44 protein-coding genes, 1 tRNA gene and 1 pseudogene (1 of these 46 only partly in view) are annotated in these 43063 nt (G+C 68.1%); 15 read left to right on the forward strand and 31 right to left on the reverse strand.

What is annotated here, in order from left to right:
- From C492_RS03735 to C492_RS03755, 5 genes are all read left to right on the forward strand, one after another.
- Nucleotides 1-219 carry the final stretch of a hypothetical protein gene (locus C492_RS03735; RefSeq protein WP_008420584.1) on the forward strand. The gene continues 246 nt to the left of window position 1, outside the view, so the window shows 219 of its 465 coding nt (coding positions 247-465); its start codon lies off the left edge, out of view; the stop codon is at nt 217-219.
- An 82-nt stretch (nt 220-301) separates the two neighbouring features.
- Nucleotides 302-733: a hypothetical protein gene (locus tag C492_RS03740; RefSeq protein WP_049892672.1), complete on the forward strand. Its 432-nt coding sequence runs from the start codon at nt 302-304 to the stop codon at nt 731-733.
- A 120-nt stretch (nt 734-853) separates the two neighbouring features.
- Nucleotides 854-1753 (forward strand): phosphogluconate dehydrogenase (NAD(+)-dependent, decarboxylating), encoded by a 900-nt coding sequence (gnd, locus tag C492_RS03745; RefSeq protein WP_008420586.1) that lies wholly within the window; start codon nt 854-856, stop codon nt 1751-1753.
- A 104-nt stretch (nt 1754-1857) separates the two neighbouring features.
- Nucleotides 1858-2172 carry a HalOD1 output domain-containing protein gene (locus C492_RS03750; RefSeq protein WP_049892675.1) on the forward strand — a complete coding sequence of 105 codons (315 nt, stop codon included), beginning with the start codon at nt 1858-1860 and terminating at the stop codon, nt 2170-2172.
- A gap of 67 nt (nt 2173-2239) precedes the next feature.
- A tRNA-Arg gene (locus C492_RS03755) sits at nt 2240-2312 on the forward strand.
- A gap of 205 nt (nt 2313-2517) precedes the next feature.
- Here C492_RS03755 and C492_RS03760 read toward each other — a convergent pair.
- The 3 genes from C492_RS03760 to C492_RS03770 all read right to left on the reverse strand — a co-directional run bounded on the left by C492_RS03760 (nt 2518) and on the right by C492_RS03770 (nt 6097).
- Complete coding sequence (locus C492_RS03760; protein ID WP_008420588.1) at nt 2518-4287, reverse strand: Na+/H+ antiporter NhaC family protein; 1770 nt, start codon at nt 4285-4287, stop codon at nt 2518-2520.
- 301 nt (nt 4288-4588) lie between these two features.
- Nucleotides 4589-5830, reverse strand: coding sequence for a hypothetical protein (locus C492_RS03765; RefSeq protein ID WP_008420590.1), 1242 nt, complete (start codon nt 5828-5830; stop codon nt 4589-4591).
- Between the two features lie 78 nt (nt 5831-5908).
- Nucleotides 5909-6097, reverse strand: coding sequence for a hypothetical protein (locus C492_RS03770; RefSeq protein ID WP_008420591.1), 189 nt, complete (start codon nt 6095-6097; stop codon nt 5909-5911).
- Between the two features lie 85 nt (nt 6098-6182).
- Between C492_RS03770 and C492_RS03775 the strand changes: the two genes are divergently transcribed.
- Nucleotides 6183-6560, forward strand: coding sequence for a DCC1-like thiol-disulfide oxidoreductase family protein (locus tag C492_RS03775; protein ID WP_008420593.1), 378 nt, complete (start codon nt 6183-6185; stop codon nt 6558-6560).
- Between the two features lie 39 nt (nt 6561-6599).
- Here C492_RS03775 and C492_RS24105 read toward each other — a convergent pair whose 3' ends face one another.
- The 10 genes from C492_RS24105 to C492_RS03820 all read right to left on the reverse strand — a co-directional run bounded on the left by C492_RS24105 (nt 6600) and on the right by C492_RS03820 (nt 18482).
- Nucleotides 6600-6773, reverse strand: a complete 174-nt coding sequence (locus C492_RS24105) for a hypothetical protein (RefSeq protein ID WP_160166962.1) — start codon at nt 6771-6773, stop codon at nt 6600-6602.
- Complete coding sequence (locus C492_RS03780) at nt 6770-7039, reverse strand: hypothetical protein (protein WP_008420594.1); 270 nt, start codon at nt 7037-7039, stop codon at nt 6770-6772. Before C492_RS03780 ends, C492_RS24105 begins: the two co-directional genes overlap by 4 nt.
- Before the next feature lie 170 nt (nt 7040-7209).
- Complete coding sequence (locus C492_RS03785; protein ID WP_008420595.1) at nt 7210-8673, reverse strand: lipase maturation factor family protein; 1464 nt, start codon at nt 8671-8673, stop codon at nt 7210-7212.
- A 53-nt stretch (nt 8674-8726) separates the two neighbouring features.
- Nucleotides 8727-9152, reverse strand: a complete 426-nt coding sequence (locus C492_RS03790) for a response regulator (protein ID WP_008420596.1) — start codon at nt 9150-9152, stop codon at nt 8727-8729.
- A 217-nt stretch (nt 9153-9369) separates the two neighbouring features.
- On the reverse strand, nt 9370-10011 hold the full coding sequence (locus C492_RS03795; protein ID WP_008420597.1) for a helix-turn-helix domain-containing protein: 642 nt from the start codon (nt 10009-10011) through the stop codon (nt 9370-9372).
- 88 nt (nt 10012-10099) lie between these two features.
- A complete protein-coding gene (locus tag C492_RS03800; RefSeq protein WP_008420598.1) occupies nt 10100-11683 on the reverse strand; it encodes an acetolactate synthase large subunit in 1584 nt (527 codons plus the stop codon).
- Nucleotides 11684-11735: 52 nt separating this feature from the next.
- The gene (locus C492_RS03805; protein ID WP_008420600.1) at nt 11736-13133 is read right to left on the reverse strand and encodes an NAD-dependent succinate-semialdehyde dehydrogenase; all 1398 of its coding nucleotides are present in this window, start codon (nt 13131-13133) and stop codon (nt 11736-11738) included.
- A gap of 96 nt (nt 13134-13229) precedes the next feature.
- Nucleotides 13230-14384 (reverse strand): CBS domain-containing protein, encoded by a 1155-nt coding sequence (locus C492_RS03810; RefSeq protein WP_008420602.1) that lies wholly within the window; start codon nt 14382-14384, stop codon nt 13230-13232.
- A 64-nt stretch (nt 14385-14448) separates the two neighbouring features.
- Nucleotides 14449-16869 carry a heavy metal translocating P-type ATPase gene (locus tag C492_RS03815; RefSeq protein ID WP_008420604.1) on the reverse strand — a complete coding sequence of 807 codons (2421 nt, stop codon included), beginning with the start codon at nt 16867-16869 and terminating at the stop codon, nt 14449-14451.
- A gap of 131 nt (nt 16870-17000) precedes the next feature.
- Nucleotides 17001-18482 carry a sulfatase gene (locus C492_RS03820; protein WP_008420607.1) on the reverse strand — a complete coding sequence of 494 codons (1482 nt, stop codon included), beginning with the start codon at nt 18480-18482 and terminating at the stop codon, nt 17001-17003.
- 67 nt (nt 18483-18549) lie between these two features.
- Between C492_RS03820 and C492_RS03825 the strand changes: the two genes are divergently transcribed.
- Both C492_RS03825 and truA read left to right on the forward strand, forming a co-directional pair.
- The gene (locus tag C492_RS03825; protein ID WP_152424794.1) at nt 18550-18777 is read left to right on the forward strand and encodes a hypothetical protein; all 228 of its coding nucleotides are present in this window, start codon (nt 18550-18552) and stop codon (nt 18775-18777) included.
- 26 nt (nt 18778-18803) lie between these two features.
- Complete coding sequence (gene truA, locus C492_RS03830) at nt 18804-19673, forward strand: tRNA pseudouridine(38-40) synthase TruA (protein WP_008420610.1); 870 nt, start codon at nt 18804-18806, stop codon at nt 19671-19673.
- A gap of 155 nt (nt 19674-19828) precedes the next feature.
- Here the strand turns inward: truA and C492_RS03835 are convergent, their stop codons facing one another.
- The 3 genes from C492_RS03835 to C492_RS03845 all read right to left on the reverse strand — a co-directional run bounded on the left by C492_RS03835 (nt 19829) and on the right by C492_RS03845 (nt 22634).
- Entirely contained in the window at nt 19829-20017 is a 189-nt protein-coding gene (locus C492_RS03835; protein ID WP_008420611.1) for a hypothetical protein, read from the reverse strand.
- 76 nt (nt 20018-20093) lie between these two features.
- Nucleotides 20094-21476, reverse strand: a complete 1383-nt coding sequence (locus C492_RS03840) for a M28 family metallopeptidase (protein WP_008420612.1) — start codon at nt 21474-21476, stop codon at nt 20094-20096.
- A 51-nt stretch (nt 21477-21527) separates the two neighbouring features.
- Nucleotides 21528-22634 carry an oxidoreductase gene (locus tag C492_RS03845; RefSeq protein WP_008420613.1) on the reverse strand — a complete coding sequence of 369 codons (1107 nt, stop codon included), beginning with the start codon at nt 22632-22634 and terminating at the stop codon, nt 21528-21530.
- A gap of 188 nt (nt 22635-22822) precedes the next feature.
- Between C492_RS03845 and pepF the strand changes: the two genes are divergently transcribed.
- Complete coding sequence (gene pepF / locus C492_RS03850; protein ID WP_008420614.1) at nt 22823-24616, forward strand: oligoendopeptidase F; 1794 nt, start codon at nt 22823-22825, stop codon at nt 24614-24616.
- Between the two features lie 32 nt (nt 24617-24648).
- Here pepF and C492_RS24110 read toward each other — a convergent pair whose 3' ends face one another.
- Nucleotides 24649-24810 (reverse strand): hypothetical protein, encoded by a 162-nt coding sequence (locus C492_RS24110; protein WP_160166963.1) that lies wholly within the window; start codon nt 24808-24810, stop codon nt 24649-24651.
- 77 nt (nt 24811-24887) lie between these two features.
- Nucleotides 24888-25340 carry a hypothetical protein gene (locus tag C492_RS03855; protein ID WP_008420615.1) on the reverse strand — a complete coding sequence of 151 codons (453 nt, stop codon included), beginning with the start codon at nt 25338-25340 and terminating at the stop codon, nt 24888-24890.
- 135 nt (nt 25341-25475) lie between these two features.
- Between C492_RS03855 and C492_RS03860 the strand changes: the two genes are divergently transcribed.
- From C492_RS03860 to C492_RS25090, 5 genes and pseudogenes are all read left to right on the forward strand, one after another.
- Nucleotides 25476-26426, forward strand: a complete 951-nt coding sequence (locus tag C492_RS03860; protein ID WP_008420616.1) for a hypothetical protein — start codon at nt 25476-25478, stop codon at nt 26424-26426.
- 115 nt (nt 26427-26541) lie between these two features.
- Complete coding sequence (gene pan2 / locus C492_RS03865) at nt 26542-27771, forward strand: proteasome-activating nucleotidase Pan2 (RefSeq protein ID WP_008420618.1); 1230 nt, start codon at nt 26542-26544, stop codon at nt 27769-27771.
- A 187-nt stretch (nt 27772-27958) separates the two neighbouring features.
- Entirely contained in the window at nt 27959-28438 is a 480-nt protein-coding gene (locus C492_RS03870) for a pyruvoyl-dependent arginine decarboxylase (RefSeq protein ID WP_008420624.1), read from the forward strand.
- 58 nt (nt 28439-28496) lie between these two features.
- Nucleotides 28497-28889, forward strand: a complete 393-nt coding sequence (locus C492_RS03875) for a DUF5811 family protein (protein ID WP_008420627.1) — start codon at nt 28497-28499, stop codon at nt 28887-28889.
- 20 nt (nt 28890-28909) lie between these two features.
- Nucleotides 28910-29212: pseudogene (locus tag C492_RS25090) on the forward strand (hypothetical protein); the annotation flags it as partial.
- A 4-nt stretch (nt 29213-29216) separates the two neighbouring features.
- Here the strand turns inward: C492_RS25090 and C492_RS03880 are convergent.
- From C492_RS03880 to ahaH, 11 genes are all read right to left on the reverse strand, one after another.
- Nucleotides 29217-29615, reverse strand: a complete 399-nt coding sequence (locus C492_RS03880; RefSeq protein ID WP_008420630.1) for a DUF6276 family protein — start codon at nt 29613-29615, stop codon at nt 29217-29219.
- 11 nt (nt 29616-29626) lie between these two features.
- Nucleotides 29627-30382 carry a V-type ATP synthase subunit D gene (locus tag C492_RS03885; RefSeq protein WP_008420633.1) on the reverse strand — a complete coding sequence of 252 codons (756 nt, stop codon included), beginning with the start codon at nt 30380-30382 and terminating at the stop codon, nt 29627-29629.
- Between the two features lie 110 nt (nt 30383-30492).
- On the reverse strand, nt 30493-32136 hold the full coding sequence (locus C492_RS03890) for a long-chain-fatty-acid--CoA ligase (protein ID WP_008420634.1): 1644 nt from the start codon (nt 32134-32136) through the stop codon (nt 30493-30495).
- A 122-nt stretch (nt 32137-32258) separates the two neighbouring features.
- Nucleotides 32259-33674, reverse strand: coding sequence for an ATP synthase subunit B (locus tag C492_RS03895; protein WP_008420636.1), 1416 nt, complete (start codon nt 33672-33674; stop codon nt 32259-32261).
- Between the two features lie 2 nt (nt 33675-33676).
- Nucleotides 33677-35440, reverse strand: a complete 1764-nt coding sequence (locus C492_RS03900; protein ID WP_008420645.1) for an ATP synthase subunit A — start codon at nt 35438-35440, stop codon at nt 33677-33679.
- 3 nt (nt 35441-35443) lie between these two features.
- A complete protein-coding gene (locus C492_RS03905) occupies nt 35444-35776 on the reverse strand; it encodes a V-type ATP synthase subunit F (RefSeq protein WP_008420646.1) in 333 nt (110 codons plus the stop codon).
- The gene (locus C492_RS03910) at nt 35773-36840 is read right to left on the reverse strand and encodes a V-type ATP synthase subunit C (protein WP_008420647.1); all 1068 of its coding nucleotides are present in this window, start codon (nt 36838-36840) and stop codon (nt 35773-35775) included. Before C492_RS03910 ends, C492_RS03905 begins: the two co-directional genes overlap by 4 nt.
- Complete coding sequence (locus C492_RS03915; RefSeq protein WP_008420648.1) at nt 36837-37418, reverse strand: V-type ATP synthase subunit E; 582 nt, start codon at nt 37416-37418, stop codon at nt 36837-36839. The genes C492_RS03910 and C492_RS03915 overlap by 4 nt, the downstream gene beginning before the upstream one ends.
- A 22-nt stretch (nt 37419-37440) precedes the next feature.
- Nucleotides 37441-37710, reverse strand: a complete 270-nt coding sequence (locus tag C492_RS03920) for a hypothetical protein (protein WP_008420649.1) — start codon at nt 37708-37710, stop codon at nt 37441-37443.
- Between the two features lie 5 nt (nt 37711-37715).
- Entirely contained in the window at nt 37716-39962 is a 2247-nt protein-coding gene (locus tag C492_RS03925; RefSeq protein ID WP_083898737.1) for a V-type ATP synthase subunit I, read from the reverse strand.
- The gene (gene ahaH / locus C492_RS03930) at nt 39949-40281 is read right to left on the reverse strand and encodes an ATP synthase archaeal subunit H (protein WP_008420651.1); all 333 of its coding nucleotides are present in this window, start codon (nt 40279-40281) and stop codon (nt 39949-39951) included. The genes C492_RS03925 and ahaH overlap by 14 nt, the downstream gene beginning before the upstream one ends.
- A 154-nt stretch (nt 40282-40435) precedes the next feature.
- Here ahaH and C492_RS03935 point away from each other — a divergent pair, with 154 nt between their 5' ends.
- The gene (locus C492_RS03935) at nt 40436-41059 is read left to right on the forward strand and encodes a methyltransferase domain-containing protein (RefSeq protein ID WP_008420652.1); all 624 of its coding nucleotides are present in this window, start codon (nt 40436-40438) and stop codon (nt 41057-41059) included.
- On the opposite strand, the gene C492_RS03940 is transcribed toward C492_RS03935, so the two are convergent.
- Nucleotides 41060-41548 (reverse strand): type IV pilin N-terminal domain-containing protein, encoded by a 489-nt coding sequence (locus tag C492_RS03940; RefSeq protein ID WP_008420653.1) that lies wholly within the window; start codon nt 41546-41548, stop codon nt 41060-41062.
- A 50-nt stretch (nt 41549-41598) separates the two neighbouring features.
- Entirely contained in the window at nt 41599-42798 is a 1200-nt protein-coding gene (locus C492_RS03945; protein ID WP_008420654.1) for a DUF7096 domain-containing protein, read from the reverse strand.
- Nucleotides 42799-43063: the final 265 nt, after the last annotated feature.

Raw genomic sequence — 43063 nt, forward strand, 5'->3', positions numbered from 1 at the left:
ATCAACGGGCAGCTGGTGCTCGCGATGGTCGCCCTCTGGCTCGTCTTCGCGGCGATCGTCGAGATCGCCGCGAAACGATTCGAGTCGGGGCTCAACGGGAAGAAGCTTCGGGAGCCGGCGGTCGAGGCGCTCCCGCTGTACCGAGTAGGGGCGGCCGTCGGCGTCCTTCTGCTGGTCGTCGGCGGAGCGATCACGTCCAACGCTGCCGCGCTCGTCTGACCGACCTGTACTTTCTTGCTAGATATATTTGAAAAGAAGATTGTTACGAAAGATACTTAGTTAGCTATTGAGAGGTATGGCTATGATGTTCAGGGGCAAAGGAGTGGCCCTCTCGCTGCTCGCAGTCGGGACGGCCGCGGCCGCCGGGTACGTTCTCCAGTCGGACCGTTCGCAGACCGAAACGGGGCGCTCGAAGGCGAATCTCGGCGCGAGGATCGCCGACGAGGTTCCGACGGGCGCGACCGTTATCGACGCGTCGGCGCCCCGACTCGCCGGAATCCCGGGCGCGCGAACGGCCCTCGAGCGGGCGGTGCGCAACGACGCCCGCGAGGAGTGGGAACACGTCACCCTCGAGCGCGACGGCGCCTGGTCGGTCGTCGACACGATCAGGGACTCGCTGCCGTACTACGAGGCCGACCGCGGCGAGTACAACGGCGTCTACGTCGAACACGACGGGCGGATCGTCGTGCTCGACGCGATCGGGTGGGCCCGCCTCGAGGAACCGCTCCACTGATCGCCGCGACCGCCGTCGCGTTTTCGTGGCATCGCGGATCGGCCCGTCCCCGTTTCCGACCGTCCGGAGCGGGCGCGACGAACCGCAACCCCTACCACCCAGCCCCGCCCATCCCCGCTCGTGCAACTGGGCGTTATCGGACTCGGACGGATGGGACAGATCGTCGTCGGGCGCGCGCTCGAGGCGGGCCACGACGTGGTCGCCTTCGACCTCGACCCGGAGGCGGTCGCAACCGCGGCCGACGCGGGTGCGGAACCGGCCGACTCGGTGTCGGACCTGGCGGACCGACTCGGCGAGGAAAAACGGATCTGGCTGATGGTCCCCGCTGGCGAGGCCGTCGACGCGACCCTCGAGGATCTCGACCCCCACCTCGGGAGCGAGGACGTCGTCGTCGACGGCGGCAACTCCCACTTCGAGGACTCGGTGCGCCGCGCGGAGGCCTGCTCGGCGGCCTATCTCGACTGCGGCACCTCGGGGGGGCCCGCGGGCGCCGAACTCGGCTTCTCGCTGATGGTCGGCGGCCCCGAGTGGGCCTACGCGGAGCTCGAACCGGTTTTCGACGCCGTCGCGACCGGTCCCGACGGCCACGAGCGCATGGGCGCGGCGGGGTCGGGACACTACGTCAAGATGGTCCACAACGGCGTCGAGTACGCGCTGATGCAGACCTACGGCGAGGGATTCGAGTTGCTCCACGAGGGGCGGTACGACCTCGACCTCGAGTCAGTCGCGTCGGTCTGGAACAACGGGGCGGTGATCCGTTCCTGGCTGCTCGAACTCTGCGAGGAGGCGTTCCGCGAGGAAGGGACCGATTTGGGTACCGTCGCCGACCGCATCGAGGGCGGCTCGACGGGCACCTGGACGGTCCAGGAAGCCCTCGAGCAGGAGGTACCGCTGCCGCTGATCTACACCGCCCTCTCCGAGCGGTTCGGTTCGCGGGCCGACGACGGACGGTTCTCCCGACGCCTGGCGAGCCGGCTCCGGTACGGGTTCGGTCGCCACGAGGTCCCGCGACGGGAGTGACCGACACGGCGACGCTCCCCGTCACGAGAAATCAATGTTCCCTGTCATCTCGACGTCGAAATATTGGGTCATCTTCTTTACTCCCGCTCCGCTCACCGCTAGTAGTGACCTCCCAACGACCGACGACGAGCGTGGCCGCAACCGAGGATCGACGAACGAGTACAGCGGTCGTCCAGCTGGTCGCTCGCGTCGACGAGGTCGACCCCGTCGCGCTCGAGCCCCTCTACGATACGATCGACCCCGACGTGCTGGATGCGATCTGCGACCCCGACTCCGGATTTCAGTCGCTGTCGTTCCGGTACGAAGGCTGGTTAGTCGGTATCGCCGCCGCCGAAGGCGGCCTCGAGATCGAGCTCTCGGAACCCGCCTCGCCCGACGGCGCGGTCGCCGACGCACCCGACGCCGAGTCCTCGCTGTAGTCGGACTCGACGCGGGTCGACGCGAAGAGCAACCGTTATACGGTCGGTATCAGTAATTCGGTGTAGAGGGCGCGTAGCTCAGTGGACAGAGTTCTTGGTTCCGGACCAAGATGTCGCGGGTTCAAATCCCGTCGCGCCCGCTCGGCTCGTTTCACTCGCCTCACGAGCGCGACGTAGCTCGCGAACGCGGTGCGTTCGCTCACTCCCGTCGCGCCCGCTGTTCTGTGCGAACGACAGTGAGCGCGAACAGCGGATCGCGCGGAATTTGACGTCTCGCTCGAGTCGTTTCGTTCCTCGAGACGGCGGCGTTCGCGGCCACCCTCGCCTCGAGCCCGCCCGACGGTCTCACGTTGCCAGCGTCGCGAACGCGAAGACCAGCGAGAGGTAGCCCAGAGCCACGAGTACCGCCGTTACGGGGAGCACGTCGAGGTGGTCGTACGATCCGTTCGTGGTCGCTTCGGCGCGCTCGTCGTCCCGTCCGAGCGCCTCGACGTCGATTTCCCCGTCGTCGATCGCTCGAGTGGTCGGCATGACCTCGGGGAGGTTCTTGCGGCGGGCGTCGACCTTGTTCAGGGCGAGGACCGCGACGGCGGTGAGGACGAACGACAGCGGTAGCAGGACGCTCGAGGCGGTGACGCCGACGGCGTACAGCAACAGCGCGACGACGGTGACGCCGGCCGCGGTCATCGCGAACGGGAGCTGCGTGTTCACGTGATCGATGTGGTCCGAACCGGAGAAGATCGAGGACATGACGGTCGTGTCGCTGATCGGCGAGACGTGGTCGCCCCAGATCGCCCCGCCGAACAGCGCGCCCGCGAGGACGGGAAGGATCGAGAGGCCGACCAGTTCGTACCCCAGCGGGATCATCAGCGGCGTCACGATCGCCATCGTCCCCCAGGACGTCCCGGTCGTGAACGCGATAAACATCGACGCCCCGAAGATCAACAGCGGAAGGAGCGAACCGGGAATCCCGCTGCCGATCATCGCGTCGACGATGAACTCGGCGGTGCCGACCTGCTCGGCGGCGTGGCCGATCCCCCACGCGAGGACGATGATCGCGGCCGCGATCATCATCGTCTTGAACCCGTCGATGACGACGTCGCTCGCCTCCTCGAGATCCATCGTCCCAAATCCGAGGGCGCCGGCCATGCCCACGACGGTGAACGCGAACGCACCGTAGAGCAGTCCGAGCGCGACGTCGGTCTCCTGGAACGCGGTCGCGACGTCGACGCCGGTCTCGGAGCCGCCGCCGAGCCACCACATCGAGACGAGGCCGACGACCAAAAGCGTCAGGATCGGGGCGAAGAAGTTGACCAGCGTCGGGTTCCGCTCGCTGGGCTCGCCCACGTCGGTGGTGACGTCCGAAAGCGGCGTGGCGTCCTCGCGGAGCGATTTCTTCTCGGTCCGCGAGCGCCACTCGGCGTCGAGCATCGGCCCGTAGAACCGCTGGGTGATCGAGATGTACCCGACCATGAAAAACGCCATCAGACAGTAGATGTTCCACGGGATGCTCCGCAGGAAGAGCCCGAACGCGGTGATTCCCACCTCGTCGGCGGTGAACTGGGCCGCCTCGAAGCCGACGATGATCATCGACACCTGGTACCCGATCCAGTTCGAGACCGGGCCGAACGTCGTGACCGGCGAGGTCGTCGAGTCCAGCACGTACGCGTGCATCTCGCGGGAGCTGTCGTTCTCCTCGGAGAGCTCCCGCGTCGCGTTTCCGGTGACGATCGTGCTGGTGTACGAATCGAAGAAGATGAACACGCCGATGAGCCAGGTAAGAACTTGCGAGTCCCGGGCCGTATTCACGCGGTGCCCGATCCGGTTTTGGAGCGCGATGATCCCGCCGGACTTGTAGATGAACGCGGCGCCGGCGCCCATGAACATGATCAGGAGCAGGAACTTGGTGTTGAACGGTGTTCGGACGACCTCGACGAGCCAGTCCATCGAGAGCGCCGTCGCCGAAACGGGGTTCCAGTCGGCGACCATCAGCGCGCCGATCCAGATCCCGGCGAACAGCGATACCAGCACCTGTCGCGTGTACATCGCGAGCGCGATCGCGAGCAGCGGCGGCGCCAGCGACAGTGCGCCGATCGGTAACGATTCGTACGACATACGATCGGAATATTCCGCTATTTCCTTTCAAACTTTCCATATAGTGGGGATTTCACGAACGGTTCGGCTACGTTCGCGCCGCCGTCGACGAGCTCCCTCGAGCCCGGCGGTCGTCGAGTGACGGGCCAAGCTTCAATCCGCTCGAGGGCTTGGTTCGGGTGCCATGAGCGAGCGAACCTCCGACGACGAGAACGAGCGACTCCCCGAAGAGGGGGGACGACAGGACGAAACCGACGCCGAGCCCGACGAGGAGGACGACTCGGAGGAGTCGTAAGCGTCTCGAGCGCTTCCGGTTCGGAGCTCAGACCGACTCGCGAAGCGCCCAGACGTCGACGGTCGGCTCGAGGCGGTGCGGCTCGCGGCCGCGTTCGGTGAGGATGCCGACGTGGTACAGCATCGTCTTCAGCTGGAACACCGTCGGCGCGTGGTAGGCGTCGCCGTTCTCGAGGGGCGCCCGCCGGAGTTCGCCCTCGCCCGTCAGCGCGCGCCGCCGGACGGCCTCGTCGCCGCGGACGAACAGCTCCACGGCGAAAGACGGGTGGAGCTCGTGGAGGTACTCGACGAACTCGACGAGCGACGGCTCCCGGTTCCCGTCCCGGTGGAGCGCCTGCAGCTCCGTGACGAGCAGCTCCGTCGCCGGGTACGCGAAGACGACCCGGCGGGCGAGTTGCCCCCACGACGGCGCCAGCTCGACGAACCGTTTCCGGGAGCGGTACCACCCGGCGAACGCCGCGAGGGCGCCCTCGGCCGTCCCGTAGTTGCGCTTCGCGAAGCGGACGACCTCCCGCCCCAGGGAGGTGAGCTCGATCCCGCCCGGGGCGTCCTCGATCAGTCCCAGGAACGCGGCCCCCTGCCGAGCGTCGGCGACGGCGACGACGACGTCGTACCTCGAGAGCAAGGTCCCGGTGTCGCCGTCGGCGTAGTGGGCGATCGGATACCCCAGGTAGTTCTTCGGGTGGTTGAGTCCGAACGATCGGTCTGTGACCCCCTGGGCGCTCGCCTGGAACCGGATCGCTCTCGCCTCCGTCGTCGTCCGCGTTCCGACGACCCGCGGGGCCTCGAGCGTTGGCACCGAACCGTCGGGTTCGATCCCGAGAATGCCGACGTTCAGCTCTCGGGCCAGGGTTCGGTCGGTCTCGGAGACCGCGGGTGCGGGCGCGGCGAGGTAGGCGGCGTTGGCCTCGCCGAGGCGGTCGTACGCCTGGACGATCCCTCGCCGGGCGTCGACGCCGTCGCTCGCGTACCCCTTCGCCTCGACGGCGACGAGCGGGGGCTCGTCGCCGAGCCGTTCGACGGCGACCAGTTCCCGGTCGAGCCGGCCGACGCCGACGAGGTCCGGGTAGCCGCCGCCGATCCGGACGTGGTTAAAGGGGGCGAGGCGCTCGCGAACCGCGGGGGCGACGGCGCGGTCGGGGCGCCACTCCTCCCGGGCGAACTGCGTGTCCGCGACCGCGTACGCGGGGGCGTCCTCGTCCGGAAAGAGTCGTTCCTTCGCGCGGGCCAGTACCTCGGGTTCGGTCAGCGATCCGGCCGCGCTGCTCATGGTCTCGCGTCGGCCGTCGCCGGCAAGAACGTTCCGACCGGGAGATCGTCCGAGAGCGCGACAGGAGGACGAGGACGGCTACGCGCCCCGCTCGTGCCCGACCTCGAGTTCGCTCGCGATCCCGACGCTCAACCCGCCCGCTCCGAGGATCGCCAGCGCGAGGCCCGCGATTCGGAGCGCGCTCCAGGTCTCGAAAAGCGCGAGCAGCCAGAGGCCGGCCACGAGGGCGAGTCCGCCCGCGACGACGACCCCGACGAACCGCTCCATACGGGGGAACCGAGCGCCGGCGGCAAGTATTTCGGGGCCGGCGGCCGAGGAGCTAAGTGCGCCGGTCTCGAAGCCGCTCGAGAGGATGACCGAACCGACGCTCGTCTTCGACGACGACTGCGGCTTCTGTACGTGGTGGGCGGAGTTCTTCGACGAGCGGACCGACGTCCGCGTCGTCGGCTTCAGCGACCTGACGCCGGAGCTGCGCGAGCGGCTACCCGAAGACTACGTAGAGTGTTCACACTTCGTGACCGACGACGAGGTCCGCTCCTGTGGCGCCTCGATCGAGGCGGGGCTCGCACGGATCGACGACGTCGGCGCGGTTCGGGAGGCGATCGAGTTCCTCCGAAACTTCGAGGACTACGAGCGCGTCCGCGAGAATGGGTACCGATGGGTGGCGGACAACCGCGACTTCTGGGGGCAGTTCGTCTCGAAGACCCCGCCGGTTCGGCGAGAGGAGTAGCGAACCGCCGCGAGCGCGGCGCCTCGTGACCCCCGCCCGTCAGGCGGATTCCGACCCCGGACGCCGCTCCGGCGTCGCCTCGTTCTCCGAGGCGCTCGAGCCCTCGGGGTTGTGGCGCCGCGTTCGGCGAAGCGCCCGGAGCGTCACCGCGACCGATACCAGGTAGCTCCCGGCACCGACGAGCAGGAGGCTCGCGCTCGGCAGTTCGATCATCGACGGCCCGTCCCCTCGGCCGCGGCGGCGAGCGTCGGGACCCGCTCGATCGATCCCGGGACGTTTTGGTTTCCCGCACCGTCCTCGACGTACTCGACGTCGGTCTCGAGGCGGTAGTACGTCGTCGTCTCGTCGAACGCCATCCGTCGACTCGGCTCCGCACGCACGCACCGGAGCCACGTCCCGTTGTCCAGCTCGAGCACCGTCAGTTCGTCGACCGCGATCTCCCGCCCGTCCGTCAGTCCGACGGTAATCGTCTCGGTCATGTTACCGCAGATGTAGGTACAGATAATTGTTATGTAGTGGTTTTCGGACGTTATGTGGTGGTTATCGATCCGAGGAGCGAGTCCATCGAACGGAGGCCCGCGGCCCCGCGAGCGACGCCACCTGTTAACGCGACGTTTCGAGGGACGGCCCTTCGAGATCCGAGCGCCGTCTACGGTCGGGCGCCGCGACGGCGCACCTCCTCGAGGGACGCCGGGCTGACGTAGGTGCCGACCCGTTCACGGTGCCACCACGTCCCAGTCTCGGTGCGCTCCTCGGGGGTCGTAAACCGGTAGCGGTACCGGAGCACCCGGATCCGTTCGGGAGATCGGTCCGTCCCCGCGAAGGGGTCCTCGGCCAGTAGCGAACGGGTGGCCTCGTCCTCCTCGAGCAGTCGGCGAACGAACCGCAGGACCCACGGGCTGCGACGCGGGGTCGGCGACATCGCCGCGAACCAGAGCTGCCAGTCCAGCCGCAGGTGGTAGGGTGCGATCTGGGGCGGTCGCCGCCGGGGGTCGGTCGGTTTCCCTTTGAAACGGTAGGTCTCCCACTCCGCGTCCTCGGCGCCGCGCTCGTCGGTCGTTCCCTGGATCACGAGCTCGTAGCGCTCGCGCGTGACCGAGCCGAACGCGCCGTAGGTGTTGACCAGGTGCAACGGGTCGAACGCGGTGTTCATGGCCTGTCGTTCGGAGAGCATGTTCCGAACCGGAGAGACGCTCAACGCGAGGACGAGCGCCGCGACGAGGACCGCAGCGGCCTCGAGGTAGATCGGCGTCGCGGTCGTCGCGGGCGCCGCCACCGGGAGCAGCGTCTCGAGGATCCCGTCGCTGAAGGTGGCGATCGCCAGCACGATCGTCAGCGCGTTCAGCCAGGCGAAGTTTCCGGTGACCAGCAGCCAGCCCTGGAAGCCGATCGTCGCCGCGCCCGCGAGCGCCGCGGCGGGCTGGGGCGCGAAGTAGAGAAACGGCACCGCCAGCTCGAGGACGTGGTTGCCAAGCGTCTCGAGGCGGTGGAAGCCCTTCGAGCGGTGGTGGGCGAACCAGCTTACGGGGTTGGGGATGGGTTGGGTCTCGTAGTGGTAGTCCAGACAGGAGAGGTCGCGCCAGCAGTCGTCGCCGCGGATCTTGATCAGCCCCGCGCCGAACATGTTTCGAAAGAGCACCCACGCGAGCAGGAGGAAGACGACCGCTGGCGGCGCGGTCGAACCGGCGCCGAGAAAGATCGCCAGAAAGCCCGTCTCGAGCAGCATCGACTCCCAGCCGTAGCCGTAGAAGAGCCGGCCGGCGTTGACAAAGGAGAGATACAGCAGCCACAGCGTCGCCCACAGCACCATCGAGACGGGCGTCGCGTAGCCGTCGGGAAGCCCGTAGGGAACCGCAAACAGCGCGAGCGCCGACAGCGCGACCCCGGTCCAGGCGGCGATCCCGATCGCGCGGTCGCTGGGCGCGAGGTAGAACAGGCTCGGTCGCTCCCGGAACTCGACGGCCTCGAGATACCGCTCGAGAGGGAGCAGGCCGGTCTCGCCGGCGAGCGGCCGGAACTGGAACGCGGCGACGAGGAAGGCCAGCAGATACAGCAGGGCCAGCCCCCGCTGGAAGAGGACGCGAACGAGCCAGAACTCCTCGCCGTGGAACACGGTCGGCCCTGAGCGCGCGAGCGCTCAAAGGGATACCGCCGGGACGGGCCGGCCTACTGCGGGGGAAGCCGGACGCGGTCGAACCAGAACGCCTCGAGGCTTCCGATCATCGAGACGAGGTCGGTGGGCGCGATCGGTTTCGTCAGGTAGGCGTTGGCAGCGCGGCGGTACGACGCCGCGACGTCCTCGTCGTCGTCGGAGCTCGTCAGCACGATCACCGGGAGCCGCCGGAGTTCGGACGACGATCTGACCCGCTCGAGGACGGTCCCGCCGTCGATTCCGGGCAGATTGAGATCCAGCAGGACGAGGTCGGGGAGCGCGTCCTCTCGAGCCCGTCGCTCGAGGAACGCCATGGCGTCCTCGCCGGTCGTCACCGCGCGGAGGGTGTGGTCGCCGTCGGTCGCCGCGAACGCCTCCCGCGTGAGCCGGACGTCGCCGGGATTGTCCTCGACCAGCAGGACCTCTCGCGAGGGGATCATCGCCGTCCTCGGGCGAGCCGTCGCCCGTTCCCGTCCGCCGTCGTCTGCCCCGCTTGGGAGGTCGCTTCGCCCGTCGATCGCAACCGCCGACTTCCTTCTCGGCTCGAACGCACGGAGAAAACGAAATCAGATCCGTCTGCCATTACCGGAATCCGGCCCTTCGAACGGTTGAATGCGCTGCTGCGTAGGCAGGATCCTTTTATACCGATGGCTTCGCTCAGTCCGCCATCGTGTCGCCGACGAGTCGCCGGAGTCCGCGCTGTAACCGCGAGGACAGCGACTGTCGGGTGATCTCGAGTTCGTCGGCGAGATCCGCCTGCGAGGCCCGTCGCGGCGAGTCGAAGTACCCCCGCTCGTAGGCCAGAATCAGCGCCTCGCGCTGGGCGGGCGTGAGGGCGTCGTCCCCGTCCGCCCGCGGCGGCGAGAGCGGTCGAAGTCGCGTGAGGTCGATCGGGATCGCCGCCTCGAGGCAGGCCGACTGGAAGTCGGCGATCGCCTCCCGGTCGTCGCCGCGGATCTCGAAGGACCAGCGTCGCCTCGTTCCGACCGCGGAGACGAGAACGACCGCCGACTCCAGCAGGACCGTCAGGAGGTTCTCCCGGTCGGGGTTCCACTCGGTCCGAACCAGCGCGTCCTCGCCGACGGTTTCGACGACGCTGATCGCCCGGAGGGCCGGGTGCGAGACCGCCGCCGGGTCGAACGACTCGAGGTTCGGATCGCGCAGCCAGAAGTAGGGGATCGTCTCCCCGTTCGTCGGGACGATCCGATCGAGTTCGACCGTCGCGTCGGGGAGTTCCTCGAACACGCACGCCAGCGGAAACCGCTCCCCCGACGCGTCGAATGCGGCCTCGAGCGCCATAATTCTCCCATACTTTCGCTGTAGTAAAGCCTAGGGTCGGCAGGAGAAACCCCGACGTCGGGATCGGCGACCGCCGCCTGGCATCCGACTACGCCTCGAGCGGAACCTCGATCAGCGAGAGGTCGTCGGACGGCACCGCCTCCCGGAACGCCCGATCGATCTCGTTCCACGTCTCGGGGCGGGACGCCTCGATCCCGAAGCTCTCGGCGAACGCGACCAGATCCGGGTTCGAGAGCTCCGTCCCGGTGTGCTCGCCGCGGTGTTCGACCTGTTTCTCAGAGATGAGCCCGTAGTCGTCGTCGACGAAGACGACGATCGTGAAGCCGCAGTCGAGCCTGGTCGCGGTCTCGATCTCGGCGGCGTTCATCAGGAAGCCGCCGTCGCCGGTGGCCGCGACGACGTTCGCGTCGGTCGCGAGGTCGGCCGCGAGCGCGCCCGGAACGGCGATCCCCATGCTCGCCAGCCCGTTCGAGACGACGCAGGTGTTGGGCTCGTAGGTCGGGTACGACTGCGCGATAGCCATCTTGTGGCTGCCGACGTCCGAGACGAGGACGTCCTCGTCGGCCGTCGCCTCCCGGAGCAGCGGGAGGGCGTTGCGGACCGTCACCGGGTCGTCGTCCTCGGGGGATCGCGTAACCGCCTCGAGAATCCGGTCGTGGGCGTCGCGACACCACAGCGAGCACGATTCCGGAGGCAGTCGGTCGCCGATCGCCTCCAGGGCCGCGCCGACGTCGGCGACGATCTCGACGTCGGGGTTGTAGTGGCGGTAGACCTCCGCGGGCTCGTGGTCGACGTGCACGACCTGCTTCTCGACGTCGGGGTTCCACCCCTCGGGGTCGTGCTCGGCGATGTCGTAGCCGACGGCGATCACGCAGTCGGCCCGCTCGACCGCCCGGGCGGCCTCGTCGCCGGGGCCCGAGTCGAGGGTCAGCAACGAGGCGGGCTCGCGGTCGGAGATCGCGCCCTTCCCCATGTAGGTCGCGACGACGGGGAGCTCGAGGCGGTCGACGAGCGCGCGGATGCCGTCGGCCGCCCGAGTGCGGACCGCGCCGTTGCCCGCCAGCAGGAGCGGTCGTTCAGCGTCCGCGAGCAGCGTCGCGGCCCGCTCGACCGACGCGTCGTCGGGATCCGGGCGGCGGACCGAATCTCGGACGGGGATCGGCTCCGCGTCGATCGCCTCGCCCGCGACGTCCTCGGGGAACTCGAGGTGGGTCGCGCCCGGCTTCTCGAGTTCGGCGAGCTTGAACGCCTTGCGGACCGACTCGGGGACGATCTCGGGCTCGGCGATCTGGGCGTTCCACTCGACGATCGGCTCGAAGACGTCGACGACGTCCAGCGCCTGGTGGCTCTCCTTGTGGAGCCGTTCGCGCCCGCCCTGGCCGGTGATCGCGACGACGGGGCTCTTGTCGAGCTGGGCGTCGGCGACGCCCGTGATCAGGTTCGTCGCGCCGGGGCCAAGCGTCGAGAGACAGACCCCGGCGTCGCCGGTGAGCCGCCCGTAGACGTCGGCCATGAACGCCGCGCCCTGCTCGTGGCGGGTCGGGACGAACGCGATCGAGGAGTCCCGAAGCGAGAAGAGCAGGTCCTCGACCTCCTCGCCCGGGAGCCCGAAGACGTACTCGACGCCCTCGGCCTCGAGGCAGTCGACGAGTAGATCGGATGCTGTTGGCACGGTTCTCTCGACTCGCCCCGGATCTATGAGTGTGGTACCTTCGTGGGACGGCCTACTCCGTGTCGGGGGCGCCGTCGTCCGCGCCGGCCGACTGAACCCAGACGGTCTTGCGGTTGACGAACTCGTGGATCCCCGCCTCGGCGAGTTCGCGGCCGTGCCCCGACGCCTTCACCCCGCCGAAGGGCAGGCGCGGGTCGGACTTGACGAGCTCGTTGACGAACACGCAGCCGGCCTCGACCTCGCGGGCGAGTCGCTCCCCGCGATCGAGTTCCTCCGTCCAGACCGACCCCCCGAGCCCGTAGCGGGTGTCGTTGGCGAGCTCGATCGCCTCCTCCTCGCCTTCGACCCGGAAGACGGCCGCGGCCGGACCGAACACCTCCTCGTCGGCCGCGGGGCTGTCCCGCGGGGGCTCCGAGAGCACCGTCGGCGGGTAGTAGTACCCCTCCCGGTCGAGGGGCTCGCCGCCGCACTCGAGGGTTGCACCCGCTTCGACGCTTTCCTCGACCTGCTCGTGGAGGTCTTCCATGAGGTCCTCGCGGGCCTGGGGGCCGATGTCGGTGTCGGACTCGAGCGGGTCCCCGATCTCGAGGGACTCCATCTCGGAGACGAACCGGTCGAGGAACTCGTCGTAGACCTCGTCGACGACGATGAAGCGCTTGGCGGCGATACACGACTGGCCGGAGTTGATCGTCCGGGCCGTCGCCGCGGTCTCGGCCGCGGCCTCGAGGTCGGCGTCCTCGAGCACGACGAACGGGTCGCTCCCGCCCAGCTCGAGGACGTGTTTCTTCAGCTCGCACCCGGCCTGCTCGGCGACGGCGCGGCCGGCGCCCTCGCTGCCGGTGAGGGTCACCGCGTCGAGGCGGTCGTCGGCGATCACGTCCTCGATCGCGTCCGAGCCGGCCAAAAGCGTCGAGAACACGCCCTCGGGATAGCCCGCGTCCTCGAAGATCTCCTCGATCGCCAGCGCGCAGCCGGGGACGTTCGAGGCGTGTTTGAGCAGGCCGACGTTGCCCGCGGTCAGGTGGGGCGCGGCGAACCGAAACACCTGCCAGAACGGGAAGTTCCAGGGCATCACCGCGAGGACGGCCCCCAGGGGCTCGTAGGAGACGAACGTCCGCGAGTGGGGCTCGCTGCCGAGAGTCTCGTCGGCGAGGAACTCGTCGGCGCGCTCGGCGTAGAAGTCACAGACCCACGCGCACTTCTCGAGTTCCGAGCGGGATTCCGCGATCGGTTTGCCCATCTCCTCGCTGATGAGTTCGGCGTACTCGTCCTCGCGCTCCCGAAGGAGCTCGCCGGCTCGCTCGAGCAGCTGCTGGCGCTCGGTGATCGGGGTTTCGGCCCACGGCTCGAACGCGTCGTCGGCGGTCGCGAGGATCTCCTCGATGTCGCCCTCGTCGTGGTCGTCGTACGTTTCGAGTCGGTCGCCGGTCGCCGGGTTGTGACTTTCCATGCGTAGCTCGCCCTCGGTTGCCTTCGCCGGTACCACGAGCAGGCACCTCAAAGACTTACGCCCGGCAGTCGAACCGTCTCCGCGACGCGGCGACGCTCAGTGTTCGATCGAGCGCGGCGCAGCCGGCGCCGCCCGGCTCCCCTGTGCGACCTCGAGGGCGGTCATCAGGTCGGTCCGCGAGAGCAGCCCCGCCAGCGAGCCGTCGGCGTCGACGACGAGGAGCCGGCCCACGTTCTCCTCTTGGAGCGTCCGCAACGCGGTCGTCGCCTCGGCGTCGAGGGGGATCGTTACCGGGTCGGTCGACATCGCGTCCCGGACGACGCCGCCGGTATCGGGCGCGCGCTCCTGTACGTCCTCGAGGGTGACGATGCCGACGAGCGACCCGTCCTCGAGGACGGGGTAGCCGGTGTGGCGCTCTCGCAGCATCCGATCCAGCAGCTCCGCGGTCGGCAGCTCCGTCGAAACCGTATCGAGTTCCGGCGCCGGGGTCATCAGCTCCGCGACGGTCAGCCCCTCGAAGGCGGTCTCGACGAAGATCTGCTGGGTCTCGCTCGAGGCGGCGATGTAGATGAAGAAGGCGATCGCGATCCAGAAGATGCTGAACGTGACGATGCCCGCGAACCCCAGCAGGATCGCGAACCACTTGCCGACTCCGGCGGCGATCCGGGTCGCCTCCAACCGGGAGCGGTTGCGCGAGAGCAGCGCCCGGAGCACCCGGCCGCCGTCCATCGGGAATCCCGGCAGCATGTTGAAGATCGCCAGCACGACGTTGAGCACCGCCAGGTACCCGAGCACGAACAGCACCGCCGACAGCTCGGCGGGCAGCACGACGAACCCGGCGTAACACAGGGCGCCGACCGCGACGCTGACGATCGGCCCCGCGATCGCGACGACGAGTTCCTTGTGCCACTCCTCGGGCATCTCGGCGAACTGCGCCAGCCCGCCCAGGAACCACAGCGTGATCGACTCCGTCTCGAGCCCGTAGCGGCGCGCGGCCATCGCGTGGCCCAGCTCGTGACAGAAAACGCTGACGAACAGCCCCAGCGCGGCCGTCAGACCGAGCAGCCACGGCGTTGCACCCTCGGTTAGCGGACCGGGGTCGATCGCCCGCCCGAAGGTCGTGTTGAGCAACTCGACGATCACCGCCGTCTGCACTCCGATGAGATAGGCTAACAGCGGGACGACGAGGAGAAACGAGGCGCCGAGCTTGATCGGAATGCCAAACGCCGTGCCGATGCGAACACTGGCCATACACCCACTACGTGCCAGAGCCTCTTGATGGGTCCTCCTGTACGCGTCGCCCCGTGAAGCGCCGTCAGCCGGACTCGAGCAGCGGCCGCGATGCGTTCGCGCCGATCAGTCCGGCGGTGACGACGAGCGCGCCCGCGGTGACCAGCGGACTCAACAGCCCCAGCGCCGCGGCCGGGATCGCGAGGGCGTTGTACGCAAGCGCCAGCGCGAGGTTCTGGCTCACGCGGTCGCCGGCGGCCCGGGCGATCGAGATCGCCCGTTCAACGCCGGCCAGGTCGTCCTCGAGGATCGCGAGGTCGGCGGCGTCGGCCGCGAGCGCGGTGCCGCCGCCGAGGGAAATCCCCAGGTCCGCCGCGGCCAGCGCCGGCGCGTCGTTGGTCCCGTCGCCGACCATCGCCACCCGTCGGTCGGCCCCCAGCCGCTCGATCGCCGCGGCCTTGCCCGCCGGCGGGACCTCCGCGAAGACGTCGACGTCGGCCCGACGCTCGAGGAACTCGCTGGCGGCCGCGTCGTCGCCGGTGAGGACGACGGCCTCGACCCCGGTCTCGCGGAGCCGCGAGAGGCTCTCGAGCCACTCGGCCCGGGGCTCGTCGCCGACGACGACGAGGCCGCTCGCCCGGCCGTCGGCGCCGACGAGGACGGGCAGCCGACCACGCTCTCGAGCGGCCGCGGCCCGCGACGCCAGCCCCTCCTCGAGGGGCCACCCGCGCTCGCGGAACAGCTCCGGGTGGCCGACCACGACCCGCCGTCCGTCGACGACCCCCTCGACGCCGGTCTCGTGGCTCTCGAAGGCCCGAACGGTCGGCGGCTCGTCCGCGCCCTCGCCGATCGCCCCACCGCCGGCGTCGACCTCGTCGCCGTCGCCGCGAGCGAACGCGTTTCGGATCGCCGTCGCGGCGGGGTGGGTCGCCCGCTCCTCGAGCGCGCCCGCGGCCCGGAGCAACTCGGGGGCGGCGTCGGCCTCGAGCACCCGCATCTCGCCGGTCGTCAGCGTCCCCGTCTTGTCGAAGACCACGACGTCGAGGGCCCGGAGCCGCTCGAAGACGGTCTCGTCGAAGACGACAATCCCCCGGTCGAGCGCCTCGTCGATACTCGTCGCGACCGAAAGCGGCGCCGCGAAGCCGAGCGCCCACGGGCTCGCGACGACGACGGTCGCGAGGACGGCGGTGACGGTCGCCGTCGCCGTCCAGCCGAGCGCGAGCGCGACCGCGCCGACCCCGACGCCCGCCGCGGCGACGGCGGGGGTCAGTCGAGCAGCGAGTCGATCCGCGTGCCGGCCGACCCCGTGGGTCGCGCTCTGGAGGTTCCAGACCGACTCGGTGAGCCGCTCGAGGCTGCTCTCGGTTCGGTCGGCGGGGTCGACGACGGCCGCGCCCGAGACGACGAGCGACCCTCCGATCGCCTCGTCGCCCGTCGCCTTCGAAACGGGGAGGGACTCCCCGGTGACGATCGCCTCGTCGACGGTACACCCCCCCTCGACGAAGCGGCCGTCGACCGGGATCCGCTCGCCCTCCCGGACCAGCAGCCGATCGTCGGCCGCGAGGGATTCGGTGGGCACCGTTCGGGTGGCGCCGTCGTCCTCGAGCACGCGAGCCTCGCCGACCTCGGAGACCGTGAGCTCGGTGAGCCGGTTCAGGGCCCGTCGCTTGACCGTCGCCTCGTAGAACACCGCCGCCATCACCGTCGCCGAGACCAGTATCGTCAGGTCGTAGTAGAGGTCGTTGCGGCCGAGCCCGAGCGCGACCGTGCCGTAGACGAAGGCGGCGACGATCNTCAGAGATGTGTATAAGAGACAGGTCAGGTAGAGAACCGCTCCGGTGACGACCAGAAACAGCGGCAACAACGCCAACGGGTCGAGCGTCGCGAACGCCCCCTCGTAGGCCGCCAGGAACCGCCAGTCGACCAGCTCCGCGAGGTGGACGGGGTAAAAGATCGTGGCGTACGGCACCAGCAGGAACGAGCCGAAGACGACGCCGACGACGTAGCGCATCTCGAGGAAGTCCTCGGTGCGGCGCTTGCGCAGGCCCGTCATCTCGCGGGAGCGGTGGGTGCTCCCCGCTCCGTCCTCGGACTCGTCGGCGTCGAGAGGGCCGTCGCGGCGGTAGGCGGTGTACCCGGTCGTGGTCAGGGCCGCCCGGAGCTCGTCGGCCGAGGTCCGCTCCGGGTCGTAGTCGACCCGCACCGTCTCGGTGACGTAACTCGCCGTCGCCTCGCGGACGCCCGCCCGGTTCTCGGCGACCCGCTCGAGGTAGGCCTCGCAGAGCGCGGAGTACATCCCGTCGATCCGGAAGAACGCGCGGGCCGCGTCGGGGGCGTCCCGTTCGGCCCCGGCTGCCGTCGGTTCCGCGTCGTCGCTCGCGCCCCCGGCGCCGTCGCCGAGGGAGTCGTGGAGTTCCCGGCAGCCGCTCGAGCAGAAGCGTTCGTCGGGGTCGGTATCGGCGCCGCAGAGCCGACAGCGTTCGGGTTCAGCGCGGGCGTCGGACACGGTTTCCCGTACGGCGGTCGAGCGTTATAACGGTGACTGGTCGGCCCGCTTCGACCGACGGTGGCGGCCCCGATCCGACGACGGGTTCGGCCGCGCCGAGCGCTCCGGACCGCCGAATCCGCTCCCGGTCGTCACAGGTAGCCCAGATCCGCCAGCCGCTCCTCGGTTCCGGCCTGCATCGCGACCTCCCCGCCGGCGTCGGCCTCCTCGAGTCCGTCGAACCACTCTTCGAGTCGCCGTCGCAGCTCCCGGACGCGGTCGGGGCGGTCGACCGAGCGGTCGGTCCGCTCGCCGGGGTTGGCCTCGAGGTCGTGGTAGCGCTCGAAGCCGTCGTCGCCGCGGACGTACTTCTCTCCCCGGGTCCGGATCGCCCGCAGCCGACGGTCGAACGCCCGCACGCGGTCGGGGAGCTCGCCGAAGCGATCCTCAAGCCGATCGATCGAGGGCTGGGGCGCGGCGTACTCGGCGAAGACCGCGTCCCGCCGCTCGCTCGCGCCGGGGCGCAGCGAGCGCCCGTGACCGCCCTCGAGCAGTTCGGGGTCGTCGATCCCGAGGGTGTCAAGCAGCGTCGCGGGAACGTCGAGCAGCTGGGCCAGCTCCCGGCGCCGCCCGCCGTCCGTGAAGGGGCCGCCGCGGATCACGAGGGGGACGTTGAGCAGGGTGTCGTAGAGGTTGTACTGGTGGCCGAAAAAGCCGTGCTCGCCGACGTGTTCCCCGTGGTCGCCACAGACGACGAGCAGGGTGTCCTCGAGCTCGCCCGCCGACTCGAGGGCCTCGCGCAGGCGGGCCAGCTGGTCGTCGGTGTAGGCGAGCTCCGCCCGGTAGAGCCCCCGGAGGAGAGAGAACTCCCGTTCGGTGAGCTCGTAGTCCTCGCAGTCGTAGGCTCGAGGATCCTGTCGGATCGCGGTCGCCTCCTCGTAGCTCGCCCCCTCGGGGAGAAACCGCTCGGCGTACTCCCGGGGCGGATCGTACTCGACGTGGGGTTCGATGAGGTTACAGAACAGGAAGAAGGGATCGTCGCCCCGGTCTGCGAGCCAGCCGTCGATCCAGTCGACCGAACGGGCCGCGCCGTCGTCGCCCGCGGGCTGGAGCACCTCGCTGTAGAGGATGTTCGCCGCGTTGACGAGCGGATTCCCCTCGAAGAGGCGATCGCGGGTCGCCTGGAGCTTTTCGCGGACGTCCTCGCCCCGGACGACCGCGCCCATGTCGGCGTCGGACTGGATGTACTGCCACCCCTTTCGGAGCTCGTCGAACCCGCGGTCGAAGCCGAACTCCTCGGTGATCCAGGTGTTGTTCGAGACGCCGACGGTCTCGTAGCCCGCGTCCGAAAAGGCCTCCGCGAGCGTCCGGTTGTCCCCGTCGAGGTAGGTGTGTCCGCCGTGGGCGCCGTGCTCGGACGGGTACCGACCGGTGAACATCGAGGCGTGAGAGGGAAGGGTCCACGGCGCCGCCGCGAACGCGTTCTCGAAGGTCGTCCCCTCCGCGGCGAGCGAGGACAGCGCCGGGGTCGTCTCCGGACCGGCGCTTTCCGCTCGAGCGGTGTCGAAAACGACGAGAACGACGTTCCGAACGTTAGTGTGTGACTCCCCATCACGCTCGTTGGATTCTCTCATAGCTACGTCACCTCCGCCTCTCGTCGGCAAGGGGCCAGACCCGGCTAATGCAGGGGATTCAGGCGTGGTGATCGCGTCGGGTGACCGTCTCGGGCGCCGACCGTTCGGGCCGTTCAGCCCGACGTCCGACGTCCTCCCGACGCTGCTCGAGGGTCCCGTCTACCGGGCGAAGATCCACTCGGCGACAGGCGACGAACGGATCCTCGACGGTCGACCGGTGCGCTCGAGGAAGGCGGCGAACGGCTCCGCCCGCGGAGTCCCTGGGAGCCGTCCGTCGGCGGTTCGACGGGCCTAACACGCCGGCTCCCCTGGCACTACGCGATGCCGATGTGCGCGTACCGGATCGCCTACGACGGGAGCGGCTACCGCGGCTTCCAGCGCCAGCCCCAGCCCGACGTCCCGACCGTCGAGGACGACCTGTTCGACGCGCTGCGATCCCACGGCGTCCTCGAGCCCGGCGCCGACAAGCCGACGGGGTACGCGGCGGCGGGCCGAACCGACGCGGGCGTCTCGGCGCTGGCCCAGACGGTCGCGTTCGAGGCGCCCGACTGGCTCGCCCCGCGGGCGTTCAACGGCGAGCTCCCCGCCGACGTCCGGGCCTGGGCGGTCGCCGACGCGCCCGCGGACTTCCACGCGACCCACCACGCGAGCCGACGCGAGTACGCCTACCACCTGTACGCGCCGCCAGCCCGGCGATCGGCGGCGTCGGCCGCCGAAACCGGATCGCGGACGGCCACTCGAGTCGCCGACGACCGGTTTCGCGCGGCCTGCGACGCGCTCTCGGGAAGCCACGACTTCCACAACCTCACGCCCGACGACCGCAACACCGAGCGCTCGCCGACCCTCGAGGCGACGCGGGACGACGACTACCTCGTCGTCACCGTTACCGCCGACGGCTTCGCCCGCGAACTCGTCCGACGGCTCGTCTCGCTCGCGCGGGCTGTGGGGGCCGGCGAGCGATCGCTCGCGGACCTCGAGCGCGCGCTCGCTCCCGAGCCGCTGCCCGGCCGCGAGGGGATCGCTCCGGCCCCGCCCGAACCGCTCGTGCTCGCCGGCGTCGACTACCCCGACCTCGAGTTCGCGGTCGACGAGACGGCCGCGGCGAGCGCTCGCGCGGTGTTCGACGCCCGCCGGATCGAACGACGAACGGGGGCCCGGGTCGCGGGCGCGCTCGGCGACGGCTTGCGGTGAGTCGGCGCGGCAACTCGCGGTCCGTACGGATAACGGCGGGCCGATTCCCCCGTGGCCGCACCCGTGGAAGGAACTCGAAAAGCAGCTATAGTAACAACTGAAACTGTTTGCACACCGATCGCACAGCAGCCGTGCGATCGGGTGCGCACTGACTTTCAGTGGCTACTATAGTTCGGCGTCGCGGCCTCGCCGACCGGTTCGATCTCGGCTCGCTCCTGCTGGGAGACGACGTACCGAGCGACCTCCCGCTGGGTGTGCTTGCCGATCAGGTGATCCTCGAGGTCCCGGTCTAACTCCAGTACCTCCTCGCAGACCGGGCACGTAACTGGTGGATCGAATGTCATGTTCTCACGGTCGTCGAGAACGGGCAAACCGCTACAGCCTGCATGTGCTCGCCACCGTACCACGGCTCGAGGGCGGTCAGTCCCACGTCGACGGCCAGATGTCGGCCGCGCGCATCCCGGCGACGTAGTCCTGGGCCTCGAAGCGCTCGCGGAGCTCGTCGGTCGAGACTCGGGGGATCTCGGTCCGAGTTAGCTCGCGAACCAGCAAGGCGGTCAGCATCGCGTGTTCCCGCAGGTTACGGGGGTCGACCTTGTCGCGGGTGTCGGCCGCCGTGTGGGTCCAGCCCCGTCCCCGCTCGCCGCCGTCGGTCGGCTCGCTGTGGAGCTGTACGGCGGGGACGCCCGCCCGAAGGAACGGCCAGTGGTCGCTGAACGGGTGAGGCTCACGGTCGTGACCGATCGGCTGGCCGACCGACTCCGTCACGTCCTCGGCGAGGGTCGCCAGCGGTTCCGAGGCGTGGGAGAGCGCCGTCAGGTTTCGGAAGCGCCCGGCGCCGTCGACGTTGACGACCGCCCGCACCGACTCGAGGTCGAGGTCCGCGGCCAGCGCCTCGGCGCCCAACAGTCCGAGCTCCTCGGAGCCGACGCCGGCGATCCGAACTCGGCACTCGAGGACGTCTTCGAGATCGGCGAGGATCGACGCGGCGCCGACGACGGTCGCGATCCCGCAGCCGTTGTCCAGCGCGCCCTCGGCGACGTCGTGGGCGTCGTAGTGCGCGAGAACGAGGAGCTCCTCGTCGGTCTCCGGGCCGAGAGTCCCGTGGACGTTCCGGCTCGAGCCGTCGGTCGTCGCGGCGTCGACGCGCAGGCGGGCTCGAGCGTCCCGCTTTGCGTACTCGACGAGCCAGTCGCGGGTTTCGGCGCTGACGCCGACGCCGGGGATTGCGGCCTCCGCGTCGAACTTCAGCGCGCCCGTCGGTGGCAGCTGACCGGAGACGTGGTTGGCGAAGACGAAGGCCTCGGCGCCCGCGGCGACCGCGTGGCCGAACTTCTCCATCCGGTGGACGAACCGCCGATCCGAGGGGGTCGTCGTGCTCGCGACCGCGATCGCGCCCCGCAGGTCGACCTCGTCGATCTCCTCGGGGGTGCCGTAGCCGACGTCGACCAGCGGCCCCTCGAGGTCGCCCGGCGGGCAGTACGGCAGGGCGATCGCCTCGAAGGAGCGCTCGCCCGCGGGGGCGTCGTCGACGTCGGTGACGGCGAACTCGGTCGTCCCCCGCTGCCAGCGTTGCATCGGAAACTCGTCGATCCGGACGTCCGCGACTCCCGCCTCCTCGAGGCCGTCGCGGACGAGCGCCGCGGCCCGCCGTTCGCCCGGGGAGCCCCCCATCCGGTTCGGCAGGGCCGTCAACCGAGTCAGCAGCTCCCGGGAGCGATCGTCGGCCCACGCGCGGCCGAGGGCGCGGGCGGTCGTCGGATCGGGCCTTCCCGCGGTCAGATCCGAGTCGTCGTCGCTCATACCGGCTCTTTCGGGCGGGTCGGCAAAAGAATCGGGGCGGGTCGGCGCCGCTCAGTCGTCCGCGGGAACCTCGGAGTCGTCGATCGACGCGTCGGGCCGGAGGATCCGCTCGAAGTCGAACGCCTCGAGCGAGCGGCCCTCGGCGACGCGGGTCGGCCAGTCGGGGTTGGCGAGCGCTCCCGTTCCGAGGGTGAGCAGGTCGGCGCCCGACTCGAGGACCCTCCGGGCCGCGTCCGGCTCCTCGAGCCCGCCGTTCGCGATCACGGGCGCGTCGCCGTAGCGGTCGGCCAGTTCGGAAAGCGTCGCGGTGCCGCCCTCGAAGGCGGGTGCCGCGACGTTCTCCTCGGTGACGTGGAGATAGTCGGCGCCGGCGTCGGAGACGGCGCCGAAGATCGCCTCGGCGTCGCCCTCCCCGCCGGGCCAGCGGTAGTCGGGGTCGTTGACCTTGCTCTGGGAGAGCCGAACGCCGACGACGAACCGCTCGGGTGTCGCGGCCCGCACGGCCTCGACGACCTCCGCCGTCAACCGGATCCGATTCTCGACGCCGCCGCCGTACTCGTCCTGGCGGCGGTTCGTGTACGTCGTGAGGAACTGATCGAGCACGTAGCCGTTCGCGCCGTGGATCTCGACGCCGTCGAAGTTCGCCTCGACCGCGCGCTCGGCGGCGGCTACGAATCCCTCGATCAGGTCGTCGATCCCCTCGGCCGTCAGCTCGCGGGGTTCGTCGAACCCGCCCTCGCCGCCGTACATCTCGAGCTGTTCGCCCTTCGGTTCGACCGCCGATGGACCGACCGTTTCGTCCTCGTAGTGGTTGCCCTGAGAGAGCGCGCCGGCGTGCATCAGCTGGGCGAAGATCGGCGAACCCTCGTCGTGGACGGCGTCGGTGACGGTCCGCCAGGCCTCGACGTGCTCGTCGGTCGCGAGGCCGGGCTGGTCGTCGTACCCTTGGCTGTGGGACGTGTCGGGGTAGGTTCCCTCGGTGAGCAGGAACGAGAACCCGCCGCGGGCGAACTTGGCGTAGTACCGGGCCATCTCCGCGGTCGCGCGACCGTCGCCCGTCGCGCTGGTCCGGGTCATCGGCGCGAGTCCGACCCGGTTCTCGAGCGTCTTGTCCCCGAGGTCGAGCGGTTCGAACAGCGGATCGTCTTCGGTTGGCATCGTCGGCCGTAGGTCGTCGACGCGGAAGTAGGGCCACCGGTCGGACGCAGGTCGCGAAATACCGACGGTCTATCCTGACGATCGGCGACCCGTCCGAATCGTCGGCCCGCGGGCGGGACTCCCCGCGATTCGAGCGGATCGGGCCCGGAACGATAAGCCTTACCTCGGGGGATCGACTCGTGGAGAGTATGAGTTCCGTACCGGAGCGCTCCGAGATCGACGAGGAGTACACGTGGGATCTCGAGAGCATCTACGCGACCGACGACGACTGGGAGGCGGCCTACGAGGCGGTCGCCGAGCGCGTCGACGAACTCGCTACCTACGAGGGGGCGGCGACCGAGGACGCCGAGACGCTGCACGCCGTCCTCGAGCTTCGCAACGAGATCATGCGGGAGGTGGCGACGGTGTTTTCCTACGCGCGGATGCGACGCGACGAGGACACGACCGACCAGGAGTACCAGGCGATGACCGCCCGGGCACAGTCGCTGGCGGCAGACGCCCAGTCCGCGGCGTCGTTCATCGAACCCGAACTCCAGAAGCTGACCCGCGAGGAGTTCGAGGCGATGGTCGACGACGTTCCCGAACTCGAGACCTACGACCACTACGTCGACGACGTGTTGCGGATGAAACCCCACACGCGATCGACGGAGGTCGAGGCCCTGCTGGCCGACCTGAGCGAGGTGACGGGCGCGACGGGGGAGGTGTACAACATGCTCTCGAACGCGGATATGTCGTTCCCGACGGTCGAGGATCCCTCCGGCGAGCCCGTCGAGATCACCCAGAGCAACTTCGTCAACCTGCTCAAACGGCCCGACCGCGAGTTCCGCAAGGAGGTGTACGAGGCGTACTTCGACGAGTGGGGAGACGTCCGGAACGCGGTCGCCGCCGCCTACAAGAACAGCGTCAAGACCGACGTCAAGATGGCCCAGGCCCGCGACTACGACACCGCCCGCGAGGCCGCCCTCGACGGGCCGAACGTCCCCGTCGAGGTCTACGACAACCTCGTCGACACCGTCGACGACAACCTCGAGAAGCTCCACCGCCACGCCGAGCTCAAACGGGAGGCCCTCGAGGTCGACGAGCTGCGGATGTGGGACCTGTACATGCCGCTGACGGCCGATAAGGGTCCCGAGATCGACTACGACCAGGCCACCGAGTACGTCGTCGACGCCCTCGAGCCGCTGGGCGAGGAGTACCGCTCCCGCGTCGCCGAGGGCCTGGACTCGCGGTGGGTCGACGTCTACGAGAGCGAGGGCAAACAGGCGGGCGCCTACTCGGGCGGCACGTACGACACCCAGCCCTTCATCCTGATGAACTACCAGGACGACATCGCCTCGATGTACACCCTGGCCCACGAGCTGGGCCACTCCATGCACTCCGAACTCACCAAGGAGGAACAGCCCTACGTCTACTCCGACTACGAGATCTTCGTGGCCGAGGTGGCCAGCACGGTCAACGAGGCGCTGCTGACGAGCCACTTACTCGAGACCGTCGAGGACCCCCACTTCCGCAAGCACGTCCTCAACGAGTTCCTCGAGCGGGTGCGCTCGACGCTGTACCGCCAGACGCTGTTCGCGGAGTTCGAACACGAGGCCCACCGCCTCGAGGAGGAAGGCGAACCGCTCACCGCCGACCGACTCGACGAAATCTACGGCGGACTCAAGGAACGGTACTACGAGCCGGCCGCGATCGACGACCGCATCGCCCGCGAGTGGATGCGCATCCCTCACTTCTACCGCGCGTTCTACGTCTACCAGTACTCGACGGGGATCTCCGCCGCGCTGGCGATCGTCGACGGGATCGAGGACGAGGGCGAATCCGCGGCCGAGGACTACCTCGACTTTCTCCGCCGGGGCTCCCGCGAGTACCCCCTCGAGTTGCTGCGGATCGCCGGCGTCGACATGAGTTCGTCCGAGCCCGTCGACCGCGCCCTCGAGACCTACGGGCGGCGACTCGACGAGCTCGAGGACTTGCTGGCGTAACGCTCCGTTCTCGTTTCCGTTCACACCGCCGCTCACCGCATCTCGAGCCCGAGGTACGCGACCCCGACCGCGACCAGCACCGCGCCGAAGCCGACGGCGAGTATCTCGCCCGCGAGGAGCCCGTAGCCGACCAGCGCGATCCCGGCGACTCCGTGCGAGGCGACGATCAGCGGTCGCCGACGTTCCCGGTTCACGTTCGCCCGGACGAACGCGGATCCGATATATCGTTCGTCCTCGAGGCGTCGCGAGCGGGACGGCCGACCCCGACGGCTCAGATCGCGACCGCGACCCCGAGTCCGACGGAGACGATCACCAGTGCCAGCACGGCGACGAGTCGCCCGCGAGCGGGCTCGCGCTCGAGATCGACGTGCGGACCGTCGATCAGCGTCTGGACGCCGAAGAACGCAAGCGACAGCGCGCCGACTCCCGCCGCGATTCCGAACAGCGGTGACGAATCGACGGTCGGTATTGCGGTGAGCAGCCAGCCGACCGCGAGCAGGATCGTTCCAGCGCCGTTTGCCTGCTGCCAGCTGACCGTTCGCCCGGCGATCCGGAGTCGGTCGGTCGCGCTCGAGAGCACGAACGCGACGCCGGCGAGACAGAACAGGACCGCGCCGACGATCGACGGCCAGCCCGACGGGTCGGCGAGCGCGAGATATCCGACCGCCGAGAGGAGCATCCCGACCCCGAGAGGCAGTGCGAGGCGGCGCTGGAAGCGAGCCATAGTAAAAGTATACCGATAGGTCGTATAACCGTTCCCCCGACGTCGTCCGAACGGAGTCGATCGCGACCGTCGATCGTCCTCGCGGATCGAAGCCACCGAAAGAGCGATACGATCACCGAGAGATGCTACGGGAGAATGCGAGAGACCATCGTCGAACCCCTCCGGCAGCCGGAGTACACCGGCGAGAACCGGTGTACGCCGTGTACGGTACTCAACCTCGCCATCGCCGGCGCGATCGGTGCGGCCGTCGCACGCAGGTCGAGAGTCGCGGGCGCCGCCGTCGTCGGGGCGTCGGCCGCCGCGATCTACCTCCGGGGGTACCTGGTCCCCGGGACGCCCGAACTGACGAAGCGGTACCTTCCGGAACGGGTGCTCCGGCTGTTCGGCAAGGCGCCGGAGCCCGAGATCCGCGGCGGACTCGTCGCGGACGAGTCGCGGGTCGACGAGGCTGGTGCGGAGGAGGCCAATCTCGAGACCGACGCCGACGAACCGAGCGCGGGTTCGGACGGCGAGTCCTCGATCGGCGATACCGACCCCGAGTCCGACCGACGGCAGTCCCCCGAACCGGAGGCGTACTTCCTCGAGAAGGGCGTCGTCGAACCCTGCGAGGAGATCGACGACCTCTGTCTGACCGCGTCGTTCGAGGGCGCCTGGAGCGCGGAGATCGACCGCGTCGACGCCGAGGCGCTCGCGGCCGCCGACGCCGCCGCGGCGCTCGGGTTCGACGCCGAGGAGGACGCGTTCGAGATCGCCAGCCACGGCGGCGACGCGCGGACGCTCCGGCGAAACGGGCGCCCGCTCGGTACGTGGCCCTCGCAAGCGGCCCTCGTCGCCGACGTCACCGCCGCCCGCGTCCTCGAGTCGTGGGATGACGACTGGGCGAGCTACGAGCCGCGAGCGAAGGGTGAACTGCTCAACGGTCTGCGGCTGTTCCTCGAGACCTGTCCGACGGGCGGGGGCGAGGTCCGCATGGGCGAGGAGACCGTCGAGTCCTGCTGTCGCTCCCGCGACGTCATCGCCGTCACCTGCGCCGAGACCGGCGAGCGACTCTTCGAGTACCCCGTCTCCCGGCTCGAACTCGAGTGAGACGGTCCGAGCGCGGACGGCGTCGCGTCCGCCCTCGAACGACGGAATCCGTTCCCAAAATCCCACCGCGACCCAAAGGCACATTTATCGTCGAAAACTAACCGACCTACAAGAGATGTCTCGAAGCCCGTCTATTCCCGACCGACCCCACCGCGAGATCGATCCCGATCTCCCCGACGACGAGCGGCTCGAGGCGCTTCGCGACCACTTCGAGGACCTCGTCGACGTCAACGAGCAGCTCTCCGAGCAACTCGACGAGGCCGAGGGCCGCAGACAGCGCCTCCAGGAGAAGTCCGACCGGGTCGAACGCGAGAACGAGACGCTGAAAAGCTCCTCGCTGTACATCGCGACCGTCGAGGACGTGATCGACGACGAGGTCATCGTCAAACAACACGGCAACAACCAGGAGGTGCTGACCGACGTCTCGCCGCGTCTGCTCGAGCGCGTCGAGGCCGGCGACCGCGTCGCCGTCAACGACTCCTTCGGGATCCAGTCGGTCCTCGAGGCCGAAACCGACGCCCGCGCCCAGGCGATGGAGATCACCGAGCGTCCGGAGGTCGACTACACCGACATCGGCGGGATCAACGAACAGATCCAGGAGGTGCGTGAAGCCGTCGAACAGCCCCTGACCAACCCCGAGATGTTCGAGGAGGTCGGCATCGACCCGCCGAGCGGCGTCCTCCTGCACGGCCCGCCGGGTACCGGGAAGACGATGCTCGCGAAGGCCGTCGCCCACGAGACCGACGCCACGTTCATCAAGATGGCCGGTTCCGAACTCGTCCGGAAGTTCATCGGCGAGGGCTCCCGACTCGTCCGAGATCTCTTCGAGATGGCCCGCGAGCGCGAGCCAGCTATCATCTTCATCGACGAGATCGACGCCGTCGCCACCACCCGCACCGAATCCAAGACCTCCGGCGACGCCGAGGTCCAGCGGACGATGATGCAGCTACTCAGCGAGATGGACGGCTTCGAGGCTCGCGGGGAGATCCGGATCATCGCAGCCACCAACCGCTTCGACATGCTCGACCGCGCGATCCTCCGCCCGGGCCGGTTCGATCGGCTCATCGAGGTCCCCGAACCCGACCGCGAGGGGCGCGAGCAGATCCTCTCGATCCACACCCGCGGCATGAACGTCGCCGACGACGTCGAGTTCGCCGCGCTGGCCGACGATACCGAGGGGTACTCCGGCGCCGACATCGAGAGCCTCGCCACCGAGGCCGGGATGTTCGCGATCCGCAACGAGCGCGAGGAGGTCCGCCAGCAGGACTTCCGCGACGCCTTGGAGAAGATCGAGGAGGACGACTCGAGCGACGTCGTCTCCTCGGCGGGATACTTCTACCAGTAGACGGTCCGGTTTCGACCGGGGTTCTCGCGGTGTATCCTCGAGGGGAGTCGGGCGACGAGCCACGTAGCAGTTAGCAGTTCCGTCGGGCAGTGTTCGTGGTGGTCTCCTTCGAGCCGTCTCTCTGTCGCTCGGTCTCACAGCGCCTCGAGATCGCAACCCCTTACGCTGCGCGTCCCCGAGCCCGAGTATGAGCACGATTCGCGTCGTCTGGGGGACCGGCTCGGCGCCCACGAAGATGGCCTCCTACGACGCCGCGCTGGCCGCAGCCGGCGTCGAGAACTACAACCTCGTCGCGGTGTCCTCGGTGATTCCCGCCGACGCCGACGTCGAGGCCGTCGGCACCGCGCCCGATCTGGGTCCGATCGGCGAGCGCCTCACGGTCGTCGAGGCTCGAGCGACCACCGCCGGTCCGGGCCGGGCGAGCGCCGCACTCGCGTGGAACCAGGCCGTCGCCGGCGGCCCGGGGCTGTTCTACGAGACCGCCGGCGAGATGGACCGCGACGACGTCGAGCGCCGCGTCCGGGAGGGTCTCGAGTCGGGCCAGGAGCTGCGGGACTGGACGTTCGACGAGCCGAGCGTCGTCGTCGAGAGCAGCCGGGCCGACGCGGGAACGTACACGACGGCGCTGGCGCTTGCGGTCTACGGCGACAGCGAGCCGATCTGTTGAGCTGCCTGAAAGCGAACGCTTTTCAAGAGGCAGGCCTATACACAGGATACAACTTCTCATGAACGGAAATACGCCGTATGCGGGGCTGCCGGGTGAGACGAGCGCTGGTCGGCGAGCCGCGGCGGACGTTCCGGAACTCTCGAGCACACAGCGGCGGACACTCAGCCGCGACGTCTCGCGGATCGCCGCCCGAACCCGCGAGTTCCTGCCCGACGAGTACGTCGTCGACGCCGACGTCGCCGGCGGTCAGTCGGGCTTTCAGGTGACCGTCGCCGTCCAGCCACCGGTCGGGCATCCCGTCAGCGCCGGCTTCCGACCCGACCTCGAGGAGGCGACCGAGGAGCTCATCACGGCGGACGAACGCGACGAGGTCGCCCGCGGGCTGGCGGCCAGCGCCGCCTTGCAGGTGAAACAGGCCGTCAGCGACAACGTGACGCCGACCGCGAAGTAGCGTTTCTTCGCCGTTAGTTGGATCGGAACTGGAACGCGGCGTTGAACGTTCTTTCTCGCGGACTTGCGGAGCTAGGAGTGGTTCACTCCGAAGAACCGTCCTCAGAATCGCAAAGCGATTCCGCTGTCGAGGCGAATCGGAGATTCGCCGACCATTGGAGAGCTTTGCTCTCCAAGAGGCTGCGAAAATCGCGTAGCGATTTTCGAACGCCCGTGGAGACTGCGGCCGCTGCGGACGCCACTTCGGTGTCTGCAAGCCGCGTCCTCGAAGCGGGAAGCCCCTGCCTCAAGGAGCCTGCGAAGCAGGCGAGTAGGCAGGGGTAGTTCACTACAGCAGTTGTTCGAGCTGGTGGCGCCGGCGCTCGAGGTCGACTGCCGGCTCGACGCTCGGATCCGCGAGGAGACGATCGATCGTCAACAGCGGATCCGTCCCGGCGCGTTCGACGTCCTCGAGCAGCGACTCGATCGCGTCGCGGTTGATCGCCAGCGAGCTCGAGAGATCGATCGCGAGAAACAGGGGAACGGCCCGTTCCGGGCGGGCGGGAACGGCGTCGCTGACGGACGACAACTCCGGATCACCGTCCGGATCGCGCTCGCGCTCCTCGACGGGCTCGACTCGCAGACAGCGGGTACAGATATCGATCGTCGAGGCCGGCGCGTGCTCGCGGTACGCGGCGGGAACGGAAACCGAAAGCGTCGTCTCGCAGTCACACGCCGAAGCTGACATGGCGTCGGAAGTCAGTCCCCGCCGGGGACGCCACCGGCGGTCGACTGGCCCATCTCCTCGGATTCGGTTCCGGCGGTGTCGCCGGTCGCGGCCGCTCTGGTCTCCTCGACGTCGTCTTTGGCCTCGCGCTCCGCCCGCTCCTCCTGTTCTTTCTTGTCCTTGATCTTCTTGAGGCGGAACGTCTCCTCGCGTTCCTGCTCCTCGAGTTTCTGTTCGATGTACTCCTGGCTGTCGTAGAGGTCGGGCAGGAGCTTGAACTCCAGGGCGTTGACGCGTCGCTTGGTGGTCTCGATCTCCCGGAGCATCTTCTTCATCGCCGTCTCGACCTCCGCGGCGAGGATGATGCTCTCGAGCAGGTCCTCGTAGGCCTCGGCGGCCTCGTCGATGCGCGCGGAGGTGCCCATGATCCCGTAGCCGCGCTGATCGAGGCTCTTCGAGACCCGGGAGGATTCGATCTGGGGGACGACGACGCCCATGATGTTCTTCGACTCGGTGGTGATCTCGGGGTGTTCCTGCAGGGCCGCGGCGGCGCCCCGAACCGCGACGTCGCCCTCCATCGCTCGGGCCATGTTGATCGTCTTCTGGGCGTCCTCGTAGTCGTCGGCCAGATCCCCGCGGACGTCCTGGGCCTTGTCCAGGATGTCCATGAACTCCATGATCAGCCCGTCCCGTTTCTTCTCGAGGGTTCCGTGCCCGCGCTCGGAGAGTTCGATCCGATCCTCGATCTCCATCAGGTTCTTGCGGGTCGGTTTGACGTCCTTGGCCATCTTGTGGATGGATTGCGCTCCCAGTCGGATAACTGTTTACAGTTTTGTGTGGCGGGAGAGCTGCCCGCTCGAGTGTGTGCCAACGCCGGGACGCTGCGAGGCACCCGCGGCTACCCCTGGCCGACCATCCCGTCTTCCTCGTCCCACTCCTGCTCGCGGAGTTCGTACTTCTGGACCTTCCCGGTCGCGGTCGTCGGCAGCACGTCGACGAACTCGATGCACTGGACGGTCTTGTAGTTCGCGAGCCGTTCCCGGGTAAACGCGACGAGGTCGTCCTCGCTGACGCCCGGTTCGTCCGGCTCGCCGCTTTCCGGGACGACGAACGCCTTCGGGGTCTCGCCCCACCGCTCGCTGGGCGACGGGATGACGGCTACGTCCGACACCTCGGGGTGGTCGAACAGAACGTCCTCGAGTTCGATACTCGAGATGTTCTCCCCGCCGGAGATGATGATGTCCTTCTTGCGGTCCTGGATCGCGATCATCCCGTTTTCGTCGATCGTCGCGAGGTCGCCGGTGTGGAAGTAGCCCTCCACGCGATCCGAAAAGGCCTCTTCGGTTTCCTCGGGTTTGTTCCAGTACCTCTCCATGACCTGGTTGCCGCGGACGACGACCTCGCCGAGGGTCTCGCCGTCCCGGGGGACGTCCTCGCCGTCCTCGTCGACGACCCGAACCTCGGTGCCCATAAAGCCCAGGCCCTGGCGTTTCTTGACCGCGAACCGGGTGTCGCTGTCGTCCTCGAAGTGTCGCCGGGCGTCCGAGGTCGTGATCAGCGGCCCGGTCTCGGTGGCGCCGTAGACGTGTTTCAGGTACCAGCCGAACTCGTCCTCGACGGTCCGCAGCGTCGCCTCCGGCGGCGCCGATCCCGCGGTCGCGATCCGGACGTCGTTCGCGCCCGTCGTCTCGACCGCGTTCTCCCCGTAGTAGTCGATCAGCATGTTCAACACCGTCGGCGCACCGCAGAGGTAGGAGACGTCCTCCTCGCGGATCGTCTCGAGGAGCCACTCGGCGTCGACCCCGCGGGTGCAGACGTGTTTCGCGCCCATCCCCGTGACGGCGTAGATGTGACCCCAGCCGTTGACGTGGAACATCGGCAGCGTCCAGAGGTAGACGTCGTCGTCGGTGAGGTTCTGGTGAACCGCGACCAGGTAGGCGTGGATCGTCTCGCCGCGGTGGGTCCGACAGACGCCCTTCGGATCGCCCGTCGTCCCCGAGGTGTAGTTGATCGTGATGATCTCGTCCTCGTGCATCTCGGGGCGATCGTACTCGGGCGAGGCGTCCTCGAGCACCCGCTCGAAGTCCTCCCACGCACCGTCGGACCCGTCAGCCGAGGATCGCCCGCCTTCGACGGCGTCGACGTCGTTCGTGATAAACGTCTCCGTCGGTACCGCCTCGCGGATCTCCTCGATCCGGTCGGCGTACTCGTAGTCGGCGTAGACGGCGTCGACGCCGGCGTCCTCGAGCATGTACGCGAAGTCCTCGGGCGTGAGCCGGTAGTTCAGCGGCGTGTGGACCGCGCCGACCTGCATCGAGCCGTAGGCCGCCACGAGGTGGTAGTGGGTGTTCGGATCGAGCACCGCGACGCGGTCTCCCTTCTCGATACCCCGCTCCTGCAGCGCCGCGGCGAACCGATCGGCGCGCTCGCCGAGTTCGTCGTAGGTGAACCGCTCGCCGTCCGTACCGACGACGGCCTCCGTGTCGCCGTAGTGCGTCCGCGCCCGATCGAGAAACTCCGTGACGAGCAGTGGCTTCTGCATCGGTTCAACGTCGAGTAACGATCGGTATGGTCGTTTTGATTCCGACGGGGAACGAGCCGGGCGAAAAATCGGACGCAGAATCGGAACCGAAGTCGCGAACGCGCTCGCGGCGGATCGTCGTTTCAGGCCTCGACTTCGGCGGCTTCGGGCTCCTCTTCGCGGTAGTGTTCCGCGATGAGGTCCTCGTCGATCCGGTTGAGCGCCTCCTTGGGCAGCATCGAGAGCAGGTCCCAGCCGAGATCGAGCGTCTCCTCGATCGAACGGTTGGTGTCGTACCCCTGCTGGACGAACTCGGTCTCGAAGCGATCGGCGAAGTCGAGGAACTGGTTGTCCCGTTCGGACAGCGCCTCGCGACCGACGATGTTCACGAGGTCGCGCAGGTCCTCACCCTCCGCGTACGCGGCGTACATCTGGTCGGAGACGTCGCCGTGGTCCTCGCGGGTGAGCCCCTCGCCGATCCCGTCGTCCATCAGCCGCGAGAGGCTCGGCAGGACGTTGATCGGTGGTTCGATCCCCTGGCTGTTCAGGTTCCGGTCCATCACGATCTGTCCCTCGGTGATGTAACCGGTCAGGTCCGGAATCGGGTGCGTGTCGTCGTCGCCGGGCATCGTCAGGATCGGGATCTGCGTGACCGATCCCTCCTGTCCCTCGATCCGACCCGCGCGCTCGTAGAGCTGGGCCAGGTCGGTGTACATGTAGCCGGGGTAGCCACGGCGACCCGGGACCTCCTCGCGGGCGGCGCCGATCTCGCGCAGCGCCTCACAGTAGTTGGTCATGTCCGTCAGGATGACCAGCACGTGGTAGTCCTTCTCGAAGGCGAGGTACTCCGCCGTCGTGAGCGCCAGCCGCGGCGTGACCTGTCGCTCGACGGCCGGGTCGTCCGCGAGGTTCATGAAGACGACCGAGCGCTCGAGCGCGCCCGTGCGCTCGAAGTCGTCCATGAACTCGTTTGCCTCCTCGGCGGTGATCCCCATCGCCCCGAAGACGACGGCGAACTCCGAACCGTCCTCGTCGTCGCCCTCCGCTTCCTCCGGGACGGTCGCCTGTCGGGCGATCTGGAGCGCGAGTTCGTTGTGGGGCAGCCCCGAGCCGGAGAAGATCGGCAGTTTCTGGCCCCGAACCAGCGTGTTCATGCCGTCGATGGCCGACACGCCGGTCTGGATGAACTCCTCGGGGTACTCGCGGGAGAAGGGGTTGATCGCTTCGCCGACGATGTCCTGGCGCTGGTCCGGAACGATCTCCGGACCGCCGTCGATCGGGTTCCCGGAGCCGTCAAGTACCCGTCCGAGCAGATCCTCGGTAACGGGCATCTTCATCGTCTCGCCCAGGAACCGAACGGAGGCGTTGCGGTCGATGCCGCCCGTCCCCTCGAAGACCTGGATCGAGACGAGCCCCTCGCTCGACTCCAGTACCTGTCCGCGCAGCGTCTCGCCCTGTGGCGTCTCGATTTCGACGATCTCGTCGTATCCGACGGGCTCGTCGACCTCGGCGAACACCAGCGGACCGCTGACTTCCGTGATGGTCTGATACTCTTTCATCGTTAGTACAGTGCTCGCAGTTGTTCTCGGAGGTCGCTCTCGAGTTCGTCGATGAACTCGTTCCACTCCTCGGCGGTGCCCATGCGGTTGAGACGTGGCGCGGCGTCGACGTCCTGGATCTCCTCGACCGGAACGCCGGCATCGAGCGCCTCGAACGCCTCGTCGTTGAACGTCTTGATCGCCTGGAGCATCCGGTAGGTCTTCTGGGGTTCGCAGTAGGTGTCGACGTCGTGCAGGGCGTTTTGCTGGAGCCAGGCCTCGCGCAGGTAGCGCGCGACCTCGAGCGTGAGCTGCTGGTCCTCCGGCAGCGCGTCCTTCCCGACGAGCTGGACGATCTCCTGCAGTTCGTCCTCCTCGTCGAGCACGTCGACGGCCCACTGACGGACCTCGGGCCAGTCGCTCTCGACGTTTGCCTCCCACCACGGGTCGAGCTGGTCCTTGTACAGCGAGTAGGACTCGTTCCAGTCGATCGCCGGGAAGTGCCGACGCTCCGCGAGGTCGGCGTCAAGCGCCCAGAACGTCTTGACGATACGCAGCGTGTTCTGGGTGACGGGTTCGGAGAAGTCACCGCCGGGCGGCGAGACGGCGCCGACGACCGAAATCGAGCCCTCGCCGCCGTTGATCAGCTGGAACTTGCCGGCGCGCTCGTAGAACTCCGACAGCGACGCGGCGAGATAGGCGGGATAGCCCTCCTCGCCGGGCATCTCCTCGAGCCGGCTCGAGATCTCTCGCATGGCCTCGGCCCACCGGGAGGTGGAGTCGGCCATCAGCGCGACGTCGTAGCCCATGTCGCGGTAGTACTCCGCGATCGTGATTCCCGTGTAGATACAGGACTCGCGGGCCGCGACGGGCATGTTCGACGTGTTCGCGATGAGGCAGGTCCGGGCCATCAGCGGGTTCCCAGTCTGGGGGTCCGGCAGCTCCGGGAAGTCCTCGATGACCTCGGTCATCTCGTTGCCCCGTTCGCCACAGCCGATGTAGACGACGATGTCCGCGTCGGACCACTTCGCGAGCTGTTGCTGGGTGACGGTCTTGCCGGAGCCGAACGGACCCGGAATCGCGGCGGTGCCGCCCTTCGCGAGCGGGAAGAGACCGTCCTGGATGCGCTGTCCGGTCACCAGGGGTTCGGTCGGCGTCTCCTTGTCGCCGGCGGGCCGGGCCTGACGGACCGGCCACTCCTGGTGCATCTGGATCTCCTCGCCGTTGTCGAGTTCGACGACGGTCTCCTCGACGGTGAACTCGCCGCTCTCGACGGCCGTCACTTCGCCGCCCTCGTAGTCCGGCGGCACCATCACCTTGTGCTCGATGGTGACGGTTTCGGGAACGCTCCCGACGACGTCGCCGGGCTCGACCTCGTCGCCGACCTCGACCTCGGGGGTGAACTCCCACTCCTTCTCGAGGTCGATCCCGGGGGCGTCGACGCCGCGGTCGAGGAACGCGGTCCCCATCTTGTCCTCGAGGACGTCGAGCGGGCGCTGGACGCCGTCGTAGATGGAGTCCATCATCCCCGGGCCGAGGTCGACCGAGAGCGGTTCGCCCGTGTTCTGGACGGGTTCGCCCGGGCCGACGCCGGAGGTTTCCTCGTAGACCTGAATCGTGGTCAGGTTCCCTTCGATCTCGATGACCTCGCCCATCAGTCCTTCGTCGCCGACGTAGACGACGTCGTTCATCCGGGCGTCGAGGTCCGTGGCGGTCACGACCGGACCGCTCACGCTTTCGATTACACCGTCTTCGTCGACGGATTCGATGTCTTCTGCCTGGCTCATAGTTTAGTCTTGCTCGTCCTCTTCCATCAGGTCGATGCCGATCGCGCGCTTGATCTGCTCGCGCAGTCCGCCGCCACCGGTTCCGCTGCCGATCGTGACGACGACCGGTTCGACGCTCGTTTCGACCTCCTGACGGACGCCCCGCGAGAGGTACTCGAGGTCGTCGTCGTGCATGACGACGATCCCGACGTCCTCGTCCTCGAGGGCGGCCGTCGCCGCGTCGTCGAGCGACGCGTCCTTCTCGTCGTCCGGAACGTTCTCGAAGCGGCGAACGCCCGCGAGTCGGAACCCGGTAGTGAACTCCGGACTGCCGACGACTGCGATCTCCTGACTCATAGGATCACCAGTTCCTCCTCGATCTCGCTTTCGGTCAGCCCGACCTCCCGGCCGCGTGCGATCGCGCGGATGTTCTCGACCTCGCGCTCCTTGGCGAGGATGTACGAGAGCACGGCCGAGACCGACGTCGGGTAGATGCTCGAGAGCGTGTCGGCGTACTCGAGCAACGCGGCGTCTAGTGCGTGCTCGAACTGGATAAGGCTGTCAGCATCGCGGAGCCGATCCAGCGCGGCCGAGAGTCGGTCGCCGTAGCGCTTGTTCTCGGCGATGTGATCGACGAGCTCGTCGTAGTTCCCGACGAGTCGACTCAGCTCCGATTCGTCGAACAGCACGCCGCCCTCGATGTAGTAGCTGGCGGGGTCGAGGTCGGCGCCGCTTCGCGCGAGCCGCAGGGCGTTCCGGGCGTTTCGAAAGTCGATCTCCGCCTGGAGGAACTCCACGTAGAGCGCCTCGGGGCCCTCCGACGGCTCGTATCCGAACGATCGCGTGACGTCCTCGAGGAGGTGTTCGAAGAAGGCCCGGTCAAGGGCGTTCTCGAGGGGAACGAGCGCACCGGTTTCCTCGTACTCCTCGTAGGCCTCGCTCAGGGGGTCGTAGTAGATCGTGCCGTACAGCACCTCGATGGCGTCTTCGATCGTGTCGACCTCGAGCAGCCGGTCGATCGTTCGGTCCTCGAGGTCGCCGGCCCGGATAAGGTCGGTCTGGATGGCCTCGGCGTCCGAGTCCGTGTAGATCCCGCGGATGATCGTCTTGAGGTTCCAGACGTCGAACTTCCGGAGGTAGCGGGCGATGAGATCGTAGAGCCGTCCGTCGGCCCAGTCCAACATGTCGTCGAAGTGCTTCGCGAGGTTGCGGTTCAGCGCGTACTCGATCAGATCGACGCCCGAGAACCGGGAGCCGAGCGCGTTGATCTCGCGCTCGTACTCCGTCTCTTCCATGAACCGTGCGATCTCGCTCGGCCCCATCCGGATCAGCTTGCGGTAGTCTTCGTCGGAGAACAGCGAGGCTCGGCGCGACCGAACGCGAGCGTTCACGTATTCCGGATTCGAGGCTCCCGCACTCATTGCTCGAACAGTCGGTTGCTGATCTCCCGAAGGTTGTCCTCCCACACGTCCTCGAGCACCGAATCGAACGTGTTGTTCACGCGGACCCGGGACTGCTGGCTCTCGACGACGACACCGCCGAGGCAGTCGTGTTCGCCGCCGAACTCGTACCCGTCGTAGTCCTCGAGGATCGATTCGATCAGCTCCCGGTCGTCGGCGCGACCGTAGACGCGAACGTCGTCGCCCGCGTCGAACTCCTCGCTCGCGGCCTCGAGCAGGTCGCGGGTCAGCGCCTCCCGGGGGCCGCCCTCGAGGTCGGCGAGCTCCGCTTCGACCTCCTCGCGGACGTCGCCGAGTACCTCGCGGCGGGCCTCCAGCCGCTTCTGTTTCGCCTCCAGCTTCGCGCTGGAGAGTCGCTGTTCGCGTAGTTGTTCGGCCTCGCGCTCGGCCTCCGTTTCGGCGGTTTCGACGATCTCGGCGGCGTCCTCCTCGGCGGCCGACTCGATCTCCTCGGCGCGAGTTTCGCCCTCGCCGCGGATAGCCTCCGCACGCGCGCGGGCTTCCTCCCGAACGTCTTCTACGACTGTGTCCAAACTCATTATAAGAGAAGGGTCGCGGTGGTTATCCGACGATGAAGACGACGACCAGCGCCAGGATCACGAGCGTCTCCGGAAGGACGGTCATGATCAGTCCCGGAACGAACATGTCGTCGTCCTCGGCGATCGCACCGACGGCGGCAGCGCCGATCCCTCGCTCGGCGTATCCCGCTGCGAGCGCGGCGAGACCGACTGCGAGCGCCGCTGCACCCGCGTCGTTGAAAGCCGGGCTGCCAGCCGCTTCTTCCGCTTGCAGTACAACGTCCGCCAGTTCAGGTCCGATTTCGGCTACCATTATTCTTAATCCTCACTGTAGGTTCGATCGTGTCCGAACGGTTCGTAGTTGTCTCCACCGCCTTCATAAAACTTGTTAAAGAATTCGACGTACTCGAGGCGCACAGCCTGTAAGCCGGCGCTTGTCACGCCAAGGATTAGCACGACGAGATGGCCGAGCACGAGGATGACCAGCCCACCGACGAGGGCCGCGGTTCCCGAGTGCATCAGCCCGTCGAAGATGACGGTGGCCTCGCCGCCGTAGGTCTCGGCGACGTAGCTCGGCTCGTGCGTTCGCAGGAAGTGGAACGCGCCGTCGGGATCCTCGTAGGCCCCGAAGAACAGCAGGTTGACCACGAAGGCCATCCCGGCCTTCGCGAGCAACACCGCCCCCATCCGGGTGTACGAGAAGACGTTGACGACGACGTCGAGGGCCTCGACGGCCTCGACGGGTTCGCTCACCACGAGCATGACGAGCCCGATCAGGAACACGAGCAGCGGTACCGTCAGCAGGAACCCGCCCAGTACCGGAATCGACTCCGGGAACGCGAACAGCCCCATCTCAGGGAAGCCGTTGAACCCGATCGGGAAGGGCCCGTCGCTGGCGAACGTCTCGAACAGGAAGTCGGGCTTCGAGCCCGCGCCGTGTTCGGAGAAGATCCAGATCCAGATGCCGTTGAGCATCAGGAGCCACGAGCCACTGTGGAAAAGGGCGTCCTTGAGGCCGTGACTCAGGTTCTCGTAGAAGTCGAGCACGTACCCGATGTTGAGGTGGACGATTCCGGCGAGTACGCTCACGACCATCCAACCGAGCGCGAACTCGGCGGCGCCGGGCTCGAGTCCCTTGTTCAGCGGCAGGAGCTCGACGTTCAGCAGGTCGTGCCAGAGCACCTCGCCGAGCACGTGCAGCCCGAAGATCTCGCCGTAGATGATCCCGAACAGGATCGTGAACGCACCGGCCCAGATGGCGACGCCGCCGAGGCTGGTGACGCCCTTGCTATCGAACTGCGTGGCCATGTACGCGCCGATGGCGACGTACAGGATCCCGTACCCGACGTCGCCGATCATGAACCCGAAGAACGCCGGGAACGTCAGGAACAGGAAGATCGTCGGATCCAGCTCGCTGTACTTCGGCTGGTTGACGGCCTGGACCAGCACCTCGAACGGCTTCGCCGGTCCGGGGTTGTCCTGAACCGTCGGCGGCTCGTCGCCCATCGTCACCGCGGAGCCGCCGTCCGTGACGGCCGTTTGCTGTTGGTCGTCGGCGACGTCCTCCTCGTCCTCGGCCGCCGAGGGGGTCCCCTTCTGGACATCCTCGGTGTGGCTGTGTGCGCCGTGGCGGTCGTAGTCCGCTCGCTCGAGCTCTTCGATCACGACGCCGTCGCCGACGGCGCCGCGCAGCGCGTCGACGAGCGAGTCGTACTCGTCGGACGGGATCCACCCCTCCGCGATGAACGCTCGGTCGCTGGTCGCGAACTGCAGGGGCGCCTCGGCGCGCTGGACCTCGATGGACAGCTCCTCCTCGACGCGTAACAGGAACGACCCCTCGGTGTCCTTGATCTCGGCGAGTTCGGCGTCGATCTCCTCGAGCTCGGACTCGAGCTCTCGCTTTCGGTCCTCGAGGTCGGCGACGTAGGCCTCCGGACTCTTGTCGGTCTCCGGAATCGGGTGGCGGGCGAACTCGACGCCGACGAGCGCGTCGTCGACGACGTTGTCCGCGTCGGCGTCTTCGGTCGGCGCGGCGACGACGGCGACCGTGTCGCCGCCGGTGAACGTCTCGAAGGCGCGAACGTCGTCGTCGGCCGCCAGGGCCGCTTCGACGTCGTCGACCGATCCCTCGCCGACGAGCACGTCGACGGATTCGTACCCCGAGAGCAGATCGAGGTCGATCCCCAGCTCGGCGAAGGGGGCGACCCGATCGATCCGCTCCTCGAGTCGGCGCAGCTCGTCGCGGATCTCACCGCGGCGGTCGTCGAGCTCGTTGATCCGGGTTCGGATGCGCTCGAGTCGCTCCTCCCAGTCGTCGTCGATCGTGCCCGGTGCGGTGTCCTCCTCGGAGAGATCGAGCGCGCTCTCGAGGGCCCGAACGGTTACCAGCTTCTCGGAGGCGTCTTCGGCCCCCTCGATCGGGTTTCCGTTGTCGAATCCCGCCCAGGAGCCGTCGTAGTCCGAGAGGTGGACCAGGTTCAGCTCGTGGATCGTCTCGATGACCGCGGGCATGACGCCCTTGGAACCGGCCACCGAGACCTTGCTCATCCGCTCAGGTCTGAGCATGGACGTCCTCCTGGAACAGTTCGACGACGTAGTCGGTCACTTCGTCGACCCGGTCCCGGGCACGCGAGGCGAGCTCCTCGCGCTCCTGTTCGCCCTCGCGGAGGACGCGCTCGCACTCCTCGTCGATCTCCGCGCGCGCCTCCTCCAGGCGGCGCTCCTTGAGCTCCTGCGCTTCCTGTTCCGCTTCCGTGCGGATCTCCTCGGCGCGTTTCCGGGCCTCGGCGATCCGCTCGTCGCGGTCGTCTTCTGCCTGTGCGACGATCTCGTCGGCCTCTTCCTCCGCCGACTGTATTCGTTCGAGAACCTGTGGCCTCGGCATACTCTAAGCACCCGAAGTTTGCAGCAACGCGTATATGGTAGTTGCGAAAGTAGCCCGATCGATCGCCGCTCGCGGCGGCGAGGCGCGAGCGGTGAACTCCCGCGATCGTCGGGGAACAGCAGACATATGCCGGTTCGATCGCAATCCGTCCCCAATGGGAGTTCTCGAGAACAAGGCCCGGGCGCGGCTGTTCTATAAGTACCTCTCGACGGTGTACGATCGGATCAACCCGTTTATCTGGAACGAACGGATGCGGGAGGAGGCCCTCGAGCTGCTCGAGCTCGAGCCCGATTCGACGGTGCTCGACGTGGGCTGTGGCACCGGGTTCGCGACCGAGGGACTGCTCGAGCACGTCGACGAGGTCTATGCCCTCGACCAGAGCGAACACCAGCTCGAGCAGGCCTACGCCAAGTTCGGAAAGCGAGCCCCGCCGGTACAGTTCCACCGCGGCGACGCCGAGCGGCTCCCGTTCGCGACGGACACGTTCGACGTCGTCTGGTCGTCGGGGTCGATCGAGTACTGGCCGAATCCGATCCTCGCGCTCCGGGAGTTTCGCCGCGTGTTGAAACCCGGCGGACAGGTGCTCGTCGTCGGACCGAACTACCCGGACAACCCGATCGCCCAGCGGCTCGCGGACGCGATGATGCTGTTTTACGACGAGTACGAGGCCGACAGAATGTTCAAGCGGGCCGGCTTCGAGGACGTCCGTCACGCCTTCATGGGCCCCGAGTACGAGCCCGAAGTCGCGATCACGACGATCGGGCGCGCCCCCGAGTAATCAGTCGGCGGTCGTCTCGAGCGCGGCGACCTGTCGGCCGCCGACGGCCAGCGTCACGGAGACCGCGTCGCCGGAACCGATCGTCGGCTCGTTGGTACCCGCCACGGAGAGCGTCGCGCGTTCGCCGGCGGTCCAGGTCGAGTCGCTCGCCGAGTTGAACGGCCCGCTGGGCGCCTGATCGAAACCCGTCGCTCCGGCGAAGGGAACCGGGGGTTGGTGGGCCAGCGGTTCGCCGTCTACGGCGATCGTCACCGACAGCTCGTCGACCTCGACGGGATCGCCGGCGACGTGTTCGAGGGTGATCGTTCCCTCGTCGCCGTCGGCCGCGAGATCGAACGCTACCGGACCCCGGGCCGGCCCCGGACTCAACCCGCCGGTAGCGACCGCGACGACCGTCGCAAGCGCGACGGCGACGGCGATCAGGAGAACGACACCGAGGACGGGCGCGATCCCGCGCTCGCCGATCGGTCCGTGGGGGGATGTCCGCATCACGCGAGCTCTGGCCTCCCCTTCCGATATAAACCGTCGGCTCGGGGCGACTACGCCGCCGAGTTCGAGACCGATCCCTCGACCGCGCCGGCGTCGGATTCAGCTCGCAGATCAAACCCGTCGTCAGGTGGCAGGATCCACAGCGAACCGTCCGATCCCGTCTCGCCGACTGGTTCGCCGTCGACCGACACCGCGGCGGACACCGGGTCACCGGTTTCGGCGTCCGCAACCGTCACCTCGGCCGGTCCGTTCGCGGCGGTCTCGTTGATCGCGAGCACGAGGCCGCCGTCGATCCACCGACTCTCGTTGACCGTCGGGAACTGCTCGTGATCGAGCGTCTGCAGCTCCCGGTGGACCGCGCTCGTTCCGCCGTCGAGGTAGGCGGTCAGCCGTCCCTGATCGTGGATCGCCCGAATCCGGTACAGCTGGACGCCCCGACTCTCGACGGCGTCCGAGGAGTGGGTCTCGTGGTCGGCGTCGAACACCCACGGGTACAGCTCCTGAGCGGTGTCGTGTGCGTCGGTGATGTCTTCGAACTGGTTGGGCCGACTCGCGTTCCGACCGTCGAACCGGGTCGTCTCTCGAACGTAGTTTCGGTCAAGCAGGGAAACCGAGTAGCCGGTTTCGGCGGTTCGGACGGCCAGCCGCTTTCGGTTGCTCCCGAACCGGTCGGGTGTCGTCTCGAGTTGCGAGCGGACGTCGGTCCGGTACATCTCCAGGACACTCTTGTCGTTTCGGATCGAGATCGAGTACCCCGGGATCCGGTCCGCGTAGGCGACGAGTTCGTCGAGCGCGCTCGCGATCACGTCGGACTCGTGGTAGTTCCGGGAGAACGTCTGCAACAGCCTGGTCGTCGACCGGTCGTTCGTCGCGTGCGCCCGCACCGCCTCTCGTTCGCGGGCCTCGAGCGCGTCGATGCGCTCTCGCAGTCGACCGTACCCCGCGCTCACCATCTCCTCGCGCTCCTCGTTCGAGGCGTCGTCGAACCCGTCTCGAACGATTCGCTCCTGTTCGTAGTCGACTCTGAGCTCGTCGTCCGCGGTCATGAGCGACGTTCCGAGGTCGTCGCCGTACTCGAGTCGCTCGCTTCGCACCTCCTCGCCGGGGTCGAGACGGTTCGTCGTTCCGTTCGTCTCGACGAACACCTGTTCCGGCGCGTCCGCTCCCGCGGTCCGCTCGTCCGGTCCGGCCGCTGACACCGCCGTCGCGGGCAGCGAGAGGACGAGCAGCCCCGCGAGAAGGACGGCCATCGCATCCTTCATCGATACACCGTAAGAACTCATGATATAAAATACGATCGGCGATTCTCGCCACGGATCGATCGAGAGGGGAGGAGATGGGACGAGCGGTGCTGTGCCGTTTTATTTCCCATAGAAAGTGTTTTTACTCTGAGAATAGCGGTAGTATGTATGCGGCTCTCGACCGTCGTGTCAGTTGTGCTGGCGGTTCTCCTCGTCGGTTCGGGTCCCGGTGCGATCGCCGCCGTCCCGTCGGTAGCTGTCTCTTATACACATC

Origin of the sequence: Natronococcus jeotgali DSM 18795, assembly GCF_000337695.1 — an archaeon.
In the GTDB taxonomy this organism is placed as follows: Archaea; Halobacteriota; Halobacteria; order Halobacteriales; family Natrialbaceae; genus Natronococcus; species Natronococcus jeotgali.

Excerpts from the sequence above, each read along its gene's own strand:
- C492_RS03740 (WP_049892672.1), top strand. The coding sequence starts at position 302 with ATGATGTTCAGGGGCAAAGGAGTGGCCCTCTCGCTGCTCGCAGTCGGG.
- C492_RS03760 (WP_008420588.1), bottom strand. The coding sequence starts at position 4,287 with ATGTCGTACGAATCGTTACCGATCGGCGCACTGTCGCTGGCGCCGCCG.
- C492_RS03765 (WP_008420590.1), bottom strand. The coding sequence starts at position 5,830 with ATGAGCAGCGCGGCCGGATCGCTGACCGAACCCGAGGTACTGGCCCGC.
- C492_RS03770 (WP_008420591.1), bottom strand. The coding sequence starts at position 6,097 with ATGGAGCGGTTCGTCGGGGTCGTCGTCGCGGGCGGACTCGCCCTCGTG.
- C492_RS03775 (WP_008420593.1), top strand. The coding sequence starts at position 6,183 with ATGACCGAACCGACGCTCGTCTTCGACGACGACTGCGGCTTCTGTACG.
- C492_RS24105 (WP_160166962.1), bottom strand. The coding sequence starts at position 6,773 with ATGATCGAACTGCCGAGCGCGAGCCTCCTGCTCGTCGGTGCCGGGAGC.
- C492_RS03780 (WP_008420594.1), bottom strand. The coding sequence starts at position 7,039 with ATGACCGAGACGATTACCGTCGGACTGACGGACGGGCGGGAGATCGCG.
- C492_RS03790 (WP_008420596.1), bottom strand. The coding sequence starts at position 9,152 with ATGATCCCCTCGCGAGAGGTCCTGCTGGTCGAGGACAATCCCGGCGAC.
- C492_RS03795 (WP_008420597.1), bottom strand. The coding sequence starts at position 10,011 with ATGGCGCTCGAGGCCGCATTCGACGCGTCGGGGGAGCGGTTTCCGCTG.
- C492_RS03805 (WP_008420600.1), bottom strand. The coding sequence starts at position 13,133 with ATGGAAAGTCACAACCCGGCGACCGGCGACCGACTCGAAACGTACGAC.
- C492_RS03810 (WP_008420602.1), bottom strand. The coding sequence starts at position 14,384 with ATGGCCAGTGTTCGCATCGGCACGGCGTTTGGCATTCCGATCAAGCTC.
- C492_RS03820 (WP_008420607.1), bottom strand. The coding sequence starts at position 18,482 with ATGAGAGAATCCAACGAGCGTGATGGGGAGTCACACACTAACGTTCGG.
- truA (WP_008420610.1), top strand. The coding sequence starts at position 18,804 with ATGCCGATGTGCGCGTACCGGATCGCCTACGACGGGAGCGGCTACCGC.
- C492_RS03835 (WP_008420611.1), bottom strand. The coding sequence starts at position 20,017 with ATGACATTCGATCCACCAGTTACGTGCCCGGTCTGCGAGGAGGTACTG.
- C492_RS03840 (WP_008420612.1), bottom strand. The coding sequence starts at position 21,476 with ATGAGCGACGACGACTCGGATCTGACCGCGGGAAGGCCCGATCCGACG.
- C492_RS03845 (WP_008420613.1), bottom strand. The coding sequence starts at position 22,634 with ATGCCAACCGAAGACGATCCGCTGTTCGAACCGCTCGACCTCGGGGAC.
- pepF (WP_008420614.1), top strand. The coding sequence starts at position 22,823 with ATGAGTTCCGTACCGGAGCGCTCCGAGATCGACGAGGAGTACACGTGG.
- C492_RS03855 (WP_008420615.1), bottom strand. The coding sequence starts at position 25,340 with ATGGCTCGCTTCCAGCGCCGCCTCGCACTGCCTCTCGGGGTCGGGATG.
- C492_RS03860 (WP_008420616.1), top strand. The coding sequence starts at position 25,476 with ATGCGAGAGACCATCGTCGAACCCCTCCGGCAGCCGGAGTACACCGGC.
- pan2 (WP_008420618.1), top strand. The coding sequence starts at position 26,542 with ATGTCTCGAAGCCCGTCTATTCCCGACCGACCCCACCGCGAGATCGAT.
- C492_RS03870 (WP_008420624.1), top strand. The coding sequence starts at position 27,959 with ATGAGCACGATTCGCGTCGTCTGGGGGACCGGCTCGGCGCCCACGAAG.
- C492_RS03875 (WP_008420627.1), top strand. The coding sequence starts at position 28,497 with ATGAACGGAAATACGCCGTATGCGGGGCTGCCGGGTGAGACGAGCGCT.
- C492_RS03880 (WP_008420630.1), bottom strand. The coding sequence starts at position 29,615 with ATGTCAGCTTCGGCGTGTGACTGCGAGACGACGCTTTCGGTTTCCGTT.
- C492_RS03885 (WP_008420633.1), bottom strand. The coding sequence starts at position 30,382 with ATGGCCAAGGACGTCAAACCGACCCGCAAGAACCTGATGGAGATCGAG.
- C492_RS03890 (WP_008420634.1), bottom strand. The coding sequence starts at position 32,136 with ATGCAGAAGCCACTGCTCGTCACGGAGTTTCTCGATCGGGCGCGGACG.
- C492_RS03895 (WP_008420636.1), bottom strand. The coding sequence starts at position 33,674 with ATGAAAGAGTATCAGACCATCACGGAAGTCAGCGGTCCGCTGGTGTTC.
- C492_RS03900 (WP_008420645.1), bottom strand. The coding sequence starts at position 35,440 with ATGAGCCAGGCAGAAGACATCGAATCCGTCGACGAAGACGGTGTAATC.
- C492_RS03905 (WP_008420646.1), bottom strand. The coding sequence starts at position 35,776 with ATGAGTCAGGAGATCGCAGTCGTCGGCAGTCCGGAGTTCACTACCGGG.
- C492_RS03910 (WP_008420647.1), bottom strand. The coding sequence starts at position 36,840 with ATGAGTGCGGGAGCCTCGAATCCGGAATACGTGAACGCTCGCGTTCGG.
- C492_RS03915 (WP_008420648.1), bottom strand. The coding sequence starts at position 37,418 with ATGAGTTTGGACACAGTCGTAGAAGACGTTCGGGAGGAAGCCCGCGCG.
- C492_RS03920 (WP_008420649.1), bottom strand. The coding sequence starts at position 37,710 with ATGGTAGCCGAAATCGGACCTGAACTGGCGGACGTTGTACTGCAAGCG.
- C492_RS03925 (WP_083898737.1), bottom strand. The coding sequence starts at position 39,962 with ATGCTCAGACCTGAGCGGATGAGCAAGGTCTCGGTGGCCGGTTCCAAG.
- ahaH (WP_008420651.1), bottom strand. The coding sequence starts at position 40,281 with ATGCCGAGGCCACAGGTTCTCGAACGAATACAGTCGGCGGAGGAAGAG.
- C492_RS03935 (WP_008420652.1), top strand. The coding sequence starts at position 40,436 with ATGGGAGTTCTCGAGAACAAGGCCCGGGCGCGGCTGTTCTATAAGTAC.
- C492_RS03940 (WP_008420653.1), bottom strand. The coding sequence starts at position 41,548 with ATGCGGACATCCCCCCACGGACCGATCGGCGAGCGCGGGATCGCGCCC.
- C492_RS03945 (WP_008420654.1), bottom strand. The coding sequence starts at position 42,798 with ATGGCCGTCCTTCTCGCGGGGCTGCTCGTCCTCTCGCTGCCCGCGACG.